The sequence below is a fragment of the Pontibacter russatus genome (assembly GCF_009931655.1).
Classification (GTDB): domain Bacteria; phylum Bacteroidota; class Bacteroidia; order Cytophagales; family Hymenobacteraceae; genus Pontibacter; species Pontibacter russatus.
Map to the genome: position 1 here is coordinate 1,555,682 of NZ_CP047984.1, position 57,671 is coordinate 1,613,352.

At 54.9% G+C, this 57,671-nt stretch carries 30 protein-coding genes and 2 pseudogenes (2 of these 32 running past the window's edge); 20 read left to right on the forward strand and 12 right to left on the reverse strand.

The genetic code is table 11. The annotated features are described in order from the left end of the window. On the reverse strand, positions 1–1,371 hold the 5' portion of the coding sequence (locus GSQ62_RS06245; RefSeq protein WP_161888711.1) for a M28 family peptidase. 30 nt of this gene lie to the left of the window's left edge; 1,371 of the gene's 1,401 nt are visible here — the first part of the coding sequence; its start codon is at positions 1,369–1,371; its stop codon lies beyond the left edge, outside the window. Between the two features lie 419 nt (positions 1,372–1,790). Then, positions 1,791–2,759, reverse strand: a complete 969-nt coding sequence (locus GSQ62_RS06250) for a DUF1028 domain-containing protein (RefSeq protein WP_161888712.1) — start codon at positions 2,757–2,759, stop codon at positions 1,791–1,793. Between the two features lie 250 nt (positions 2,760–3,009). Here GSQ62_RS06250 and GSQ62_RS06255 point away from each other — a divergent pair, with 250 nt between their 5' ends. Then, positions 3,010–3,813 carry an NYN domain-containing protein gene (locus GSQ62_RS06255; protein ID WP_161888713.1) on the forward strand — a complete coding sequence of 268 codons (804 nt, stop codon included), beginning with the start codon at positions 3,010–3,012 and terminating at the stop codon, positions 3,811–3,813. Between the two features lie 29 nt (positions 3,814–3,842). Here the strand turns inward: GSQ62_RS06255 and GSQ62_RS06260 are convergent, their stop codons facing one another. The 5 genes and pseudogenes from GSQ62_RS06260 to GSQ62_RS06280 form a co-directional block, all read right to left on the reverse strand. Beyond that, entirely contained in the window at positions 3,843–4,337 is a 495-nt protein-coding gene (locus GSQ62_RS06260) for a hypothetical protein (protein ID WP_161888714.1), read from the reverse strand. Positions 4,338–4,517: 180 nt separating this feature from the next. Beyond that, positions 4,518–5,380 (reverse strand): annotated as a pseudogene (locus tag GSQ62_RS21140) (ThuA domain-containing protein). A gap of 97 nt (positions 5,381–5,477) precedes the next feature. Continuing rightward, the gene (locus tag GSQ62_RS06270; protein WP_237587030.1) at positions 5,478–6,119 is read right to left on the reverse strand and encodes an SGNH/GDSL hydrolase family protein; all 642 of its coding nucleotides are present in this window, start codon (positions 6,117–6,119) and stop codon (positions 5,478–5,480) included. 598 nt (positions 6,120–6,717) lie between these two features. Then, positions 6,718–8,049: a xylose isomerase gene (xylA, locus tag GSQ62_RS06275; RefSeq protein ID WP_161888716.1), complete on the reverse strand. Its 1,332-nt coding sequence runs from the start codon at positions 8,047–8,049 to the stop codon at positions 6,718–6,720. Between the two features lie 28 nt (positions 8,050–8,077). Continuing rightward, the gene (locus tag GSQ62_RS06280) at positions 8,078–9,562 is read right to left on the reverse strand and encodes a xylulokinase (RefSeq protein ID WP_161888717.1); all 1,485 of its coding nucleotides are present in this window, start codon (positions 9,560–9,562) and stop codon (positions 8,078–8,080) included. A 226-nt stretch (positions 9,563–9,788) separates the two neighbouring features. Between GSQ62_RS06280 and GSQ62_RS06285 the strand changes: the two genes are divergently transcribed. Further along, positions 9,789–10,817, forward strand: a complete 1,029-nt coding sequence (locus GSQ62_RS06285) for a LacI family DNA-binding transcriptional regulator (protein ID WP_161888718.1) — start codon at positions 9,789–9,791, stop codon at positions 10,815–10,817. 108 nt (positions 10,818–10,925) lie between these two features. On the opposite strand, the gene GSQ62_RS06290 is transcribed toward GSQ62_RS06285, so the two are convergent. Both GSQ62_RS06290 and GSQ62_RS06295 read right to left on the reverse strand, forming a co-directional pair. Beyond that, the gene (locus tag GSQ62_RS06290) at positions 10,926–12,110 is read right to left on the reverse strand and encodes an endo-1,4-beta-xylanase (RefSeq protein ID WP_161888719.1); all 1,185 of its coding nucleotides are present in this window, start codon (positions 12,108–12,110) and stop codon (positions 10,926–10,928) included. A 275-nt stretch (positions 12,111–12,385) separates the two neighbouring features. Then, positions 12,386–13,582, reverse strand: a complete 1,197-nt coding sequence (locus GSQ62_RS06295) for a CehA/McbA family metallohydrolase domain-containing protein (RefSeq protein WP_237587033.1) — start codon at positions 13,580–13,582, stop codon at positions 12,386–12,388. A gap of 619 nt (positions 13,583–14,201) precedes the next feature. Here GSQ62_RS06295 and GSQ62_RS06300 point away from each other — a divergent pair. From GSQ62_RS06300 to GSQ62_RS06310, 3 genes are all read left to right on the forward strand, one after another. Next, positions 14,202–15,662 carry a Gfo/Idh/MocA family protein gene (locus GSQ62_RS06300; RefSeq protein ID WP_161888720.1) on the forward strand — a complete coding sequence of 487 codons (1,461 nt, stop codon included), beginning with the start codon at positions 14,202–14,204 and terminating at the stop codon, positions 15,660–15,662. Positions 15,663–16,877: 1,215 nt separating this feature from the next. After that, positions 16,878–20,024, forward strand: a complete 3,147-nt coding sequence (locus tag GSQ62_RS06305; RefSeq protein ID WP_161888721.1) for a SusC/RagA family TonB-linked outer membrane protein — start codon at positions 16,878–16,880, stop codon at positions 20,022–20,024. A 25-nt stretch (positions 20,025–20,049) separates the two neighbouring features. Further along, positions 20,050–21,891: a RagB/SusD family nutrient uptake outer membrane protein gene (locus GSQ62_RS06310; RefSeq protein WP_161888722.1), complete on the forward strand. Its 1,842-nt coding sequence runs from the start codon at positions 20,050–20,052 to the stop codon at positions 21,889–21,891. Positions 21,892–22,443: 552 nt separating this feature from the next. Here the strand turns inward: GSQ62_RS06310 and GSQ62_RS06315 are convergent. Genes GSQ62_RS06315 through GSQ62_RS06325 form a run of 3 tightly spaced genes read right to left on the reverse strand, consistent with a single transcriptional unit; the run spans position 22,444 to position 26,515 of the window. Then, complete coding sequence (locus GSQ62_RS06315) at positions 22,444–23,202, reverse strand: SDR family NAD(P)-dependent oxidoreductase (RefSeq protein WP_161888723.1); 759 nt, start codon at positions 23,200–23,202, stop codon at positions 22,444–22,446. Positions 23,203–23,248: 46 nt separating this feature from the next. Next, on the reverse strand, positions 23,249–25,411 hold the full coding sequence (locus GSQ62_RS06320; RefSeq protein ID WP_161888724.1) for an alpha-glucuronidase family glycosyl hydrolase: 2,163 nt from the start codon (positions 25,409–25,411) through the stop codon (positions 23,249–23,251). 48 nt (positions 25,412–25,459) lie between these two features. After that, positions 25,460–26,515 (reverse strand): LacI family DNA-binding transcriptional regulator, encoded by a 1,056-nt coding sequence (locus tag GSQ62_RS06325; RefSeq protein WP_161888725.1) that lies wholly within the window; start codon positions 26,513–26,515, stop codon positions 25,460–25,462. 419 nt (positions 26,516–26,934) lie between these two features. Between GSQ62_RS06325 and GSQ62_RS06330 the strand changes: the two genes are divergently transcribed. The 15 genes and pseudogenes from GSQ62_RS06330 to GSQ62_RS06395 all read left to right on the forward strand — a co-directional run. Continuing rightward, positions 26,935–27,792, forward strand: a complete 858-nt coding sequence (locus tag GSQ62_RS06330) for a ThuA domain-containing protein (RefSeq protein WP_161888726.1) — start codon at positions 26,935–26,937, stop codon at positions 27,790–27,792. A 249-nt stretch (positions 27,793–28,041) separates the two neighbouring features. After that, positions 28,042–29,208, forward strand: coding sequence for a mannonate dehydratase (gene uxuA, locus GSQ62_RS06335; protein WP_161888727.1), 1,167 nt, complete (start codon positions 28,042–28,044; stop codon positions 29,206–29,208). A 54-nt stretch (positions 29,209–29,262) separates the two neighbouring features. Next, a complete protein-coding gene (locus tag GSQ62_RS06340; RefSeq protein ID WP_161888728.1) occupies positions 29,263–30,699 on the forward strand; it encodes a putative oxidoreductase C-terminal domain-containing protein in 1,437 nt (478 codons plus the stop codon). Between the two features lie 256 nt (positions 30,700–30,955). Next, positions 30,956–33,595 carry a PQQ-dependent sugar dehydrogenase gene (locus GSQ62_RS06345; protein ID WP_237587035.1) on the forward strand — a complete coding sequence of 880 codons (2,640 nt, stop codon included), beginning with the start codon at positions 30,956–30,958 and terminating at the stop codon, positions 33,593–33,595. Between the two features lie 101 nt (positions 33,596–33,696). Further along, positions 33,697–34,866 carry a Gfo/Idh/MocA family protein gene (locus tag GSQ62_RS06350; protein WP_161888730.1) on the forward strand — a complete coding sequence of 390 codons (1,170 nt, stop codon included), beginning with the start codon at positions 33,697–33,699 and terminating at the stop codon, positions 34,864–34,866. A gap of 149 nt (positions 34,867–35,015) precedes the next feature. Further along, complete coding sequence (locus GSQ62_RS06355) at positions 35,016–37,379, forward strand: DUF7133 domain-containing protein (RefSeq protein WP_161888731.1); 2,364 nt, start codon at positions 35,016–35,018, stop codon at positions 37,377–37,379. 1,448 nt (positions 37,380–38,827) lie between these two features. Beyond that, the gene (locus GSQ62_RS06360) at positions 38,828–41,956 is read left to right on the forward strand and encodes a SusC/RagA family TonB-linked outer membrane protein (RefSeq protein ID WP_161888732.1); all 3,129 of its coding nucleotides are present in this window, start codon (positions 38,828–38,830) and stop codon (positions 41,954–41,956) included. Between the two features lie 12 nt (positions 41,957–41,968). Further along, entirely contained in the window at positions 41,969–43,915 is a 1,947-nt protein-coding gene (locus tag GSQ62_RS06365) for a RagB/SusD family nutrient uptake outer membrane protein (protein WP_161888733.1), read from the forward strand. A gap of 136 nt (positions 43,916–44,051) precedes the next feature. Continuing rightward, positions 44,052–46,004 carry a sialate O-acetylesterase gene (locus tag GSQ62_RS06370; protein WP_161888734.1) on the forward strand — a complete coding sequence of 651 codons (1,953 nt, stop codon included), beginning with the start codon at positions 44,052–44,054 and terminating at the stop codon, positions 46,002–46,004. Between the two features lie 26 nt (positions 46,005–46,030). Further along, entirely contained in the window at positions 46,031–47,563 is a 1,533-nt protein-coding gene (locus GSQ62_RS06375) for a glucuronyl esterase domain-containing protein (RefSeq protein ID WP_161888735.1), read from the forward strand. A 624-nt stretch (positions 47,564–48,187) separates the two neighbouring features. Next, positions 48,188–49,282: pseudogene (locus GSQ62_RS21065) on the forward strand (glycosyl hydrolase 115 family protein); the annotation flags it as partial. Positions 49,283–49,723: 441 nt separating this feature from the next. Beyond that, a complete protein-coding gene (locus tag GSQ62_RS21070) occupies positions 49,724–50,611 on the forward strand; it encodes a hypothetical protein (RefSeq protein WP_317164402.1) in 888 nt (295 codons plus the stop codon). 393 nt (positions 50,612–51,004) lie between these two features. After that, complete coding sequence (gene dnaK, locus GSQ62_RS06385) at positions 51,005–52,945, forward strand: molecular chaperone DnaK (RefSeq protein WP_161888736.1); 1,941 nt, start codon at positions 51,005–51,007, stop codon at positions 52,943–52,945. A 179-nt stretch (positions 52,946–53,124) separates the two neighbouring features. Next, the gene (locus GSQ62_RS06390; protein WP_161888737.1) at positions 53,125–54,369 is read left to right on the forward strand and encodes an outer membrane beta-barrel protein; all 1,245 of its coding nucleotides are present in this window, start codon (positions 53,125–53,127) and stop codon (positions 54,367–54,369) included. Between the two features lie 742 nt (positions 54,370–55,111). After that, positions 55,112–57,671, forward strand: partial view of a T9SS type A sorting domain-containing protein gene (locus GSQ62_RS06395; RefSeq protein ID WP_161888738.1) — the 5' portion only. Its footprint extends 650 nt past the window's final position; only the first 2,560 of its 3,210 coding nucleotides appear in the window; it begins with the start codon at positions 55,112–55,114; the stop codon falls past the right edge of the window.

Here is a 57,671-nt window from a genome sequence, read left to right on the forward strand (position 1 = left end):
GAGCGAGGCCATCGCCGCGGCACCCAGCTGCATCTCGCGGCGGTTCACGTTCTCGAACACGTCTATTTCGGTGTGGTGATAGTCGAAGTAGCGCTGGGAGTCCGGTTTGTAGCCTATCAAAGCTACCGTGCCCTGCCCTTTCAGCGGGCCGATGTCGGCGCCCCCGTGGCCTGCCCCCAAATCAGCCAGGCCATATGGCTCCAGCACGGGCCTCCACGACTTTAGTTTCGCCACCTGGGCAGCGGAGCCATCCAGGCCAAACCCGCGCGGCGTAAAGCCACCCGCATCCGACTCGATGGCGGCTATATGCCTCTCCCCTTCCGCTTTGGCCACTTCGGCATATTTGGTGCCGCCGCGCAGCCCGTTCTCCTCGTTCATAAACAGCACGGCCCGCACAGTGCGTTTCGGGTTGATGTCCAACTCAGTGAACAAACGCAGCACCTCGATGGCCTGCATGCAGCCGGTGCCGTCGTCGTGCGCGCCTTCGCCTATATCCCAGGAGTCGAGATGGCCGCCTACCACGATAATCTCATCCGGCTTCTCGGTGCCTCTCAGCTCTCCAATCACGTTGTAAGACAGCACGTCTGGCAGCGTCTCGGGGGTCATGCGCATATAGAACCTCAGGTCCGGGTCGTCTTTCAGCAGGCTGCTCAGTTGCTCCGCGCCTTTGGTGCTGATGGCGGCCGCCGGGATTTCCTCCACGCCTTCTTCGTAGCGGGTGCTGCCGGTGTGCGGCACATCCTGGATGTCGTTGGTCATGGAGCGGACCAGCACGCCCACCGCGCCCAGCTTCGCGGCTGCCGCCGGGCCGCCGCCCCGCTGGTCCACGGCTCCGCCGTAGGCCAGCGGAGTGTACACGTGCGTATTGTCGAACGGCCGGTTGAAGAAAACGATTTTGCCCTTCACTTTCTTCCGGCCCAGTTTTTCCAGTTCCTCAAAATCCTGCACCTCCACCACTCCCGCGCTCAGGCCCTGCCTGCCTGTGCCCACGGAGCCACCCAGCGCAGCGATGTTCATATCCACGGAGCCCATTAATTTTGAATCAAGGACACGCCCAACCTCTTTGTCGCCGCGCACCCAGTGGGGCACCATCACCTCCTGCAAGTACACCGTGTCCAGGTCCATCTTTTCCATCAGCTGCCAGCTCCACTCCACGGCGGCGGCCGCCTGCGGCGAACCGCTGAGGCGCGCGCCGATTTGCTTGGTGAGGTAGCGCAGGTGCTCGTGGCTTTCGGTGCTGGTCAGGGCTTCGCTATATAGCTTCCGGATAAGGACGGAGTCGGCGGTGGATTTTTGCTGCGCCATGGCTGGCAGGGTGAGGGCTGCGGCGGCCACAACCAGGAGGCGGCGCAAGTGCTTTCGTGTGTGCATGCGGTCTTTTAGAATAATCTCTGATGCTTGGCTTCTATATGTTAGCGGTTCCAAGTTACAAATTAATGTGAGCACTCGAAACTGGCGCTGGTCCATGCGCCCCTGCTACATAGGGTTTAAGATGGAGGTGAGTAGGTATGTTTGCAAACCGGGTCCAACTGCCCCTTACCGCGCCTTATATAAGGCGGGGAATTCTGTTCCTGCTGCGTGAGCGACCCTTTACGTTGAAGCAGGGGTTATATAGGGCAAATAGCATTGCAGCAGGATAAATGCGTAGGAGCATAAGAACTGAATCAGCATCCGGTTTTTAAATAGGTTAGAAGCGCTTAGAATCAAGGGACCTAAAAGCCAGAAACCTCCCTTTATCTCAAGCCCATATATAGCTCGGAACCCGGAACGCATAATTTGTAACTCAAACCCTACTTTATCCGCAGCAGTTTCTCCAGGTTCTGTTTGCTGACCGTCAGCAGGCCCACTTCGGGCAGGCGGCTGGTGAGTTCGCGCCAGTTGTCCTCTTTTTTATATACCTCACGCAGGATTTTGGCGGACTCCTCTACCTGGCCGCTATTGGCCAGCCCGATGGCGTGCCAATACTTCATCTCGAGGTTGTTGGGGTACATCGCCTGCGCCTTCCCGTATTCCTGCATGGCCCGCTGCACCTGCCCTTTCTCGATGGCCAGGTCACCGGCGTTCATGTGCTCGTAGGCGCGGTACACCTGCAGCAGGCGGGCCAGTTCGTCCAGCGGCTGTTCATGGTCGTCCACGCGCAGGTCGAGGAGGCGGTCGTCCCAGGGTGCTTCATTTTTCTGCCCCTTCACCACCACCAGCGCCGCCGACTGCCTGCCCCGGATGTCGCCGCCCTCGCGCTCTGCCGCGTGCATCGCCAGCAGCACCCGCTCAGGCAGCGGTTTCCCCTCACTTTTCTCAAACGCCTTTGCCATGGTAGGCCACACTTTATCGGTCAGCATCATGTTGGCCTGCACCGAGAAATTCTTGCCTGTGATGTGCCCGGCGTAGCGGACGCACTGGCTGCCCGTGTGCGCTGCCGCGCGGCCCTGCGCGTCGAGTATCGCCACCTGCCGCACCTCGCGGGCCGCATCGCCTGCCAGTAGAATCGCCAGCGCCTCCTCCGGTGTTTTCCCCTCTTTGAGCAGCGCCAGCCCCCGCAGGCCAAACGATTTGTTGGTGAACGACTGCGTGGCCACCACGCCGACGCCCGCCTCTGCCCAGGGCACCGCCGTGCCCACCAAGAACCAGTGGCTCTGCACGCCCACCGCCATCTCGCCCGTTTCCGCATCGCGGGCAACAATGGAATAGGTATGCGCCAGGGGCTCCTCCGCTTTATAAACCTGCGCCGTTGGTAAGGCTGAAGAAGTTTCTCCCATCATGAAAAATTGCTTTACACGCCCTCCTGCTGCTTTATATATAGGCAGCGCCAGTTCTCAACAGCAACATATAAGTTGCTAAACGGTTTCGGGGAGGAGGCGCTTTTTGCGCTTAAACCAAATATAATCCTTTCCTTTACAGTGGCGGCCAATACGGGCCTGCAACAACTTCTGCCAAAAATAGCAGTATAACGATATATACAAAACTACGCACAGCGGGCGCTTTCCTGCGCCTGCACACAGCCCTTACCCCATGAAAAACGCAGTACAAGAAACAAAACCTTCCCGCATGGCCATGCTTATAGACGGCGACAATGCGCAGCCCAGCCTGATCGTGAAACTGATGGCCGAGGCGGGCAAGTACGGCGCCACCACCATCCGGCGCATTTACGGCGACTGGACCACGCCGCAGATGAACGGCTGGAAAGACTGCCTCAACAACCACGCCATCCAGCCCATACAGCAGTTCCGCTACACCATCGGCAAAAACGCCACCGACAGCGCGCTCATCATCGACGCCATGGACCTGCTGCACAGCGAGTTCGTGGACGGCTTCTGCATCGTCTCCTCCGACAGCGACTACACCCGGCTTGCCACGCGCATACGCGAGGCGGGCATCTTTGTGATGGGCATCGGGCAGCGCAAAACCCCGAAACCCTTTGTGAACGCCTGCAATGTGTTCATCTTTACGGAGAACCTGACGGATAACATCGACGATAAGAAAATAACCGCTGCCGCCAAGCCGGAGCCCGGTGCCGGCAAGCAAACGCCTAACCCGGTGCCGCTGCTGAAAGAGGCTTTTGTGATGTCGGAGGGTGAGGACGGATGGGCGCACCTGGGCGTGATGGGCGTGAACCTGCGCCAGCTTGACCCCAGTTTCGACCCGCGCACCTTCGGCTACGGGCAGTTGCTGCAGCTGATAAAGGCCCAGAAAGACCTGTTCACCATCCGGCAGGAGGACGACAAGGGGCCGTCGGCGGTATATGTGAAGCGCAAGGACAAGCGCCGAAGCCACTCCCGGAAAAAGGCGCAGGCCGAGACGCAGAGCAATGGCTGAGGCGGCCGGTTATATATAAGCTGCCGCGTTCAGGAGGCAGCGCCACCTATTTTCTCTACAATCAGCTTTGCCCTTTTTGCATCTCCTTCCCGCTCCAAGCCGGGAAAAGGCTGCACCTCCACCAGCCGGAAGATATAGGCCGTCTCCCCCACGGCAACAGTAGCACTGTGGGTGCTGCGGATGCCGCCTGCGCCGCAGGCCCCAATGCAAAGCTGTATATTCTCTGCTTTCCCCTGGCTGTTGGATGCCGAGAGCACGAGCGAGGCGCTGCCGTACTGCACGCAGGTGGCCTTGGCCGGGCAGCGCGAATCGTTGAGTTCACCGGCCGTCACGTGCAGCTTGCGCGGAGTGTCTCCGCCGTAGAGCGTCACCTGGTCGAACTGCTGCACCGTGAACTCCTGCCCGAACTTAATGCCTTCCGCCACGGCATAGGTGCCGGCAGGTTTCTCAGGCGCTGTGGCGGTGTCGTTATCGCACTGCAGGAGCAGCAGCATCAGCAAAGGGACATAGAGGTAGTTCAGCATCGGGATTCAGAGAGGGTTTATAGGTAGGAGCCCGGTTTTGAGGCTATGGTTGCATGCGGCGGCAGAATCTTATACCCCACTCTCTAAAGCGCACCGAATCAGTAGCATGAACACGGCAAATAGAAAAGGGAGCGCTGCCGTGGCAGCGCTCCCTTTTCTATTGTTCTATATATGTTTGGCTTATTCCTCGCCCATGGCATATTCTATCCCGCCCCATATATGCTGCAGGAACAGCGAGTCGCTGTAGCTTTCCTTGGTATGGCCCAGCCCGGTGTAGAAGGCGCGGCCGCCATCGTAGTCGTGGTACCAAACAATCGGGTGGTTCTCGCCGTTCTCGCCGCCCTCGTAGGTGCTCTCATCGAGCGTGGCCAGCACGTTCACCTCCGGGTTGATGTCCTTATAATTATATAGTTCGTCGAACAGCTCCCAGTCGTCGGGCAGGTGGCTGGTGGAAGGGTGACTCTTGTCTTTTACCCTCACAATGGCGTCCTGCTGCTTGGGATGGCTCAGGAAGTAGGCACCCACCAGTTTGTTGTACCAGGGCCACTCATACTCGGTGTCGGCAGCGGCATGTATGCCCGCAAAACCGCCCCCGCCTGGATGTACTGCTCGAAAGCCACCTGCTGCGCACTGTCCAGCACATCCTGCGTGGTGCTCAGGAACACAACGGCATCATACTGCTGCAGCGAGTCTGGGTTGAAGTATGTCGCGTTTTTGGTGGTGTCTACCGCCACGTTGTGCTCACGGCCCAGCTTCTGGATAGCCGCAATCCCGTCCGGAATAGACTCGTGGTAAAAACCGCTCGTTTTCGAGAACACCAGGATGCGGGGCACATCCGCCGTTTCTTCATCCGCCACTGCAGCCGGGGGCGCCTGGGGCTCAGAGGCCGGGGAAGAACAAGCACCGCAGGCAGCCAGCAGCGCAAATCCGTAAAGAAGCAATTCTTTTTTCATGTGAAGAGGGTTGTGTTTAGGATGAGAAGAGGTATAAACATAGCTTTTTATGTCCTGAAATGAAAGCCTGTGGCAATATAGTTTTAACATTGATTTCTCCTTTTCTAACGCCGGGCTTTTAGGGTGATGCCTGGCAGGTATAGAAGCGGCTAGCCATCTGACGCCCTCTCCAGTCAGTAAAGGATTTCTAAAGAATGCCTTTTGCCTCCGGAAGCGCCAGCAGCGCCCACTCCCGGTGCATTTTGCCGGAGTAGTGCAGGCCGTCGCTGGCTATATAGGATACATCGGCGGCCGCCGTTCTGGTTGACGGGGTGATGTCGATGAACGTGGCGCCTGTAGCCTGAGTCACTTCTTTGGCTACGGCATTGAAGGCGTCTATCTCCTCCGAAACACGCTGGCGGTCGCGACCCTGCCCGAAGGGGGTGGCGCCCCAGTCCGGGATAGACAGCACCAGCACATTTTTCGGGTTTCCTTTCGCCAGCCGGATGGAGGTTTGCAGCAGGGCGCTGAACTCCGTGCGGTAGTCGGCAAGCGGCAGCCCGCGGTACTGGTTGTTCACGCCTATCAGCAAGGTCACCAAGTCGTAGGTGGGCGCTGGGTCGGCGGAGGCGATGGCGCTGGCCAGTTCGGAGGTGGTCCAGCCGGTGCGGGCGATCGTAACGGGGTCGCTGACAGCCACGCCTTCTGCCCGGAGCATTTCCGCCAGTTGCATGCCCCACTGGTCGGCGGCAGGCACGCTTTCGCCAATGGTGTAGGAATCGCCCAAGGCCAGATAGGTTTTCATGTTGGCTTCGGTCGGAGGCGTCGGGTTAACTGCGGGTTCGGGCATGTCTTCTTTGCAGGCGGTAAAGGTTATCAGCAATAGTAGAAATAAAGAATGGTAACGTCGCATTGGTTTTCATTTGTTTCATCTTTATATACTCTTCCGGGAGGACTGCAGATTTATCGTGCTGGCTATATATGGTGCAATCAAAGAAAGTCAGTTTGCTTTTCGTAATCGCTGCGGTGTATGTACTTGAATCTCTAACTGCATCAAGTTTTGCCTATGCCTTTAACTGCTGTACATCCCACTGGACTCAGTCCTTTTAAGTTTCATAGCTTGTTTTGGTGCTCTCAGGCCGAGAGGCCTCGTTTTCCCTATCGGCTCTGTGTAAGTGAAGCTGCCCTCGCTCCGCTGCGGGCTGCCTCTCTGCGTTCGGCACCGCATCACTTACAAGGCGCCTCAAGGAAAAACTGGAAGACCCTTCACTGCCTGCAGAAATAAATATGGTGCTTCTTTATATGTTGGTGGATTTACTAATTCCAATTTCTGGCTTTACTCAGTTTGGAGGCTAATCTTCGCATTCATATATAACACGCTCCTATATATAAAAAGCGCCCGCTGTCAACCAGCGGGCGCTTTTTATATAGATATGAAATAAAGACGCTTATATATAGCGGTTCACTAAGTTTTCCAGGTATTCCTGTCTGCCGCTCTTTGCCTGCGGCTCACCGCTTTCGATGGCGTACTGGCGCAAGTCCTCGAGTGTCAGTTTGCCTTCCTCGAACGCCTTGCCTTTTCCGCTGTCGAAGGAAGCGTAGCGCTCCTGGCGCACTTTCCTGAAATCAGAGTTCTGCAGGATTTTGTCGGCTGTGATGAGGGCTCTGGCAAACGTGTCGGCGCCACCTATATGGGCGTAGAACAGGTCCGCCGGGTCGGTGGAGTTTCTCCTGATCTTGGCGTCGAAGTTCACGCCTCCGCCCTGCAGGCCACCGGCCTCCAGGAAAATGAGCATGGCCTCGGTCAGCTCGTTCAGGTTGTTCGGGAACTGGTCAGTGTCCCAGCCGTTCTGGTAGTCGCCGCGGTTCGCGTCCACCGAACCAAGCACGCCGGCATCGGCGGCCACCTGCAACTCGTGCTGGAAGGTGTGTCCGGCCAGCGTGGCGTGGTTCACCTCGATGTTGATTTTGAAGTCGTTTAATAAATCGTGCTGACGCAGGAAGCCGATCACGGTGGCACAGTCATAGTCATACTGGTGCTTGGTTGGCTCCATCGGCTTGGGCTCGATGAAGAACGTTCCCTTGAAACCCTGCTTGCGGGCGTAGTCTTTTGCCGTGTGCAGGAAACGGGCCAAATGCTCCTGCTCGCGCTTCATGTTGGTGTTCAGCAAGGTCATATACCCTTCACGACCTCCCCAGAACACATAGTTCTCACCGCCAAGGGCAATTGTCGCATCCAATGCGCCTTTTACCTGCGCGGCTGCGTGGGCCAGCACATGGAAGTCCGGATTCGTGGAGGCACCGTTCATATAGCGCTCGTGCGAGAACACGTTGGCCGTTCCCCAAAGCAGTTTCACGCCGCTTTCTGCCTGCTTCTGCTTCGCATACTCCACCATGGTCTGCAGCCGGCGGTCGTTTTCTGCGACGTCGTTGCCATAGTCCACCACGTCCACATCGTGGAAGCAGTAGTAGGGCATTCCCATTTTGGTGATGAACTCGAAGGCGGCATCCATTTTCGCTTTGGCGCGCCCGATCACGTCTGAACTCTCATCCCAGGGGAAATGCATGGTAGGGCCTCCGAAAGGGTCAGAGCCGTTGGCATTGAAGGAGTGCCAGTAAGCCACCGAGAACTTGAAATGCTCTTTCAGGGTTTTACCGGCCACCACTTTGTTCTCGTCGTACCAGCGGTACGCCAGCGGGTTGTCCGACTCCGGCCCCTCGTACTGTATCTTTCCTATTCCTTTAAAGAATTCTTTTTCTCCTATCAGCGGATTTGCCATAGCTTTATAATTTAATTGTTGTTGATATTTATTTCCTGTTCAGTTGGTCCAGCAGCAGCGCTTTCCACTCCTGGTATATAGGCTCAAATACGGCGGTGGCCTGCGGCTCTATCAGCTTCACCGGCCGGAAATTGCTGAAGGCCTCCTCCGGCGATTCGAATACTGTCGCACCGATACCTGCCCCTAACGCCGCCCCTACGCTTCCGTCGTTCATATATAGCTCCACGGGAACGTTGGTGGCATCCACAAAAGCCTGCGCAAACAGCGGACTCAGGAACAGGTTGGCCTGCCCCGCCCGGATTACCTGCGGATTCATGCCGTTCTCGCGCATAATGTCCAAACCGTAGCGGAAGGCAAACACGATTCCCTCCTGCACCGCCCGGAAAATGTGCGCCTGCGTGTGCAGGTTCAGGTCGATGTTGAGGATATGCGCCCCTACGATTTTGTTGTTGAGCATGCGCTCTGCCCCGTTGCCGAAGGGCAGGATGCGCAGGCCGTCGCTGCCGGCAGCAATCTGCTGCGCCGCCTCGTTCATGGCGGCATATCCCTGGCCCCCGCCCACGTTGTTTTTCACCCAGCTGTTGAGGATGCCGGTGCCGTTGATGCACAGCAGCACGCCCACCCGCTTCTCGTTTGTTTCGTGGTTCACGTGCGCAAACGTGTTTACGCGCGACTGCTGGTCATATACCAGCTGGTCGCTCACGCCATATATAACCCCGGAGGTTCCCGCCGTGGCCGCCACCTCGCCCGGCTTCAGCACGTTCAGCGACAGCGCGTTGTTGGGCTGGTCGCCTGATTTGTAGGTAACAGGTATGCCTGCTTTCAGACCCAGTGCGGCGGCTATATCCTGCTTTACCTTGCCGTGCTCCGAAAAAACGGGCTTTACTTCCGGGATGAGCGCCTTGTCGAATTTGAAATACTGGATCACGTCCTCTGAGAGCGCATCCTGCTTAAAGTCCCAGAACACACCCTCCGACAAGGCCGACGGGCTTGTAGTGATATTGCCGGTGAGCTTCATGGCGATGAAATCGCCGGGCAGCATCACTTTGTATATGCGGCTGTAAGTTTCGGGCTCGTTCTCTTTTACCCACGCCAGCTTGGAGGCCGTGAAGTTGCCGGGCGAGTTGAGCAGGCGCGACAGGCTTTTGTCGTGCCCGATGGCGTCGAAGGCTTTGTTGCCGATCTCCACGGCGCGGCTGTCGCACCAGATGATGGAGTCGCGGAGCACGCGCTGCTCTTTGTCTACCACCACCAGGCCGTGCATCTGGTAGGCGATGCCGATGGCGCTGATGTCCTGCGGGTTGTAGCTGCCGCTGGCGTTCGCTTTGGCTATCGCCTTCTGCGCGTGTTCCCACCACATCTCCGGCGACTGCTCGGCCCAGCCGGGCTTTACGGAGGTGATGGCCGACTCCGTGTCGGGATACTGCGCGGCGGCAACGGTTTGCTGCGTCTGGGCGTCCACCACCGACACTTTTATGGAGGAAGTGCCTATGTCTATTCCTAATAACAACATATATGCTATGGTTTGAGTAGCTTATCCTTTGGATTCCTCTTCTTTTCAGGAAGAAGCCAGGTTCTATGCCAACGTTGGCATAAATTTGAAAAGTTTTGTTTACATTCACAAGTGTTCACTTACTTATTCTTTTCAGATGGCCGGTTACGGCCTGCTATATTTCAACCTGTGGAAAGAAAGAAGCCTTACATTTGTTCATCTCTGTTTTTGATTTGAGTAGAAACCGTTGAAAAAAGTCACCATACAGGACATCGCCAAAGAGCTGGGCATTTCCTTCTCCACTGTGGCCCGGGCACTGAATGACCACCCGGCCATCAGCGAGGCCACCAAAAAAGCGGTGCGGGAAACGGCGCAGAGGCTGAACTACCGCCACAACAAACTGGCCTCTTCCCTCCGCTCCGGCCACAGCAACACCATTGGCATCCTCGTTCCCAGCCTGGATGTCAGCTTCTTCAGCTCGGTAGTGCACGGCATCGAGAAGATCATGAACGAGAACGGATACAGCATCCTGCTCTACCAGTCGAACGAGTCCTATGAAAGCGAGAAGAAGGGCATCGAGACGTTCCTGAATTCGAGGGTTGCGGGCATCATCGCCTCTGTGGCGAAGGAGACGACACGGCACGAGCATTTCACAGAGATCAAGCGGCGGCGCATCCCCCTCCTGTTCTTCGACCGCGTGGTGGAGGCGCTTCAGGTGCCTTCCGTTACGATAGACGACTACAAAGGCGGTTTTCTGGCGACAGAACATCTGATAAAGCAAGGCTACCAACGCATCGTGCACATCACTGCCGTGCAGACCATCGGCATCTTCAAGGAAAGGCTGAGGGGCTATATGGATGCCCTGAAACTCTACGGGCTGCCCGTGGACGAAAGCCTGATCCTGTACGGAGACTTCTCGCTGGACTTTGGCCGCCAGTGCATCCGGGAGCTGCACCAGCATCAGGTGGCCTTCGATGCCGTCTTTGCCCTGGAGGACTTCACGGCGATGGGCGTGCTGCAGCAACTGTTGGAGTACAAGATACGGGTGCCGGAGGAAGTGGGTGTGATCGGTTTTGCCAACGAGTCGTTTGCCGCGCTGGTCACGCCGGGGCTGTCCACCATCGACCAGCAGACGATTCTGATGGGAGAAGCCGCCGCTGCGCTTTTTCTAAGGATGCTGAGGTCCGAGGACCTGTACAACAACCTGCCAAAACGCATCGTGCTGGACCCGCACCTGATTGCAAGAGCCTCCACCGCGCGCCGGGCTTCTTCTTAGACGCACTATATATAATATACCCGCGTCACCGCGAGCGGAACCAACTCTCAACAAACCCTCCGGGGCTTTTCTCATGATGATGGAAAGCTCCGGAGGGTATCGCAAATGTTATTGGTGGTTTACAGCCGCTTTCATGATCGCCTCAAAGGCGGGCTTTGGCTGGTACTGGCGGTCAAACACCATCGGGTAGCTCGTGCGGCCCCTGATCGGCCAGTTGTTCAGCCAGGAGTCGTTGTCGGTCACGCCCCAGAAGGTGACGCGGTCAATTTTGTCGCTGTGCTTCAGGAACAGGCCGAACAGCTCCTCATAGCGCGCCGTCAGCTGCTGCTGCACGGAGTCGGGCAGGCCGTTGGTATAGACGTTGTACTGCTCATCGGCCTCGAACGTGGCGTCGATGTCGGCGCCCTGGCGGTTGCTCGGGTTGGGCAGCACGTCAATGTCCAGCTCCGTGAACGACACCTTCACACCCAAATCAGCAAAAGCCTGGATGCTGGCCTCAATATCCTCCAGGGAGGGCGAGTTCAGCCCGTAGTGCCCCTGCATCCCGACACCGTCCACCTTGATGCCTTTCTCCTGCAGGCTGCGCACCAGGCGCACGGCCCCCTCGCGTTTGGCTGGCTTCCAGAGGTTGTAGTCGTTGTAATACAGTTCCATCTCCGGGTCGGCCTGGCGGGCGAACTCAAAGGCCTTCTGCAGGTAATCCTCCCCGATAATCTGGAGCCACTTCGACTGGCGCAGCGTGCCGTCGTCGTTCAGGGCCTCGTTCACCACGTCCCAGCTGTCGATTCTGCCTTTGTAGCGCCCGGCCACCGTTTTGATGTGGTCTTCCATGCGCTTGAGCAGCACCTCCCGGCTGGCAGGCTGGCCGTTTTCATCCTCAAACACCCAGTCCGGCGTCTGGCTGTGCCATACCAGCGCGTGCCCCACAATAAACATATCGTTGCGCTCGCCCATGTCCACGTATTTGTCGGCGGGCCCGAAGTTATATACCTCCGGCTTCGGGTGTACCCTCTCCCACTTGAGCAGGTTCTCGGGGCTGATGGTGTTGAAGTGCCTTTCGATGATGTCGATTCCCTTGCTGTCTTCATCCAGAACGTGCGCCCCGTTCAGCGCCGCGCCTATATAGAAGTCATCCCGGAAGGCTCCCTTCAGGGTGGTGGGAGCCGAGGCAGTAGCCGGGGTCTGCTGGTTTGCTGTTGCCTGCAAAGCGGAGGCCTGGTCCAGGCTGGTGCAGGAAGCGGCCAGGCAGGCAACCAGCACCGGCGCGGCAATCAGTATTTTATATAGTTTCATGGTACGCGTGCTTTGGTATATATGGTTTAGTGTAATGTTCCTGCAAATAGACACGCTATATAACACTGTTTGTTGCACAACAAACAGCCCGCTCCTTCGGCTTTCGAAGAAATTTTCCCCTCTGTGCAAGCAAAATGCATCGGTTTCAGGTAGCAAGGCTTTTTCTATCGCATCTAACGGATTGCCATAGACTTAAGATATGCAATCTTCTATGGAGCGTGCTGGTCAGCGCTGCCCGGGTGTGTACGATGTATGTGGTACGAGCTCAAGGAATCCTATTGCAGCGTGACGGGCTGTATCCAGGCGGTTTCCAGGTCGCCTGCCTTGTAAGGGTTTTCCTTTAGCTTCGAGGAGATGACCTTGGCCCGCACAAAGAGGTCCTTCTTCCTGAGTTTGTATTCTCCCGCGGTGCCTTTCACTTCTTTCAGCAACTCGCCGCCCTGCTCTATCCCGTCCGCTTTCTTATCCGCCCCCCAGAACTGTATGGTATAGCTAACCCCTGCCTCGGGCTTTACTTCGATGCGGAGTTTCTTTCTTTCAAATGCAACCTCACGTAGCTCTACCCCCGTGGTAGCGTAAAAATCTCCTTTTTCCATTGCCGCTATCAGCGCGGCCGGTGTCAGTTCTTTTGCTCTTACCATTATCCAGCCCCTGCCCGGGTTGCTCAGCCCCACCCTGAACTCCCCATGATGGTGCGCGTCGTCCGTGGCCAGGCCATATAGCAAGGGCTTCCCAGCTTTGATGTAGTGTATCAGCAGTTTGTCCCACAGCTCCTCCATTCCCATGGCTGTTGAGTCACCGTAGTTATGCACCTCCGGGTGCCCGTTATATACTTCAAAAAAGCGCTCGCCTTTCAACGGAATCATATCCTCCAGCTTTATGGCATACCTGAAGTTGGGATGATTGATGTGCGGGAACATCGGCTTGCCGGTTCTCTCCCGCTGTGCATACACTTCATCCAGGTTGTTCTGCATGACCTCCGTCACGCTGTTGCCGCCCTGCGGCTCCACCAGTTCCTCCACATTGATGGCGCCCATATGGATGGGTTTGCCTTCGTAGGCATCAGAAATCTCTTCCGCCTGCATGATCAGAAACCTGCCGTCTTCGTGAAACAGGGGCTTGTATTCTGCAAAAGTCTTCAGTTTCACGCTTATCTGGCCTGCGCTGTCTGTCTTGTAGGTTACCCAATCGTCCCCATACTTTTCCAGATATGCCTTAAAGCGGCGCTGCCGGAACGGATGAGACGGGATCTGCTTCCATTTTTCTCCGGCAGCCAGCGTATTGTGGTCCGACAGCGCAATGAAATCATACCCGTTGGACTTGTACCACTCCATGATCATTTCCGGGAAGTCGTCGCCGTCGCTCCAGTAGGAATGGGTGTGCATGTTCCCCTTGTACCACTTGCCGGACGTGCCTTGGCCCCAGGACTTTGCAGCGAAGAGAGACAATAGAAACAGAATCAATAACCGCATGCTTTCTCTATATAAATGAAAAACTGAGATGGCACTATATATCCCTACGCCTTGCTAACCCCGCTTTCCGGACGCCTATCTATATCACTGGCTGGTGGGAATGCAACCGATACCACTGTATAGTTAGCACAATCATTTATATATGCAAAAAATTATTCTAATAAAGTGTCTGCTACAGCCTATATAGCCTGGGCAGGCATTGCTTGCTTTAGGCACGAAAACAACAATCAAAGCCATTATATACAGCTATATAGCATCTTCCTCAATTATTTTTATATCCAAAGGAGGAAAATAAAATTCTTTGCCTATATTTAAGCAATCGATAAACATGACTGCTGTCAGTCCGGTACCAATGGCAGGATCATCTTAAAGATAAACGGGGAGTTACAAGCCAAAATTGGGCCGCTATCCGGATGCTTGTAAAGTGATTGCTCAATTACAGACCTTCTCTTTACAGGAGTGCCACTCCCTTGTGTTTAGGAACACATCAGAATGACACAGAGGCTGCCGGTACAGGTTGTGGAGGCTTTACTTTGGCAGCGGTTGGATGAACACCTGATTCCAATGCCGCGAAAAGCGCATTTATATAATTTGCTCATTTCTTAAAGGAAAACACCTTATGGATCCAATCAACAGTTCCGGGACACCGCCCGCGCTGGGCAAAGCCCTCAACAGAAGAGATTTCCTCAAGTCGACAGCGAAAGGCGCCGTGCTTACCTCCCTGGCAGTCGTCGGTTTTCCCACCATCGTGCCGGCTTCCGTGTTCGGCAAAAACGCCCCCAGCAACAAAATCAATATCGGGCAGATTGGCTGCGGCAGGATCGCCCGCTCCCACGACCTGGCAGAAACTTTCAAGTACGACCAGGCCCGCATCATGGCGGTCGCCGATCTGGACCGCAACCGGCTGGCGGGCGGCAAGGAGCTGATAGAGGGCTGGTACGACAAGAAAATGGGCAAGAAGGGATATATAGATGTCAAAACCTACGACAACTACCAGGATCTGCTGGCGAACAAGGACATCGATGCAGTCATTATCAGCACACCGGACCATTGGCACGCCCAGCCTGCTATTGAGGCGGCCTTGGCCGGAAAGCACATCTACCTGCAGAAGCCGACCTCGCTGACGATAGAGGAAGGGCGCATGATGAGCGACGCGGTTCGCAAGTCGGGCGTGACTTTCCAGTTGGGAAGCCAGCAGCGCTCCGTGAATCCGTGGCCGCAGTTCAAAAAGGCATGCGAGCTGGTCAGGAACGGACGCATCGGGAAACTCCACACCGTGCACATCGGCCTCCCCTCCGACCCGGCGGGCGGAGAGACCACGGAAATGCCCATTCCGGACAACCTGAATTACGACATGTGGCTGGGCTCCACTCCCTACGTCTATTACACAGTGGATCGGGTACACTCCCAGACGGACCCGTATTCGAGGCCGGGCTGGCTGCGCTGCGAGCAGTTCGGCGCGGGCATGATCACCGGCTGGGGCGTACACCACATCGACATCGCCCACTGGGGCATGGACACAGAGCTTACCGGCCCGATAGAAATTGAGGCGCAGGCAGAGTTCCCCAAGAAAGGGCTATGGACGGTGCACGGGGATTACGAAGTGCAGGCCAAGTACGACAATGGCGTGACCATGCTGATGAGCAGCAAGAACCCGAACGGCATTAAGTTCGAGGGCAGCGACGGATGGATATTCGTGACGCGGGGCAATGTCGGCGTCACCTCAACAGACCCGACCTCCGGCGGCAAACAAAACGAGGCCTTTAACGCAAGCGACCCTAAACTGCTCACTTCCAAGATAGGGCCCAAAGAAATACACCTCTATGAGAGCCCCGAGCAGCACGGCAACTGGCTCGACTGCATCCAGAGCAAAAAAGAGACCATCAGCCCGGCCGAGATTGCCCACCGCTCCTGCAGCGCCTGCCTCCTGGCGCACGCAGCCATGAAAACGCCGGGCAAACTGTACTGGGACCCGAAAAAAGAGCTTTTCAAGAACAACGAGGAGGCAAACAAACTGCTTTCGAGGCCGCAGCGTTACCCATATGGCACAAACTATATCAAATCGGTGGGGAGAAGCTAAAGCATGAAGAGGAGACAGGGTGCGGACCGCTTAACAAGCGGCCCCCGCTTCTCCAGGTAGTGGCAGGCTCCTTCCGCTGTTCAAGCACTCCTTTAGCATCTGTCTGCACAAACGGTCGCTAAAAAGCGAAACCCCGGCGTCGGCTAAGGACCGCTGCAGGCGACTCGTCGCATTGCGCATCTCCTCCACCTGTTGTGCTTGCCAACTGGCCGGGTATTCAGGCAAGGCGCTGCCGGCGGCATTCGAAGAAGTACTTGCTCTCCTGCCATATATGGCTACTCGCTGCTGCTGCCTCATGTCATCCGGTTCTGCAAAAACACCTGCAATCGTGTGCATGGGTTTTGGAGCTAAAGGCTGTTTGTGCGCCTATATACCACTGGATAAAACGTTGGAAGGCCACCGCCAAAGCCCATATATATAGGTGTACAGCTACTACCAGTATGCTTCAGATTAATACAGTATAGCCACGGCACTCTTCCACGAACCTGACCTTTGCTGTATGTCCCTCCAGCCTGCCTGCAGATGTGGGGAGGGCAAGCACGTATCACCGGATTGGCTGGCCGCCATCTTCTAATACTTTGTCTTTATGCATGTTACAACTTATATTCTTGGGTGTGGTTATCCGATAGCTCTAAACCTTCGGGAAGGTTATGCGCAGCGGAACTAGCTGCTAAAAAATCAATTTCTTTTTTGGGATAATGAAATAATTAGTTACCTTCCGTTCTGAGCACATATTGATTACCCACTTACCTAAGGCTTATATATAGAGAGGGCTTTGTGCAGCCTTGCTGCCGGGATGGTTTTTTACGCATAGGTGTGCCCCCGGCTATATAGCAACGGCGTAAGCCGGTCAGCAAACTTAGAGACATCAATTGTCTCTCCATATATAACTACAAGAGGTTGAAGGGATTACAGCCAATTAAAAAGAGCTGTGAACTGCCCCTATTCTTGTAGCATACATCTAGCTTCCATGCTTAGCCGGGTATAAACCTGGGCTAACAGCCGGGCTAATAAACTTTCATAGATCACTAACCACCTGAATACCAGCAGGGTAATGCAGACAAAACTTATATCGCCTCTACTCTGCAATCGATTCCAGGAATTGAATGGAATTCAGGCCAAAACGCAGCCGGTTTATAGCTTCTCCTTGCTCAGTTCAGCCCCTCGGGGCACCAAGTTTACCAGTATTTTTTCAACCTCTAAAATGCATTGCATATGGTAATTTTTACAAGATTTTCTGTTGCAGTGGCCTTGCTTTGCCTGACGGGGGTGCCCGTGAAGGCAAAGCAGCCAGCCGCCGCAGAGGGCTACAGCCCCGGCATTAACGCACAGGCAGACGTTGTCATTCAGGGCAAGGTCACGTCCAGCCAGGGAGACCCGCTGCCCGGGGTAACCGTTGTGCTGAAAGGCACCACCATCGGGTCAACCACAGGGGTAGACGGCTCTTACTCGCTTCGCATCCCGGAGGCATCGGGCACCCTTGTTTTCTCTTATATAGGATTTGTGGGCAAGGAAGTCCCTGTGGCAGGTGAAACCACCATCGATGTGGTGCTGGAGGAGGATGCCGAAGCGCTGGAGGAAGTGGTGGTGATCGGATATGGCACCCAGGAAAAGCGGGACCTTACCGGTGCGGTTTCACAGGTGGATGCGGAGCAGCTGGCAAATGAAAACCCCAACTCGGTGCAGGACGTGCTGCGGGGCAACATCGCCGGTCTGAGCGTGGGGCTCGACGTTTCGGCTAAAGGCGGCGGCAGTTTGCAGGTGAGGGGGCAAAACTCTCTGAATGCCGGCTCCAGTCCCCTGTTGGTTGTGGACGGCATTATATACTATGGCGCCCTGTCCGATATCAACCCGAACGATATTGAAACCATTGATGTACTGAAAGATGCAAGTTCAACGGCTGTATACGGCGCCAAGGCGGCTTCCGGGGTTGTTCTGATCACGACGAAGAAAGGATCGGAGGGCAAGCCCGTTATCAATGTCGATGTGAGCGGCGGCCTGGCCACCATGAGCGTGGATGAACCGGTGTACGGCCCGCAGGAGTTCATCGCCTGGCGGCAGGACGTACAGCGGGCCCGGAATGTGAATGCCGCACCCTATTATTACAGCGACCCCAATAGCCTGCCATCGGATGTGCCCCTGGAAACATGGCTGGACGGCGCCGCAGGCGAGCCAACGGATGTGTGGCTGCAGCGGCTGGCCCTCAACCCCATAGAAATAGACAACTACCACGCAGGAAAAACGGTGGATTGGTACGATATGGTGTTCCAGAACGGCCTGCGCCAGGACTATAACGTAAGCCTTTCGGGTAGAAATTCCGGCGTGTCCTACTACATGTCGCTTGGGTACCTGGACAACGAAGGGATAGTGGTTGGAGACCAGTTCGAAACCATTCGCAGCCGCATTAACCTGGAAGGGAAAGTCAATAAATTCCTGACAGTAGGCTTGAACACACAGTTTGCAGACCGTGACGAGAGCCAGGTGCCAGCGGATTGGGGTAGGATAGTAAACAATTCGCCCTGGGGTTCTGAATTTGACGAAGAGGGCAATTACCTGCTAAGCCCGGTAAATGAGCCCGGAGGCGGCTCCAGGCATCCGTTCCTGGACTTGGCCTATACAGACCGTTTGCAGAAAACCACCTCGCTTATCTCCAGCCTCTATGCAAAAGTGGCCTTGCCGTTTGGCGCCACCTACCAGGTCAACTTCTCTCCCCGCTTCGAGTGGTACAGACGCTTCAACCACCAGTCGTCAGCGCACCCGGATTGGGGCAAGGTGGGAGGCATGGCATCCAGGCGAGAAATGCAGACCTATAGCTGGCAGCTGGACAACCTTATAAAGTGGAAAAAAGAGTTCAATAACATCCATGAATTCGACCTGACGCTGCTTGCCAACGCCGAGAAATTCCAGACCTGGGACAACACCATGAGCAATGAAGGCTTCTCTCCGGGAGACCAGTTGGGATACCACAACATAGGCGCCGGTATCCTGCCCGAGATATCAAGCAATGATGAATACAGCACCGGCGATGCGTTGATGGCCCGCTTGTTCTACTCCTTGAAAGACCGTTATATGCTGACGCTTTCTGTCCGCCGCGACGGCTACTCTGCCTTCGGCCAGTCCAACCCGAGGGCCACTTTCCCTTCGGCAGCGCTGGGCTGGATATTTACCGACGAAAGCTTCATGAAGTCGGCCACCGGGCTTAGCTGGCTGAACTATGGAAAGCTGCGCTTCTCGTGGGGTGTGAACGGAAACCGCGACATAGGCCGCTATGTGGCCATGTCGGATTTAAGTACCGGTAAATATCTGCACGTGAAGCCTGACGGCACTGTTTATCCCGTTGCTCAATTGTATGTAAGCAGGATGCAAAACCCAAGGCTACAGTGGGAAAGAACAGAATCCTATAATTTCGGCTTTGATTTCGGGTTATTCAACAACAGGATCGACGGCAGTATTGAAGCCTACAAGTCCTCTACCACAGACTTGCTGGTAGAGCGCTCCTTACCCGATGTGATTGGTTTTGACTGGATATATGACAACCTCGGGGAAATGGAGAACAAGGGGATAGAGGTAGCTTTGAACTCCCGTAATGTGACCAGCAACAACTTTTCGTGGAGCACCTCCTTCAACTTCTCCCTGAACAGGAACGAACTCGTGCATCTGTATGGCGACATGGAAGATGTATTAGATGCGAATGGCAACGTGGTAGGGCAGCGGGAGCAGGACGACCCCTCCAACGGCTGGTTTATCGGGCATTCCATCAGTGAGATATGGGGGCCACGCATAATCGGGGTGTGGCAGCAGAATGAGGCCGAGGAGGCAGGCAAGTATGGCGTTTCGCCAGGCGATTTCAAGGTGAAGGATGTAAACGGAGACTACCTGTATACGGACGCAGACAATGAGTTCCTGGGCAACACCAGCCCCCGGTTCAGGTGGTCCATGCGAAACGAGTTTAACATCTTCAGAAACATTGACTTCTCCTTCATGCTCTACTCTTATTGGGGGCATATGAACACCTTTAACCAGGCTAAGAACAACAGCGGATTCCTGGACCGCTCCAGCTCCTACATCATGCCTTACTGGACGCCTGACAACCCGCTGAATGACTATGCAAGGCTCTATTCCAGCAACGGAAGCGCCAGCTTCAACGCCTACCGCAAAAAATCATTCATCCGGCTGGACAATATTTCCCTGGCTTACAATTTCCCCAAGCCGCTTGTGGAGAAAGCCAACATTCAGGGCCTTCGGGTTTACATGACAACCCGCAATGTCGGCTACTACGCGCCGGACTGGTCGTTCTGGGATCCGGAGAACAGCGGGCCAACTCCCAGGACCTATACCCTGGGGATCAACCTGACCCTATAATTCTTTAAGACAAAAAAGCTATCATATGAAAAGTATATATATAAAGTCAATCTCCACCTTGCTCCTGACAAGCATCTCTACTTTTGGGCTTACCAGTTGTGAGGAAGAATTCCTAGAGCCGAAGCCCCTGTCTTCTTATGCCCCTGAACATACCCTTACGAACGCAGCGGGTATGCAGGCGGCATTGGTGGCTGGCCTGCGGAACATGCGATATGAGTGGTATGGCGACAGCCCGCCCATTGTTACAGAGCTTATCTTTTCGGATGTGGCAGTGGAGGGCACTACCGACAAATCAGGTCCGGCACAGGACCTGAACCTGCAGATCACGCCGGACGCCAACCTGAACAGCACGGACACGAACAAGATAGGCTGGTTTTGGTACGAAGGCTTTAAGGGTATAAAGTATGCCAACTCGGTCATCACCAGGATTGATGAGGTAACGTTCGAGTCAGAGGAGGAAAAAAACGCCATTCTGGGAACTGCCTATTTCCACCGGGCCTACCGGTACTACAGGCTGGTCCACCAGTTCGGGGACGTGCCCTTGGTATTGCAGGAGTTTGAAAAACCTAAGCTGGACTTCTATACCACAGACCGCAAGGTGATCCTGCAAAAGATGAAAGAGGATCTGGAGTTTGCGGAGCAATGGGTACCAGAAACTGCTGACAGAGGGCAGGTTCCGAAAGGGGCGGTCAGCCATTTGCTGACGAAGGTGAACCTGGCCTTAGGTCTGTTTGATGATGCCATCGCGTCGGCATCGAACGTGATAAACGGCCCTTACAGCCTCATGACCAGCCGTTTCGGAGTAGACAGAAACGACCCGGCCAAAAACGTGGTTTGGGATCTGCACCGCCCCGAGAACAAGGCGCTCAGTGACAACCGGGAAGCCATCTTGTTGGTGATTGACAGGCTGGCGCTGGAAGGCAATCTTGATGGCGGTATCCAGAGCATGCGAAATGCGGTTCCTTACTGGCATAGCAGCGTGTTACAGACACCCGGCGGTAATAAAGGGACCAGCGATAAAGTAAACATACCCATTGACCAGGTCAGTAAATACGGCAGGGGAATCGGCAGGGTCCGCGCAACCTGGTATTCTACGCACGACTTATGGAAAATGGATGACACGGACCTGCGCCATGCCGAAGGAAACTGGATGGATATGGAAGACCTGGTTTATAACAATCCTGACCTGGTGAAAGCCGGTGACCCCTGGTATGGCCAAAACCTGCAGAAGTTCAGAAGCGACGGAGCCCGGACTACCGGCGACACCATCCGGACCTGGTTCTCCTGGCCGCATTACAAGCTATTCGTCTCCGATCCGGAGCGGGTACAGGCTGCCGGCGGCCATACTGACTGGTACGTGTTCCGGCTTGCCGAAACCCTCCTCCTAAGAGCAGAGGCTTATTATTGGAAAGGCGATCTGGCCAGTGCGGCAGCTGATATCAACGCCGTGAGAACCCGCGCCGAGGCGGTGCCCATCACTGAGGCCGATGTGAACATCGGAACCATCCTGGATGAGCGGGCGAGGGAACTGTACTACGAGGAACCCAGGAAAACGGAGCTGACGCGTATGTCCTATATCTTTGCCATGACGGGAAAGCCTGCCTATAACGGCAAGTCCTACAACCTGGAGAACTTCTCCCAGGACAATTTCTTCTATGACAGGGTGATGGAAAAGAATGAATTCTACAACAAGGGCGTTATGACCATCCACGGCGACGAGTATACCATGAGCCCCTACCATGTGCTGTGGCCTATCCCGAGGAATGCGATTGTTGCAAACACCCAAGGGCAGATAAATCAGAACTTTGGTTATTCAGGCTACGAGAACAACCTTCCTCCTCTTACCGATATACCGGAGCCGGAATAATTATATGTAAAAACGCCCTGGTATATATACCGCTCTGGGGCTACAGTTAAATTATCCCTAAAAAGAAGGCCTCTGAACTTTGTACTTCGGAGGCCTTCTTTTATATCCTCCGTTGGGTTTCCCGCCAGGTATGGGCGTTTCATTTTACCTGTTCTGGCACAAATCTTTAGGTTCGTGGCTTGTGGGGAATGCGGTGTCTACCCGGAATGCCTCGGGGAGGCCAGCAATAGTAGATACGAGCGTAAACGATCGCGCCATATATAAGTAGTCTGACAAATTTAATTCACACTATCCTTTTCCTTCTGTCATTCTGGAAGTTCTAAATCCCGAACTTGATTCGGGGAATCTTGTTTGAAGAAGAGGGCCCCTCCCCCCGGACGTTAAGCCTTTGCGGCTTGCCCGCAAGATCTTTTCAGGATGACAAAACAAAGAAAGCTGATTTTGTCTGAGTACTTAGATTCCCTTAGCCGATGAAACTGGAATCAAACGACCCTGTTCTCAGAAGAGAGTGGCTGGAATATAAACCCTCCAGCATCGCGTGCGCGCGATGACCTAAAACCCGATGGAGTTTCCGCCGTCCACGGGAAGCACGGTGCCAGTCACGTATTTGGAGGCATCTGTGGAGAAGAAGTAAACGGCCTCTGCCACATCGGCCGGGGTTCCGAGTTTGCCCATCGGCGTTCTGGACAGCACCTTGTTTTTCCGCTCCGGGTCATTGTCCAGGGCTTTGGCCGACATATCGGTGGCGATAAAGCCGGGGGCCACGCAGTTCACCCGAATGCCTCCCGGCGACAGGTCCACCGCCATGGCCCGGGTCATACCCTCAATGGCAGATTTGGACGCGGTATAGGCGATTACCTTCGGGATGCCATATTGTGAGGCCATGGAACTGATGTTGACGATGCTTCCTTTTTGCTGGGCCTGCATCACTTTCACCACCTCCCGGCTCAAGGCAAAAACAGCGTTCACGTTTGTCAGCAGAATCTTCTGGAAGTCGTCGTCACTAACCTCTGTGAATGGCTTTTTCATGTTAATGCCGGCATTGTTCACCAGAATGTCGATCCGGCCATACTCCCTGGCGATGCTTTCCACCAGTTCCGGAATTCCCTGCAGGTTGCTCAGGTCGAAGGAGATGGTGGCGCAAAGGGCGCCAAAGGCTTCCCTGGCCGCGTTCATTTTCTCTTCGTTCCGCCCGATGACAACGGTGCGGATGCCGCTTTGTACAAACTTCTCGACGATCGCGTAGCCAAGCCCGGAGGCTCCTCCTGTAACAATGGCTACCTTTTGTTCTGCTGTGGGGTTCTTGTCCATATCAACTTATATATAAAGGCTTTCCCGGGAGTGCTTGACACACACGTTATATACCGGGTACAAATTTCGGATCTAACTGCATATAGTATTCCAGCGTGTGCGCCGGTTTCTCCACGCCTGCAGGCAAAGGCCTCTTTGAAAAGGTCTGGAAGTAGAGTAGCACGGCGTCACGCCACCATTCGGCATCACTTTCCTGTATCGCCAGGTACTCCTTTACATGCCTGAAACGCTCCGGGTCCACGCTGCCCTCCAGCGCATCCCATGTGCGCTGCATCTGCCGCACGCTATCCACCCCGGCCTGGTACCGGAGCGCCATTTCATCCCACAGGGTTCTCCCCGACTCCGTTTTGTAATCCCAGGGCAGGTGGTGGAACCAGAGCAGATATTTTTCAGGAGTTGTCTTCGGGTCGCTGAACTTCTCCTCCACGGGCGGAAAATACTGGGACAGGGCATCGCTCCCCGATGCGGTGCGGTCGAAGCCAATTCCGTTTTCATCGGCCTTGTGGTAGTACACGGAGGTCCAGTCGGCGCGGTGCTTGTCCTTTATCCAGGGGCCGGGGCCGTAGTGATGTGACCAACCCATGATGTGGTGCAGGCCGAGCGGGGTCATATAGTTCACAACGGCCTCATGCGAGTTCAGCATCATGTTTTTGATGTCCTGCACCACCGCCTCTTCGTTCGAGAACGTCATCCGCACCCATTCTTCGGCTATTTCCTCGGAGGAGAGATAGGGGTTCCAGGCCAGGCGGCCGAAGGCGTACCAGTTGGCCTGCCCGAAGGGATGCCCGGTCCAGTTGCGGTCTGTGCCGATATTGGCTACCCCGGCCATGGCAGACAGAGAGTGGTTGTCGAGGCTGCCGTCCACCACATCCGCCACGGTAGAGCCTTCGCCTTTGGCGTAGGTGTCGGCGTCCAGCACTTCCTCCCACATGGGGGCGAGGTACGCCAGGTGCGTGCCCTGGCCCAAATACTCCTGCGTTATCTGGAACTCCATCATGAGCGGCGTTTCGGGCATGGCCCCGAAGAGCGGGTGGAAAGGCTCCCTTGGTTGAAAATCGATGGCGCCGTTTTTCACCTGCAGCAGCACGTTGTCCCTGAACTTGCCGTCCAGCGGCTTGAACTCGTTGTAAGCCTGCTTTGCCCGGTCGTCGGGCGCCTCGTGGCTGTACACAAAGGCGCGCCACATCACAATGCCGCCGTGGGGAGCCACGGCATCGGCCAGCATGTTGGCGCCCTCGGCATGTGTCCGTTTATAATTATGCGGACCGGGCTGCCCTTCCGAGTCGGCTTTTACCAGAAAACCGCCGAAGTCAGGGATATGGCTGTATATTTCATCTGCCTTTTCTTTCCACCATGCCTGCACCTGCGGGTCCAGCGGGTCCGCCGTTTTCAGGCCGCCGATTTCCATGGGGGCACTAAACCGGGCGGTCAGGAACACCTTCAGCCCGTAGGGACGGAAAGCATCGGCCAGCGCCTTGGTTTTAATCAGGTATGGCTCGGTGAGCACCAGCGCATTGGCGTTCACGTTCGTCAGCACGGTGCCGTTGATGCCGATGGAGGCGTTGGCGCGGGCATAGTCTATATAGCGCGGATCGATATAATCCGGCAGTTTGTGCCAGTCCCAGAGCGAGAAGCCGGCGTAGCCCCGTTCCACCGTTCTGTCGAGGTTGTCCCAGTGGTTGAGCACCCGGTGCTTTGTTTCGGGGCTGTTGCTGATGGCAAGGTTGTTTATATCCTGCTGGGTTTGCAGGAGCCGCAGGAAGTGAAAGGCCCCGTACAGCACGCCCACCTCGGTGTTGGCCGCGATGGCCGTCACTTTCTTTCCGTTGAGGGAGGTGGACAGCAGCAGGTAGCCCTCCTCCCCCACCTCCTGTAGCTTGGACTTTATATCCAGCGAGCGGATCAGGGGCGAGGTTTCAGGCGTTCCTGCCACCACCGCTCCCTTTTTCGGCAGCTTGTCGGTAACGGGTATGGCTTTCCCCAGCAGCCCCGAGAGCCCTATATTCAGTTCCTTTTCAATTACCTGCAGCGTTGGGGAGTCTCCTTCCACCACAAGCGCCGAAATGTTTTTCCGGTAGTCTTTGAGCTTGCCGGCATCTTTGATCTGGTCGTACCGCAGCCACAGGCGGTATCCGTCCTCTGCAAGCGAGCTTTGGGCCGCCAGCAGGAACAACAGGATATAAAAAATAGAAAGGCGTTTAATTATCATTGGATAAGGATATATGAAAGGAAATAAGGTGCCAGTGAAACAGGCGCGCTACAGAGGCGGGGCGGCTGCCGGCTGCTTCTCCGGCTTCATTTTCAGGGACGACTCCCGCACGATCAATTCAGACCGCAGGGTAACCGTGTTGGGTATGCTGTTGTCTGAGAGCCCGTCCAGGTAGTTTATGAGACTGCGCACGGCCACCTCGCCCATCTCGTAGCCGGGGTAGTTGATGGTGGTAAGGCTCGGCTCCACCACCCTGGCGATCGGGTCGTTGTTGAACCCCACGATGGCTATATCTCCCGGCACGGCCACGCCCGCCTGCTTCAGGGCCTTCATGCAGTTCACGGCGCAGAAGTCGTTCGAGACGAAGATGCCGTCCGGACGCGGCTTCAGCTCCAGTATCTCCCCGGCGGCTTTGATGCCGTCCTCCTCCGTCAGGCCGTTTGTGATCACCAGCGACTCCCGGAAAGGCAGGTTGTGGTCTATCAGCGCGTATTTATAGCCCTTGAGCCTGTCGGCGTAAACATTGACTTTCAGGTTGCCGGTGATGTGCGCAATGTTCCGGCAGCCCTGCTCTATCAGGTGCGTGGTGGCTTTGTAGGCCGCCTGCACATTGTCTATGATAATGCTGGTGCTTTGCTTGTGCTCGGCCACCCGGTCGTAGAACAGCACCGGAATCCCTTTCCGGAAAAAGGGCTCGAAATGGTCGATGTTGCCCGTGTCGTGCGCCAGCGACACCAGCAGGCCGTCCACCCTGCTGTTGTACATCGTTTTGGCGTTCGCCACCTCCTTGCCCACCGTTCCCATCGACTGGGTGATGATCAGGTTGTAGCCTGCCGCCGTCGCCACTTTCTCCATCCCCGCCATCACCGACGACTGGAAGCTGCTGTTGAGGAGCGGCACTATCACGCCGATGGTATGGGTACGCTGCCGCCGCAGGTTGCTGGCAAACAGGTTGGACCGGTACCCCAGCTGGGCGGCCTTCTCAGATATCCGCTGCTTCGTTTTCTTGTTGACGGCGGGATGGTCGTTCAGGGCCCTGCTCACGGTAGTGGGCGACACGCCCACCCCTTTCGCGATATCATATATGGTGATGTCCTTGTGCATGTTCAGATGGGGGTTGAGGTAAGTGTTCTTGCAACCGGTTGCATGGCTCATGTCGGGCAATTCCATTCATCCGGAGCACTCCTGCTTTTAGCGGGCAGGAACCTTCGTTTAAATGCTGTAGGCGTGGCTATGCGAATCCTTCTGCTGTGCCATCACCTCCTGTGCCAGGGTAGCTTAAACAAATTTATGAAATCGTTTGCAATTACCAAGTAATATATTCAAGTTTACAGAAGTGGGCAATTACTTTATATTTGCAAGGCGTTTGGCTGCACTTTGGCCGGGCGCAATCCCTGTTGCTGATACCCATTTAGATTACAGCCGGCAGGCAAAGAAGAAAGGGCCAGAAGCTTACCGCCAGGCCCCTTGCTCCTGCGCCCCACGGAATATATAAACTACGAAGTTAACCCAAAAGCAAGTTTATGAAACTCCTCTTAAGTTTAGCCTTCTTTTGTTTTTTATTAGCTGCGCCATGTGCCAGTGCGCAGCCTGCCGGTAAGGTTAACTGGAAAGATGTGACGGTGCTGGTCTATACCAAGAACGGGAAAGGCTATGTACACGACAACATCCCCAGCGCCGTGAAGGCCATACAGAAGTTGGGGCAGGAGCAGGGATTTAAGGTAGACGTTACCGACGACCCGGCCGTTTTTACAGAGAACAAGCTGAAAAAATACACCTTCCTGCTGTTTCCCAGCACCAACAACGACGTTTTCGACACGGATGAGCAGCGGCTGGCTTTCCGACGGTATATAGAGGCCGGAGGGGGATTCGTTGGCCTGCACTCCGTTACCGGCACCGAGCGCAACTGGAAATGGTTTAAGATGCTGGTGGGCGGCACCTTCGACTGGCACGTTCCCTTCATGTCGTTTAAGATAAATACCATTGAGCCGGGCCACCCGACGATGCAGGGCCTCCCGACGGTGTGGGAGCGGGAAGACGAGTGTTATTTCACGAAAGAGATGTACCCGGGCATCAACGTGCTGATGGCGCACGATTTGAGCTCATTTGACCAGAAGCAGCAGGAGGAAATCAAAAAGCACACGGGCTCTTTCGCCAATTACTTCCCGGCAGCCTGGTATCAGCACTTCGACGGCGGCACTGTGTGGGTCACAACCCTGGGCCACGACAAGAAAAGCTACCAGGACCCCACCTACCTCAGGCATGTGCTCCAGGGGATGCATTTTGTGGCCAGCCAATCCGGGAAGCTCGATTTCAAAAAGGCCTATGCCACTTCCAGGGATACTCCTCTGAAGTTCGCCAAAGCCGATGAAATAAACTAAGGCATCTATCGCATAGGCTGTTTCCGGCTCTGTTTATGCCATATAGAGCAGAGCCGGAGAAGCAGCAAATGAGAATCGAAGTAGTTCAGCGCATGGGAGCGGTGCCTGGTTCGGGTGTTTTCCCACCCGCTATTTCTGCTCCCAGCGAAACCGCTGCCACGGGCGTCAGGAACTGCGAAGGCGCTATATGGCATATATACCCGTCGGCTTCTACATTATTTTTAGTCGCCTAACAAAATTATATAGCATATGAAAATGCGGCAAACGTGGCGCTGGTTCGGCCCCCAGGATCCGGTAACACTACAGGATATAAAACAAACCGGGGCCGAGGGAATCGTATCAGCCCTGCACCATATACCCCACGGGGAGGTGTGGCCGGTGGCGGAAATACAAAAGCGCAAAGCCGAGATAGAGGCGGCCGGGCTGACCTGGGATGTCGTTGAAAGCGTAACCATCCACGAGTCCATCAAAACGCGCACCGGGAATTACCAACACTACATCGATCTATACAAAGCGTCGCTGCGCAACATCGCGGCCTGCGGCATCAGGACAGTGACCTACAACTTCATGCCGGTAAACGACTGGACGCGCACCGACCTGGACATGGTAATGCCTGACGGCTCCAGGGCGCTGTATTTTAACTGGTTTGATCTGGCCGTGTTCGATGTCCATATACTGAAGCGAAAGAATGCGGCGCAGGACTACAGCCAGGCGGTTTTGCAGGAGGCGGAGAGCAGGTTTAAGCGGTACACGCAGGAGCAACTGGACTATCTGGTGAACATCGTCATGTTCGGGATTCCGGGGGAGAAAAAGCAGACCCTGGAGCAGATGCGCGAAAAACTGGAATGGTATCAGGCCATCGACCGGGACGCGCTGCGCGAGAACCTGAGGCATTTCCTGCGGGAGATCATACCTGTCGCAGAGGAGCTGGGCCTTAAGATGGCTATCCACCCCGATGATCCTCCCTTTAATATTTTAGGCCTGCCCCGCATCGTGAGCACAGCCGACGATTTGAGATATATTCTTTCCGCCGTGCCGGGCAAAAGCAACGGCATCTGTTTCTGCACCGGCTCGCTGGGGGCCAGTGCCCAGAACGACCTGGTGCAAATGGCGAGGGAAGCGGGCGACCGCATTCATTTCGTGCATTTGCGCAATGTGTCCAAGGATGCGCACGGCAACTTTTTTGAGGACGACCACCTGGGCGGCGATGTAGACATGTATGCCGTCATGAAAGAAATCCTGAGCATCCAGCAAGGGCTAAGCGAGCCGATTCCCTTCAGGCCGGACCACGGCCACCAGATGCTGGACGACCTGAATAAAGTCACCAACCCGGGCTACTCCTGCATCGGCCGGATGCGGGGGCTGGCAGAGCTGCGGGGCCTGCAGGAGGGCATCTGCCGCTCCGAGGGCTGGTAGCGGCCGACTCCGGACAGACAGATGTATATATAAACAGGAACTCATTCTTCACCTATGCTAAAAGGGACCTTCACCTTCACACTGCAGGCATTACTTTTATCGCTGATGGTTTCATGCTCCACTAAAACGCAGGAAGCGGATACGGCCCATGACAAGGCCGCTGCGACATCATCCGGAGATATAAAACTCATGATCCTGGACCCGGGGCACTTCCATGCGGCGCTGGTACAGAAGACGATGTATGAGAATGTGGACTCGGTGGTACACGTATATGCCCCCGCAGGAGACGACGTGCAGGGCTACCTCAGCATCGTCGAGTCTTACAACACCCGCCCCGAAAATCCGACCGCATGGAAACAGGTGGTATATACCGGGGAGGATTACCTCCGGAAAATGCTGGCAGAAAAGCCGGGCAATGTGGTGGTGCTGGCCGGGAACAACCAGAAAAAGACAGAGTATATCAAAACCTCGGTAGACGCCGGCCTGAACGTGCTGGCCGACAAGCCCATGGCCATCGACACGGAGAGCTTTGAGCTGCTAAAGGAGGCTTTCGCATCAGCCAAAGAAAACGACGTGCTGCTCTACGACATCATGACGGAGCGCTACGAGATTACCACCATGCTGCAACGGGAGCTTTCCATGCTGCCCGAGGTGTTCGGAACGCTGCAGAAAGGCACCCCCGCTGACCCGGCTATCACGAAAGAGAGCGTACATCATTTCTTCAAATACGTTTCGGGCATGCCGCTGAAGCGCCCGGCCTGGTTTTTTGACGTGACCCAGGAGGGAGAGGGCATTGTGGATGTGACAACGCACCTGGTGGATCTGGTGCAATGGGAATGCTTCCCGGAGCAGGTTATTGATTATGAACAGGATATAAACATAACGGGCGCCCGCCGCTGGGCGACAGAGCTTACCCCCGACAAGTTCAGACAAGTGACCAAAACAGCCGCCTACCCGGCTTACCTTACAAAGGATATGGGAAAGGACAGCCTGCTTGCCGTGTATTCCAACGGCGAGATCAACTACCAGATAAAGGGCGTGAACGCCAAGGTGTCGGTTATATGGAATTACCAGGCGCCTGAAGGAGCCGGTGACACGCACTTCTCCATGATGAAAGGCACGAAAGCCAATCTGGTCATTCGCCAGGGGAAGGAACAGAATTACAAACCGCAGCTCTTTATTGAGCCAGCCAGGGGTACGGATATGAGTGCATTCGAAAAAGCTTTAAAAGCAAACCTGGCTACCATACAGCAGAAATACCCTGGGGTAGACGTGCAAAAATCCGGAAATGCCTGGACCGTTGTGGTGCCGGAGTCCTATCACAACGGACACGAAGCGCACTTCGGACAGGTAACGGAGAAGTATCTGCAGTATCTGGCCGAAGGCAAAATGCCGGATTGGGAAGTGCCTAACATGATTGCCAAATATTACACCACAACCAAGGCACTGGAAATAGCCAAACAGACGGGCAATCAGGCTTCCAGGAAATAGAGGCGCGTCAGGAAGGGCTTGCGTGTACAGCTATATATAACCCAACGGGCATAGGTGGGTCTCCTGTTAACAGCGCTCATATATTTATATATACCGCAGCTTTATATATAAATACATGATCAACAATGCACTACCACACCATTCCATATAAAAGCGCTTTATGTTAAGGAGAAAGCACTTGTTGAGAACCTGTCTTCTACCGCTGTTGCATGCTTCTGTGGCTGTCTTGCTGTGCTGCTGCAAGCAGGCGGCTGAAGTGAGTGTAGCAAAGGAAACTGTTGGCTCAAAAGAAAAGCCTGGTCCTCCCGAAGCCGCTGCGGCAGACGTGACGGCAGAAAGCCGCTTCACCAAGGTAGTTCTTTCCGATGACCTGAATGAGCCCATGGAACTGGCCGTGGCACCCGACGAACGCGTGTTCTTTATCGAGCGTGCGGGGAATTTCTATATGTATGATCCCCGGTTAAAGAAGACCCGGCTGCTGCATGCATTTGAATTTCCTGCAAAGGCCGTGAACGCCCTGAACGGCTTGCTGGGCCTGACCCTGGACCCCGACTTCAGACAGAATGATTATATATACTTCTTCAAAACGGCAAATGACAGCAGCCAGTACCGGCAACAGATTTCCCGCTTTAAATTAACGGGAGACAATAACCTGGATCTGAAGTCAGAAAAAGTGATCCTCGAGATCCCCATCGATGTGGCAGGACGGACCCATACCGGGGGCTCTTTAGCCTGGGACAAAGACAGGAACCTCTATATAGCGACAGGGGACAACACCAGCGCGACAGAATCGGACGGCTTCGCCCCGATCAATGAACTGCCCGGACGCCTGAACTTTGACGCGCAGCGCTCATCCGGCAACACCAACGACCTCCGGGGAAAAATCCTGCGGATACACCCCGAGCCGGACGGCACCTACACCATCCCGAAAGACAACCTGTTTCCGGCAGGCACGCCCGATACCCGCCCGGAGATTTATGTGATGGGGGCGCGCAACCCCTACCGGATTTCTGTGGATACGGCCACCTCCGCGGTGTATTGGGGCGATGTGGGACCGGACGCTGGCACCAGCGGCTCCCGGGGCTCCAAAGGCTTCGATGAGTTTAACCAGGCCAGGGAGGCGGGCAACTATGGCTGGCCCTACTTTATCGGTGACAACAGGGCCTACAGCGACTACGACTTTGCCACAAAAACCATCGGCCAGCCCTTTGATGCAAAGGCGCCGGTAAACAACTCCCCGAACAACACGGGGGCTGCCACCCTGCCCCCGGCCCAAAAGGCGCTCATCTGGTATCCGTACGACCAGTCAAACGAGTTTCCTGCGCTGGGCACCGGCGGCCGGTCCGCCATGGCGGGCCCTGTGTACCATTATGACCCAAACCTCCCGTCAGAAACAAAGCTCCCCCAATATTACGACAAGGCGCTGTTCATTATGGATTGGATGCGCAACTGGATATTTGCCGTGCGCCTGGACACAGCCCTGCACTACAAAAGCATGGAGCCTTTTATGCCGGTAACTGGAAACTTTATTCGTCCGGTGGATATGGAGATAGGGCCTGACGGGGCGGTTTACCTGTTAGAGTATGGAACGGTATATGGGAAAGACAATCCGGATGCCCGCCTGGTCCGCATCGACTATAATGCAGGCAACCGCGCCCCGGTGGCTCAGATCATCACCACAGACACCATCGGGCTGGCTCCGTTTAAGGTAGCGTTCAGCAGCAAAAGTTATGATCATGATGCGGAAGATCGGCTAACCTATGCATGGCGCTTCGGGGACGGCGGTATAACTTCTACGGAGCCCAACCCTACCCACACGTACAGCAGGGATGGCATCTACAAAGCCACACTTAAAGTAACTGACCCGGCAGGAAAGGCGGACACGGACACACTGGAGATAAAAGTAGGCAACACCCTCCCGGAAATTTCCATCCAGCTGGTGGGCAACAGTTCCTTTTTCTCCGAAGATCGGACGCCCATAAAATACACCGTACGCGTCGAGGACAGGGAGGACAAAGAAATTGACGAAGATAAAGTACTTGTGACCCTGAACTATACCGAGAACCCGACCAGCATGAGGGAGCTGATGAGGCACGCGCAGAACCCGGGAGCCTTCGATTTAGGGAAAAGCCTGATGGAGAACAGCGACTGCAAAGCCTGCCACCAACTGGATAAAACATCCGTAGGACCGGCTTTCATGGACGTAGCAAAGCGGTACCAGGGCGACGAGACCGCTACAGCCCGCCTGGCGAACAAGATAATAACCGGAGGGGGAGGTGTTTGGGGAGACGGTGCCATGAACGCCCATCCACAGCTGTCCAGAGAGGAAGCCTCAGATATTGTTAAATACATACTGACCCTCTCCACCCGGAAACCAGTTGAGTCGCTGCCGCTGCAGGGCACGCTTGTGCTGAAAGACCACGTTGGCAAAGCCGGCAAGGGCAGGTATCTGCTCACCGCCTCCTACACCGACAAAGGAGGGGCAATCACACCACTCAGCGCAAGCCGGACGCTGGTGCTGCGCCCGGCTAAAGTACAGGCAGCGGAAGCGGACACGCTGTACCATCTAGATAAAAAAGGCGACAAACTGGAGATACCGGGAGAGCAATCTTACTTCGTGCTGATGAATGTTGACCTGAAGGCCATAGACCGGCTGGCTTTTCGCTATGCATCCCAAAACCAGGAAGCCGCCGTTGAAGTCCACATCGATTCCCTTGCAGGCCCGGTCATCAGCGCGCTGCATATTAAGCCCACCCAAAGCCTGAAAAACTTTGTGGAGGTGAATGCGCCTGTACGGGACCCGGGCGGAACACACGACTTATTTTTCCTCTTCAAAGGGAAAAACGCTTCGGCTGAGGCCAGCGCCCTGCTCGACTGGATCCGGTTCGGGCAGTAAAACCCTTCGGGTGCAGGGGTTCAGGTTTTAAGAAAACACAGCTGCTGACGGAGCGCCGTTTGCCCTTATTTCATAAATTGTTCATTCAGAATCAAAAGCATATGGAAAATCCTCACTTCGATCGGCGCAGGTTTATTCGAGACACTGTTGCCACAGCAGCTGGTCTGGCCGTGTTTTCGGCCCTACCCCAGCAAGGGTTGGCCTCGCCCGCGGAGCCGGTGGAGCATAACCAGGCGCAAATCAGGAAGCGCATGGCGCCCCGCATCCGCTTCTCCGTCATCGGGATTAACCACGGCCATATATACGCGCAGGCCGAGGCCGTTATGCGGGGCGGCGGCGAGTTCGTTTCCTTTTATGCCAAGGAGCCAGATCTGGTAAAGGCCTTTGCGAAGCGGTTCCCGCAGGCAAAGCTGGCCCGCAGCGAAAAGGAGATATTAGAAGACAACTCCATTCATCTTGTCCTTAGCTCCATCATCCCCAGCGAGCGGGCACCGCTTGGCATCCGGGTAATGCGCCACGGCAAAGACTATATGGCCGACAAGCCCGGCATCACGACACTCGAGCAACTTGCCGAAGTGCGCCGTGTGCAGCAGGAAACAAACCGCATCTACTCCATCATGTACAGCGAGCGCTTCGAAAACCGGGCAACCGTGAAGGCGGGGGAACTGGTGAAAGCCGGGGCTATCGGAAAAGTAATTCAGACGATTGGGCTGGGGCCGCACCGGATGAATGTGGATTCGCGGCCTGAGTGGTTCTTTGACCGCAAGTATTTCGGTGGCATCATCTGTGACATAGGCTCACACCAGTTCGACCAGTACCTGTACTTCACCGGTACAAACAAAGCTGAAATCGTGGCCTCGCAGGTGGGCAACGTCAATCACCCCCAGTACCCGAAGTTCGAAGACTTTGGCGATGTGATGGTGCGCGGCGACGGAGGAACGGGCTATATCCGGGTTGATTGGTTCACGCCGGACGGCCTGAAGTCGTGGGGAGACGGGCGCCTGACGATTCTCGGCACAGACGGCTTTATTGAGATCCGCAAAAACATTGACATCGCCGGAAGGGAAGGCGGCAACCACCTCTTCCTGACGGATAACAAGGAGACGCGCTATATAGACTGCAGCCAGGTTGAGCTGCCCTACGGCAGACAGCTAGTAGACGACGTAGTGAACCGCACCGAAACTGCCATGACGCAGGAGCATTGTTTCCTGGCCACAGAACTGGCGCTGAAAGCCCAGCAGCAGGCGCATAAGCTGACGCTCAAGGCATAGTATTTATATGACATCTGGCGCCGCCCGAAACGACGCTTCAAACAGGCTCCTACAAAGACATAATACACCTTAGGTAAAAAGTCAGGGAAAAGCTTTAGATTATAAGCGATCAAACATTATTGTATGATGATAGCCTAGTTAAAATCAGCATGAGGAATAATCTATATATAACAGGCCTCTTTGCTCTGTCTTTGCTGTTTAGCAGTTGCAGCGTACCAAGCGTACCAAAAGAAGAACAGGCTCAGGCTATTTCAAAGCCTGTCTTCAACCCCAACCCTACTGGTGCATACCTGTCTCCTGAAGAAAGCATGAAAACCATGCATCTGCCTGCTGGCTATCGCCTGGAGTTGGTTGCCAGTGAACCCATGGTCAAGGAACCGGTAGCCATTGCCTGGGATGGCAATGGCAGAATGTATGTGGCTGAAATGCTCACCTATATGCAGGATGCTGACGCCTCAGGAGAGCAGGAGCCCATAAGCCGTGTATCGTTGCTCGAAGACACGGACAATGACGGTAAAATGGACAAGAGCACCATCTTCGTTGACAGTCTTTTGTTGCCCCGGATGCTGCAGTGGGTGAACGGGGAGCTGTTGGTCAATGAAACCAATACCATAAACATCCACAGTTACAGGGATACCGATGGAGACGGAAGAGCTGATGTAAAGAAGGTTGTGTACAGAAATGACGAATATAATGTCAATGAAGCCAATATGGAGCACCAGCGGAGCGGGCTGGACTGGAACATCGATAACTGGATGTACGTCACTTATGAACCCGTGCGCTTCCGCTATACAAATGGCACCATGAAGGTCGACACCATTGTCAGTGGGGGCAACGGGCAATGGGGGGTAACACACGACAACTACGGGCGGCTTTACTATTCCAGGGCAGGGGGAGAGATTCCTGCCTTAGGGTTCCAGATTAACCCTATTTACGGAACGCTGGACTTTGCAGACCAATATAGCGCTGAGTTTGCGGAGGTCTGGCCCATCATGGCAACACCTGACGTGCAAGGCGGCCCCAAGAGGCTCCGCCCTGACAATACGCTCAATCATTTTACGGCTGCTTGCGGGCAGTCTATCTTCCGGGGAGACCGCCTTCCCCAGGATCTTGTCGGGGATTATATCGTCTGCGAACCAGTGGCACGGTCCATCCGGCGGGCCAACGTAATCAGGCAGGGCGGAAAAGTGAGGCTGGAGAATGCGTATGAACGGCAGGAGTTTATAGCCTCCTCCGATATGAACTTCCGCCCGGTGAACACCGCCACGGGCCCCGACGGGAACCTCTACATCGTGGACATGCACCGGGGTATTATCCAGCAGGGCAACTGGACAAAGCCAGGGTCTTTCCTGCGCCAGAAGATTGACAGCATTGGTTTAGCTAAGAACACAGGGCACGGCCGTATTTACCGCGTGGTACACGATGACTTTAGGCCGGGGCCTAAGCCGAACATGCTGGAGGAATCCAGCCGTGAGCTTTTAGCTTATTTGGATCACCCGAACGGCTGGTGGCGGGACGAGGCGCAAAAGTCGATTATAACGCGTGGTGATAAGTCAGTCATTCCCGCCTTAAAGAAGATAGCAGCAGGTGAGCACGGTTTTTTTTCGAAAAAGCCCAGCCATCTTGCCAGAATCCATGCGCTGTGGACGTTGGAGGGTCTGGAGGCAATTGACAGGGACATTCTGTTCAGAGCGCTGAAAGACGAGCATGCACAGGTCAGGAGAACTGCTGTTTGGATCAGCGAACCTTATTTGGAGAGGAACGACGAGCAACTGATAGAAAAGGTGAGCGAGCTCTCGAACGACGCCGATGACGATGTGCGGGTTCAGCTGCTGCTCTCGCTGTACAACAGCACATCGGAGAAGGCGAAAGCAGTTGTTAAGGAGCTACTGGAGCAGGATTCAGACAATGAAATGTTCACAGCTACCAAAACTGCGCTGGATAACAACGAAGGCGTGAGAACATATGGGCAAAAGCTGGGTGCGCTTGCGCAAGCCGATAGAGAGCTGATTTTGAACGGCGCGGCTACTTTCAAATCGCTCTGTGCAAGCTGCCATGGCCCGGATGGAAAGGGACTTGCCATCGGAGGTGCAAATATGCCCGCACCTCCCCTTGTAGGGTCGAAGCGGTTAGCTTTTCTAGAGAAGAAAACTGCTGCCAGAATTTTACTGCATGGCCTGACCGGCCCTGTAGACGGCAAAACTTATTCCAGCGTCATGCCTCCTATGGAAGCGAACAGCGATGAATGGGTCGCTTCTGTCCTGAGTTACATCCGGTACGAGTTTGGAGGCAGGGCTCCCCGCCTGCCCGGCGAAATTCCCGGAATGGCGCCGGCTGCGGCTGACAAGGCAGCAGGTTTTACCGTGAGAAAATCAGCTTCGCCAGTAGTCACACCCGAAGAGATTAAGGAGATTAGAGAAGAGAATGCCGGAAGAGGCAAAGCCTGGACTTCAGCGGAGCTCGAAGACAAGAGTAAAGAGGAGGCAACCTCACCAGGATCAGTACAACAATAAAAACTACGACCTGCTCCCACCGCTCAGATGTAAGTAAAAGGACACAAGTATCAAGGTACAACATATAAGAATTTTCAGGCTGTTTATTATTGATTATCACGATATTGATGCGTGTAGTGATTTTAGGGACAATGCAAATTAATTTTGTCCGGGTACTTAATACCTGAAATTACGCAGAGGGTGTATCCCTGAGAAGGTATAGTGCAGGAAAGTCCTCCTTTGAAGGGGGCAGGGGGATGATAGGCGGCCGGAAGTACCCAAACTGCTCCGGCTTGCTGATAAGTATCCCTAGCATAGCTCCATATATGATTACCCGCAGTTGTAATCATCCCCCTTACCCCCATCAAAGGGCGACAATAATTGTTTTGCGTAACGTCAGTTACTACCCAAACTATAGTCTTGCAGCAGTTTCCCCGGAACAGCTTATGAGCATTTCTCTGTGGACTTCCAGAGGTTTACAGTATCCTTTACCATTATCAACTGAAAACTGCGCATTAACATCTTCTATAGAACCCACCCCTGCCCCTCCGAGGAGGGGAATCTGCAAGCAGGTAAATGCAATACGGAAGAATCAACTGATATCGGTATCAAAGCAGCGCAGGCCCGCATATAGCCGGGCCTGCGCTGCTCTAAAGGTCTTCCGTGTCTGCTCCTCCGGATGAGAAGAGATAATACCTATCACACCGGGTTTGCGCCATATCGTATATGGTTATATCCTCAAGTATTTCGCTGGAAGAGTACTAAAGCACATTATTGACATCGGTTTCACCCTGCACGAGTAAACCTCGCCATTCATTGCGTATCCCGAGCCAAGCCCTTGGCAGCACAACAGTGAAAACATATATAGAACACCCGGGTTGACGCTACAGCATATATGGATTAATACCAAAACTGCCATATAACTTCTCCCATATATATGGCTGGCGCTCCAACGGCTGCTCATTTATGCTCCAAAACAAATCCATGAAATCGGTTGCAGTTACCAAATTATATAAACATATTTACACAACCATCAGTGAGCAGTTACTTACGGAGGACGTGTGCGTGCGTTATATAGTGTCATTTCAACAGTTATTATAAAGAGACAATGCACATGATAACCAGCCATTTAATATTACAGAGGCACTGTAGATCATGCTCCGGAAGGCTAAAAATCACAGGTAAAGGTGCAAAAAGGCAGCGCGGCAATAAGCGGGAACTACCTGAAACCAGACACAACTGAGAGGCAGGTAACCCTGCAGAAACACAGGTCTGACAACCTGTGAGCCCTAGGCTAAGGCAAGTTTTACATCAGACACATACGCAGCAGCATGTTAAACATAAAAAAAGCGAATACAGAACCCCATCCTCTAATCCGGGCTCCTGCCCAAGACCTGCGCAACAGGCATTGCGCCTTACAAAGGCTATTTACATCAAACACAAACCTCAAACTTCCAAAATTCTCACTTATGAAAATCCATTTTACGCAGAGCTCCGGACCGGCACGCATCCCGGGAGCCATTCGGATAGCCATAGTGCTGTTTGCTTACCTGCTGGTGAGTGCGCAGGCCATGGCCCAAACCCTCACCGTGACCGGGCGTGTGACGGACGCAGAAACAGGAACAGGCCTGCCGGGGGTAACCGTGCTCCTGAAGGGCACCACAACCGCCGCCCCGACAGGCGCGGACGGCAGTTATACCATCAACGTGCCGGACGGCACCGGCACGCTTGTGTTCTCTTATATAGGCTATGAAAATCAGGAGGTGCCCATCAACAACCGCGCGGCCATCGACGTGCAGCTCGGCACAGATGCCGAGGCGCTGGAAGAGGTGGTCGTGGTAGGATATGGCACGCAGCGGGCAGAAGCCGTGACAGGCTCTGTTGCGTCCATCAGCGCTGAAGAAATCACCAAAGTGCCGTCTGGTAATATCACGCAGGCCCTGCAGGGCCGCTTGCCGGGGGTGGAGTTCACTCAGACGTCCTCTCAGCCAGGCGCCACGATGCAAATCCGGATACGCGGAACGCGCTCGCTTACCGCCGATAATAACCCACTGGTGGTGCTGGACGGCATTCCTTTTCCCGGGGCTATCTCCGACATCAACCCCAACGACATCAAGAGCATTGACATTCTGAAGGATGCCTCTGCCACTGCCATTTACGGCTCGCGCGGCGCCAACGGCGTAATATTAGTAACTACCAAGACGGGCTCAATAGGCCAAAAGCCACAGGTGACTTACAATAGCTTTTATGGCCTGAAAAAGGTTTTTGCCAAATATGACATGATGGATGGCCCGGAGCTTTTCGCGCTGCGGCAGGCAGGCGGTCAGTTCAAAGACCAGTTAGGCGAGGACGAGACGGCGGATGGGAACACCGATTGGCAGGACCTGCTGTACAAGACCGGCATGACGACCACGCACGACCTGGGTGTTTCGGGTGGCACCGAAAAAGGCCGCTACAACTTCAGTGTCGGCTATTTCGAGGATGAAGGCGTGATTCCTACGCAGCAGTACACACGCTACTCCATGCGCGGCACGCTTGACCAGGGAATAGGCGAGATCTTCAGGGTGGGCTTCACCACCTACAACAACTACAACATGATCGAAGGCTCCAACGTGGGGCTATATGGTGTCCTGAGCATGTCGCCGCTGGCCAGCCCCTACAACGAGGATGGCACGCTGAAGAGAACTATCAAAATGCCGCTGGATGAAACGTGGCTCTATACACAGGATGTAGTAGAAGGCTTAAGCGATAAATGGCTGAGCGAAACGAGGGCATTCGCCACCTACAACACCATATATGGCGAAGTTGAAATCCCGGGAGTGGAAGGCTTGAAGTATCGTGCCAACCTTGGCCTGAACTACCGCCAGAGCCACGGAGGCGGCTTCACGGCTGCGGGCATAAACAGCCCCAACGCTGAAACCCCCTCCACTGCCTCTGTCAGCAACGCCGTTACGACCGACTGGACCATCGAAAACCTGCTGACCTATGACCGCACATTTGCGGGAAAGCATAACGTAAACATAGTGGGGCTGTATTCTGCCTCCGAGAACAGCTACAACAGGTCGAGCATGGCGGCAAGGGATATTCCCTCCGACGCTTTTCAGTTCTACAATCTGGGACTGGCTGAAGGCGAAATCACGGTTGACCCAAATGGCCAGCAATATATGAAGAGCGGCCTGATGTCGTGGATGGGACGCGCGATGTACTCCTATGACGACCGTTACATGCTGAGCGCTACCGTACGCTCCGATGGTTCCTCGAGGCTGGCCCCGGGGCATAAGTGGCATACGTATCCCGCCGTGTCTGCCGGGTGGAACATCGCTAGAGAAGCATTCATGCAGGATGTGAGCCTCGTAGACATGCTGAAGCTGCGTGTGGGCTTCGGACAAACCTCCAACCAAGCTGTTACTCCATACTCTACCCTTGGACGTTTAAGCACAAGGCCTTACAACTTCGGCCCTGATACCTACGCAACCGGGTACTATGTAAACCAACTTCCTAATCCTAACTTAGGATGGGAGTTCTCTAAAACATGGAATTATGGACTGGACTTCGCACTCCTCAACAATCGCCTATCAGGTACTGTAGAGTACTACATAACGAAGACCGAAGATATTCTACTAGATTATAGACTGCCTAATACATCGGGCGTGGACTATTTAACCGCAAACATAGGGGCTACTCAAAACAAAGGTGTGGAACTTGGACTCAATGGCGTAATACTGGACGACCTCAACGGCTGGACATGGGAGGCGGGCGTCAACCTATACGCCAACCGCAACGAGCTGGTAGCGCTTTCCTCGGGACAGGAAAGGGATGAGGGCAATGCGTGGTTTGTCGGGCATCCTATCAACGTGATATATGACTACGAGAAAATAGGCCTCTGGCAGGAAGGAGACCCTTACCAGGATATCCTGGAACCCGGCCCGTCTGAAGTGGGGGAACCGAACACCATCATAGGCTCGATTAAAGTACGGTACACCGGCGAATACAATGCCGATGGCACACCTGTAAGGGCAATTGGACCCGATGACCGGCAGATTCTGGACGTGAATCCGGATTTCCAGGGAGGATTCAACACGCGCGTGGCCTACAAGGGATTTGACCTGACCGCCGTTGGCGCGTTCCAAAGCGGCGGAATCCTCATCAGCACGCTCTACGGATCGGCTGGCTACCTCAACCTGCTGAGCGGGCGCCGGAATAATGTGGACGTGGACTACTGGACACCGGAGAACACGGGTGCCAAATACCCGAACCCGGCCAGCGTAAAGAGCGGCGACAACCCCAAGTATGGCAGCACCCTCGGCTACTTTGATGCCTCGTACCTGAAAATGCGCACCATCACGCTGGGCTATAACTTCGACAACAGCAACTGGATGGAAAATGCCGGCATCAACAACCTGCGGCTATATGTTACGGCCCAGAACCCATTCGTGCTGTTCTCGCCCTACCACAATGAATCCGGGATGGACCCTGAAACCAACTCATACGGCAACGAAAACTCAGCGGTGAGCGGTTATCCGAGGCGCCTGCTGACGATAGGCACGAACGCGCCCTCCACACGCAACTATCTGATTGGTTTGAATGTCACATTTTAAAAGAAGATCACGATGAAATATCTCAATAGAAAAGCATTATTAGGAACAGCCCTGCTGATGGCAATGTCGCTGGTGTCCTGCGAGGACATTCTGGAAGAACAGCCACGCAGCATATATGATCCCGGCTTTTTCCAGACCGAGCGAGGTGTTCAGGGTGGCATCACCTCCCTGTATGCTCACCTGCGCTATATATACGGGCAGGCCTATTACTACAACGCCACCGAGACCGGCACCGATGAAGCGACCTACGGGCAGAGTGCGGACCAGAACTTCCTGGTGATGGACCTGTCAGGCCAGGGAGAGATCACATCCACCACCAGCCGCGCCGATGTATTGTGGGGAACCGCCTTCTCCAACATCAACACCGCCAGCGGCATTATTGAGAATGCCGCCGAAGTAGGCACTATTCCAGAGTCGCTGATTGCCGAGGCCAGGTTCTTCCGTGCGTTCGACTACTTCCTGCTGGTGAAGACGTTCGGAGGGGTGCCGTTGGATCTGGGCGCAGGCGAACTGATGTTCAACTCTAACCCCACCAGAACCTCTGTGCGCAACACGGTACCGGAGGTATATACCAAAGCCATATTCCCGGACCTGCTGCGGGCGGTAGAAGAGCTGCCGGTGAACCCACGCGTGACCGGCGGTGTAACCCAGACGCTCGCACGCCTTTACCTGGCCAAAGCCTACCTGACCTACGGATGGTGGCTCGCCAACCCGGAGAACATTCCTACTTTTCCGGAAGCCCCCCGTACCGACCCCGACGGGCATGATGCGCAGTGGTATTTTCAGCAGGCGTATGATGTGGCCTTAAACGCCATTCAGAATCCGGGGCCCTTCGGCCTGATGGACACCTACTACGACGTGAACGTAGCGACAAATGACCGCAACAAGGAAATTCTGCTGTACGCCGACCACACAGAGACAAGTGAGTTCTACAACGGAGGCAGTCTTACTTATGGCAGTGGCGGCGCCCCCGATAACTTTGCCGGCTGGATGATGACCTGGAACTATACCAACATCAGAAGCTCCCTTGATCCGAACTGGACTAACCCAATAAGTTCCGTTCAGCGGGAAGCGGCCCAGGCCCTGGGCCGTCCGTGGACACGCATGGCCCCCCCGATTGGCGTCATCACGAACACCTTTGACGACAAAGTGAATGATTCCCGCTACGACGGCACCTTCACAACCGTTTACCGTGGCAACTGGCCCAAGGCGGGTGTCGACGCAGAAGTTGTCTACAACGCCAACGGCCTGCCAGTCGAACCGGGTGGAGCCATCCTGACCTTTCTGGACGAGCAACCGGCAACGCCTATCAATTACCCAAGCGCGGCCGGGAAAAGCAACGTTGGTGCAGGTGAACTTCCCGGAAGATCTGACTTCGTGATAGGCCCGCGCGACATTAGCAGGATTGTATATCCGGGGCTGTGGAAACTCGGCCCCTACCGCACCGACAATAACGGCGGGTTAGGACAGCCGAATGCCGGCAGCACGCGCCCTTTCAATATCGCCAAGTTCTCGGAGCTTTACTTTATTGCAGCCGAAGCAGCTGTGATGGGCGCAAGCACACAGGCCGGTTACAGTGCCAGAGAGCTGATTAATGTCATTCGTGCACGCGCCGGCAACTGGCGCTGGGACAACAACGGCAACCAGCCCAAAGTGGAAGACCTAAGTGCAGAGATGACCGCTGCCACGCCACAGGAAATAGACATTGACTACATTCTGGAAGAGCGTTCGCGCGAGTATTTCGGCGAAGGCTATCGCTGGTTCGATTTAACGCGGACGCAAAAATGGGAAGAGTTTGCCGGCACTTACGAAATTGCCGGGAGCAGTTACGGAGACCATACGCCAGTAACGGTAACGCGCAACATCCAGCCTCATCATTACTTGCGCCCCATTCCGCAAGGCCAGTTAGACGCGATGGAAGGCGCTACGGGTATGTATCAGAACCCAGGGTATAACTAATGGGATAATTCTAAAGGCTGGCTGCTCATATAGGGGCAGCCAGCCTTTTGGTTTTCGTTATATCTGCTTTTGGAGGCACTGGCGCGCCCTCCAAGACGCTGTGCCCTATACCTTGACAAACTAACCACAACGCAAAATGAAGTTACAGCTGAGACTCACCGGTTTACTTCTTCTTTACTTTCTTTTCAGCCCTTCGCTTTCCTTCAGTGCTATCAGGCTACCCAGCTTAATTCAGGACGGGATGGTGCTGCAGCGGGATACCAAATTGAACATATGGGGCTGGGCATCGCCCGGAGAGAAAGTGAAGATTAACTTTAACGGCAGAAAAGCCGGTGCAACAGCTGGCGCCGATGGGAAGTGGCGCGCTATTTTGCCGCCCATGAAAGCAGGAGGCCCCTATACCATGGTGCTGAAGGGGGAGAACACCATCACGCTGAAAGACATCCTGCTCGGGGATGTGTGGCTGTGTTCGGGGCAGTCCAACATGGTGCATCAGATGAAGCTACACAACATTACCTATGCCGATGATATTGCCGGGGCCGATTATCCGCAGATACGGCATTTCTGGATTCCTACCACCACAAACCTGCAGGGCCCTGCGGAGCAGTTGCCACCCAGTGCCTGGAAGCCGGCGAACCCGCAGGATGTGAACGAGTTTTCAGCGGTGGCCTATTTCTTCGCCCGGAAGCTGTACAAGGAGTACCATATCCCCATAGGCTTGATTAACGCCAGTGTAGGTGGCACTCCCATCGAGGCCTGGATGAGTGAAGAAGGTCTGAAAGAATTTCCGGCGGCCATTGCTGCTATCAACCGAAACCGGGACACAAGCTATGTCAACAACCTGAACCGGAAGGCGCTGGCAGCTGCGGCAAAGAACAGGCAAAAACCAGAGCAGGACAAGGGGCTCACGGAGGCGGTGAAATGGTATGGCCCCGCCTATGTTCCGAAGGGCTGGCAGAATATCAACATACCGGGCTACTGGGAAGACCAGGGCATCAGCGACCTGAACGGTTCTGTCTGGTACCGCCGTGAAATAGAGGTGCCTGCGGCCATGGCAGGAGTGCCGGCCAAAATGTTTCTGGGCAGAATCGTGGATGCGGATGAGGTATATATAAATGGGGAGAAGGTTGGAAGCACCTCTTATCAGTACCCGCAAAGGAGATATAGCCTGGAGGCGGGTGTGCTGAAGCCAGGTAAAAATCTCATTGTGGTGCGCGTCAGGAATACAGCCGGGAAAGGCGGGTTTGTGCCGGACAAGCCCTATTTTATTCAGGCAAACGGGCAAACACTCGACCTGAAAGGGACATGGCAGTACAAGGTGGGAGAGGTATATATACCTGCTGCCGGTGTTGCCGGTGGCGGAGGATTCAGCGCTCAGAACCAGCCGACAGCCTTGTACAATGCCATGATTGCGCCTGCAACTGACTATGCCATCAAAGGAGTCCTGTGGTACCAGGGGGAGAGCAATGCTGGAGACCCCGCAGCATATAAAAAATTACTACCGGCTCTGATAAAGGACTGGCGGGACAAATGGCAACAAGAAAACCTTCCGTTCCTGTACGTGCAGCTGCCAAACTTTATGGAGGTGGATTACCTGCCTTCAGAAAGCAATTGGGCCCTGATGCGGGAGGCCGCCCTGCAGACACTTTCTGTGCCCAACACGGCAATGGCCGTCACCATTGAACTCGGGGAGTGGAACGACATACATCCCGACAACAAAAAGGACGTGGGCGAAAGACTGGCGCTTGCCGCGCAAAAGCTGGCATATGGCGAGAAGGACATCGTTTCTTCGGGTCCGCTGTATCAATCCGCCAAAATAGAGGGAAATAAAATCGTCATCAGTTTTACAAATACGGGCAGCGGGTTGGCAGCCAAAGACGGCGAGCCCCTCTCCTGGTTCGCCATAGCAGGCGAGGACAAAAAATTTGTCTGGGCGCAGGCCAAAATAGAGGGAGACAAAGTGGTGGTGTGGAGCGAGGAGGTTCCGGATCCGAAGTATGTGCGCTATGCCTGGGCTGATAATCCTTACGGCGCCAACCTATATAACAAAGAGGGACTGCCCGCCTCTCCCTTCCGGACTGACCTGTAAAGTGTATATAACCAACGCCTCCTAATATGAAAAAGACGTTGTTCCTGCTTCTTGCTTTGGCTGTTTCTTCCGCATCAGCCCAGGAGGCCCCGACAGGCGCTGAGGACAAGTACCCTCCGGCTGTTAATTTCACGACCGAGCAGGACCACCAGCACATGCTGAAGCAGTTGGGGATTCAGTCGCTGAGGCCGGGGCCCAGCGGCGATGAATCAGCTCCGAACCACGCGAACTACGACGAGGCGCTGGCAAACCCCTACCCCGACCTGCCGCCCGTGCTGACGCTGCATAACGGAAAGAAAGTGACCACGCCCGAGATGTGGTGGAAAAAGCGCCGCCCGGAGCTCGTGGAGCTGTTCGAAAGAGAGGTATATGGCCGTGTGCCAAAGGACGCGCCCAAAGTGACCTGGGAAGTGGTGATCAGCGAGAAGGAGCGGGTGGGCTGGTATCCGGTTATCGCCAAGCAACTGGTGGGCCATGTGGACAACTCCAGATACCCGCTCATCGACGTCGAAATAGCCATGACGGTGGTGACGCCTGCCAACGCCAAGGGCCCGGTCCCGGTGCTGATGATGTTCGGGCGCAGCGTGCTTCCGGCCCCTGCCCAACCGCCTCAGGAGAGTCTGGACAGGATCAACGCCGCCCTGAAAGAGCTGCTGGTGAAAAAGGACCCGACCTTACAGGCTGTGTTTGAGCAATACCCGGCCTATATGCCCCTCACCGCGCAGGCACCTGCTTTCGGGCCTCCTCCGGCCGGTGACCCGCCTACGCCGCAGCAGCTGCTGGCTGCCGGCTGGGGCTATGCCCTCATCGAGCCGGGCAGCATCCAGGCAGACAACGGCGCGGGCCTTACCAAGGGAATCATTGGTCTGGTGAATAAAGGACAGCCCCGGAAACCGGAAGACTGGGGAGCCTTGCGCGCCTGGGCCTGGGGGGCCTCCCGCGGCCTGGATTACCTGGAAACGGACCCTGCCGTAGATGCCAAAAAAGTCGGCATCGAGGGTGTCTCCCGGTATGGTAAAGCCGCACTGGTGACGATGGCATTTGATCAGCGCTTTGCTCTGGGCCTGATTGGTTCTTCCGGTGAAGGAGGCGCGAAGCTGCACCGCCGCAATTTCGGCGAAGCCGTGGAAAACCTGACGTCCAGCGGCGAATACCATTGGATGGCCGAGAATTTCCTAAAGTACGGAGCTGCCAAAGCTACGTTCGGGAGCAGGAACGCAGGCGACATTCCGGTGGATGCGCATGAGTTGATTGCCTTGAGTGCTCCCCGCCCCGTCTTCATCAGTTACGGCATCCCGGAAAAAGGCGATGCCAAATGGCTGGACCAGCAGGGCAGCTATATGGCAACGGTGGCGGCGCAACCGGTATTCGAGCTGCTGGGCGCAAAAGGCCTGGGGGTGCCGGACGATTATAAAACCGCAAAGATGCCCGGCGTGAATGTGGGGCTGCTGGACGGGGAACTGGCCTGGCGGCAGCACGATGGCGGCCACACCGATGCCCCGAACATAAAATACTTCATTCCGTGGGCCGATAAAATGCTGAAACGAGCCGCCCGGTAAGCACCGGTGTAAAATGCGGAAGGCAACGTCGTCAGGTAGAACAGTCAGAAATCTGATGCCCGGAGCGGTTGCATGCAGTCGAACAATACATCATATCCTATGAAAGTAACTTCCCTATATACCTGCCGCGCCTTCCGCAGCATGGCGCAGGCAAACCGGCGGCAAAAGCTGATTTGCCTCATGTTGCTGCTGGTTGCCCTGACCTACCCTTATATAGCTTCCGCCACAGACGACCTTCCCTCCTATATCTCCACAGAAAAAGGGCTGGGTCGCTTCCCGCTTTCTGCTGGCGGCACGTCCGCTCCCATCTATGTGAGCGCCGAAGATTACCCGGGCGTCATCCGGGTGGCGAAACACCTGCAGGCAGATATAAAAATGGTGACGAATGCCGAGCCAAAACTTTTAGTGGGCAAAAAGGCGCCGAAGGCAAAGGAAATCGTGCTGGTGGGAACGCTGGGCAAAAGCCCGCTCATCGACAAGCTGGTGCGGGACAGGAAACTGGACGTGGCCGGTATAGCCGGGCGTTGGGAAACCTCGCTGATTCAGGTGGTGGAAAAGCCGATGCGCGGCGTGGACCGGGCCCTCGTGATTGCGGGCAGCGACAAGCGCGGCACCATCTACGGTATGTACGATCTGTCGGACGAAATCGGTGTATCGCCCTGGTACTGGTGGGCCAACGTGCCGGTCAAGAAAAAGGAGAAGGTGTACGTATTGCCGGGGCGCCACACGCAGGGCGAGCCAGCCGTCAAGTACAGGGGCTTCTTTATCAACGATGAGGCCCCGGCGCTCTCGGGGTGGTCAAAAGAGAAGTTCGGTGGCTTCAACCATAAGTTCTACGACAAGGTGTTTGAGCTGCTGCTGCGCATGAAGGGCAATTACCTGTGGCCCGCCATGTGGGGCAACGCCATATATGACGATGACTCCCTGAGCGCCCCGCTGGCAGATGAATACGGTGTGGTGCTGGGCACCTCGCACCACGAGCCCTTGACGCGGGCGCACGACGAATGGCGGCGCTACGGCAAGGGGCCCTGGAACTACAACACAAACAAGGAAAACCTGCAGGCCTTCTGGCGGAAAGGCATGGAGCGCATGGGCACGAGCGAAAGCATCGTGACCATTGGGATGCGCGGCGACGGCGACGAGCCCATGTCTGAGGAAAGTAACATCGCGCTGCTGGAGCAGATTGTGGCCGACTAGCGGCAGATCATTGCCGATGTGACCGGCAAGCCCGCCTCCGAGACGCCACAGATATGGGCGCTCTACAAAGAGGTGCAGGACTACTACGACAAAGGCATGCGCGTACCCGACGACGTGACGCTGCTTCTGGCAGATGATAACTGGGGTAACATCCGCAAGCTACCGAAGCCAGGAGAAAAGCAGCATTCCGGCGGCTACGGCATCTACTACCATTTCGACTATGTGGGCGGTCCCAGAAATTACAAATGGCTGAACACAAACCCCATTCCGAGGGTGTGGGAGCAGATGCACATGGCCTATAAATATGGCGCCGACCGCATCTGGATTGTGAATGTGGGCGACATCAAACCGATGGAGTTCCCGCTGGAGTTTTTCCTAGACTATGCCTGGAACCCCGACAAATGGCCGGCGGAACGCCTGCAGGAATACACTGTGCTTTGGGCAGAGGAGCAGTTCGGCAGCCAGTATGCCCAGCCAATTGCCGAAATCCTGGCGACGTACGCCAAGTACAACGGCCGCCGCAAGCCTGAGTTAATATCACCAAGCACTTACAGCCTGACGAACTACCGTGAAGCGGAGCGCGTGGTGGAGGAGTACAACCAACTGGTACAGAAGGCGGAAAAAATATATGAAGTTCTCCCTCCCGAATTTAAAGACGCCTACTACCAACTGGTGCTGTTCCCGACGAAGGCTTCTGCCATCCTGAACGAGCTGCACGTTACGGTGGGGAAAAACCATTTATATGCCAGACAAAACCGCATCGCCACCAACGATATGGCCGCCAAAGTGAAAGAGCTGTTCCAGAAGGACCAGGCCCTGATGAAGTATTATAATGAGGAACTGGCGGGCGGCAAATGGAACCACATGATGGACCAGACGCATATCAGCTATACCTACTGGCAGCAGCCGGAGAAAGACGTGATGCCTGAGGTGAAGCTGGTAAAAGCACCAGCTGGGGCAAAAATGGGCGTGGCCGTGGAGGGGTCTGATGCCTGGTGGCCAGCGGAGAAGGAACCGGCAACATTGCCCGAACTCACTCCTTTTAGCCAGCAGACACGTTACATTGAGATTTTCAGCCAGAGCAATATTCCTTTTACATATAAAGTGCAGTCCGGGGCGCCGTGGCTGCATATTTCCTCCACCCAAGGTACTGTTGACAAGGAACAGCGGCTCCTGGTGAGCGTAGACTGGCAGAAAGCGCCCACCGGCGTGCAGCGCGTCCCGATAACGATTACCGGACCGGATGGCTCCACCGTAAAAGTGCAAGCTGTTGTAAACAAACCCGCTGGCTTGAATCCGGGCGAAGTGAGCGGATTTGTGGAGAGCAACGGCTATATATCCATGGAGGCGGCGCATTATACCCGCGCTGTGGACAATGGCATCATCGAGTGGCAGCTTATCCCGGACCTGGGCAAAACCATGTCGGCGATGACGCCCTTTCCGGTGACAGCCGGAAGCCAGAAACCAGGCGGCGGGAGCCCGCACCTCCAGTACAAAATGCACCTCCTGCACGAGGGTGAGGTGAAGGTATATACCTACCTGTCCCCCACCCTCAACTTCAACGCCTCAGACGGGCTAAAATTCGCCGTGTCCATCGACGACGCGGAGCCGCAAATCATCAACATGCACAAAGACGATTCTCATGGCGCCTGGAACAAGGGGGTGGCCGATAACATCAATATACAGGTGTCTACACACAAAACAGACAGAGCCGGGGAGCACGTGCTGAAGTTCTGGATGGTAGACCCGGGCGTGGTGCTCCAAAAGATTTTGGTCGACACAGGCGGTTTGAAGCCATCGTATTTAGGCCCGCCGGAAAGCTACTATCAGCCAGAAAAGGCAAATCCATAAGCCACTTTTTAGCAAAAAAACATCACAGGCCCGGCTATATAGCCGGGCCTGTGATGTTTGTGATGAGTTTATATATGGCTTCCGTTTTCGGAAAATAGAAGGCGCCATACAAGGCCTTTCACTTGCTGGGAATATAACTGCCACTGCATTCCGCTCCCCCATACACCAAATCCCGGAAACTCAATCGGGTGGTAGCAGTAAAAAGAGAAAGGCCACAGCCAATAATGGCGGGCTGCGAAAGCAAGGGCGAACATAAAGCAGCCAAATGCGAACAGCTGGTTTCGGGGTGTGACATATTGACAGAAACTAAAGGCTGATCGCCCCTTGGCACAAGGGTTGTTATATAAGATACATCTGAAAAATTGAATTTGGAATCATAAATAAAACTATAGAATGGGAAAGATAATTGGTATTGACTTGGGTACAACCAACTCTTGCGTTGCCGTAATGGAGGGTAACGAACCGGTGGTTATACCAAACAGCGAAGGCCGCAGAACTACGCCTTCCATCGTTGCTTTTTTGGACGGCGGAAACGGCGAGCGGAAAGTAGGTGACCCTGCCAAGCGCCAGGCGATCACAAACCCGCAGAACACCATTGCCTCTATCAAGCGCTTCATGGGCCACAGCTACAACGAAGTAAGCGAGGAGGCGAAGCAGGTATCTTACAAGGTAGTGCAGGGCGGCAACAACACGGTGCGCGTGGAGATTGGCGACAGGCAGTACACGCCACAGGAAATCTCGGCCATGATCCTTCAGAAAATGAAGTCCACCGCTGAAGACTACCTGGGCACGACTGTAACGGAGGCCGTGATTACGGTGCCCGCCTACTTCAACGACGCACAGCGCCAGGCCACGAAAGAGGCCGGTCAGATTGCAGGCCTGGAGGTGAAGCGTATCATCAACGAGCCAACAGCCGCGGCGCTTGCTTACGGCCTGGACAAGAAGCACAAGGATCAGAAGATCGCGGTGTTCGACTTAGGTGGCGGTACGTTTGATATCTCTATCCTGGAGTTGGGGGACGGCGTGTTTGAGGTGCTCTCTACCAACGGTGACACCCACCTGGGTGGTGACGACTTCGACTCCAAGATCATCAACTGGCTGGCCGACGAGTTTAAGAAAGACGAAGGCCTGGACCTGCGCAAAGACCCAATGGCCCTGCAGCGTTTGAAAGAAGCCGCAGAGAAAGCCAAAATCGAGCTTTCGAGCTCCAACGAGACAGAAATCAACCTGCCGTACATTATGCCGGTAGACGGCGTGCCGAAACACCTGGTGCGCAAATTGTCACGCGCTAAATTTGAGCAGCTGACGGACGACCTGATCCGCCGCTCGATGGAACCCTGCAAGCAGGCCTTGAAGGACGCTGGCCTTTCTACTTCCGATATCGACGAAGTGATTCTGGTGGGTGGTTCCACCCGTATCCCGCGGGTAGTGGAAGAAGTGGAGAAATTCTTCGGCAAAAAGCCTTCTAAGGGTGTGAACCCCGACGAGGTGGTGGCCATCGGTGCCGCTATCCAGGGTGGTGTGCTGACTGGTGAAGTAAAAGACGTGCTCCTGCTGGACGTAACGCCGCTTTCACTGGGTATCGAGACAATGGGTGGTGTGATGACCAAACTGATTGAGTCGAACACAACCATCCCGACGAAGAAGTCTGAGACATTCTCGACAGCTTCCGATAACCAGCCTTCGGTGGAGATACACGTGCTGCAGGGCGAGCGCCCCATGGCCCGCGACAACCGCACCATCGGCCGCTTCCACCTGTCTGATATTCCGCCAGCGCCGCGCGGTGTGCCGCAGATTGAGGTAACCTTCGATATTGATGCCAACGGTATCCTGCACGTAACGGCAAGAGACAAGGCGACTGGCAAAGAGCAGAAAATCCGCATTGAGGCCTCCTCCGGCCTGAGTGAGCAGGAAATTGAGCGCATGCGCCAGGAAGCCGAAGCCAACGCTGAGGCAGACAAGAAGGCGAAGGAAGAGATCGAGAAGCTGAACGCAGCCGACTCCATGATCTTCCAGACCGAGAAGCAGCTGAAGGAGTATGGCGACAAGCTCTCCGCCGGAAACAAGTCGAACATCGAGAATGCGCTGGCTGAACTGAGGACAGCACACGGCTCCAAAGACGTGGCCGGTATCGACAGAGCGCTGGAGAACCTGAACAACGCGTGGAGCGCAGCCTCTCAGGAGATGTACGCTGCGACGCAGGGCCAACCAGGCGGTGCCCCGGGCCCTGATGGCCAGGGCGGTAACGGCCAGGCAGGCGGCCCGCATGGCGCTACAGCCGACGGCGGCGTTACCGACGTGGACTACGAGGAAGTAGACGGCAGCAAGCAGTAAATAGCTAAATTATATATGCAAAAAGCCCCCGCTGACTCAGTGGGGGCTTTTTGCATATATAGCCTTTGGACTTTCACCTAAAAATAGTATTGTAATTTTGTTATATATAAGATTATATATTAATTGCACCCATTCTATCTTCCATACAATCCTTGTACCTGCATTTCAAGACAAACTTAATGAAACAACTTTACCTTACCCTGCTGCTTATTGCCGTCTATGCCTCCGCCATTGCCCAGGCAGACTTTCGTAGAGGCTATATCATCCAGAATGCCGACACGGTAAGGGGCTATGTCGACTACAGAGGTGCCAGCAGAAGCGCGCAGGTGGCAACGTTCAAACCAACCTTTACCGGAGAAGAAATAATCTTTACGCCTGGTGAAATAGCTGGCTACGGTTTTACCGCTGAAAATAAAATATTTGAGGCTAAAGAGCTTCCAGCCGCCGATACTTTACCAACTGCTGCTGAAGAGAAGCTTTTTTTAAACGCACTCATCAAAGGCCGCGCCAGCATCTATTTCTACCGTGATGAGCATCAGAGGGACCGCTTTTTCCTCTCCAAAAATAACGGCCCGCTTGTGGAGTTACTTATCACCGAATATAATAAAACAGACGAGGAGACAGGCAAAAAATACAGCGTCCGGAACAAGCTATACAAAGGCGTTTTGTCGCAGGCTTTCAGCGACTGTTCCGGTTATAATTTAAAACACATAGAGAATATTTCGCTCACTCAAAATTCGTTGGCAAAGGCTGCCCAAGCGTACAATGCCTGTGTAGGTGGCGCATCGTATAAGCAACCCACGGGTAAGGCTGAGGTAAAGTTGGGCTTTGCCTTAGGCTTTGCCAGTACTACGCTAAAATTTAGTGGTGATCATTATCTGGATGGGGCCTCCTTCACAGAGAAATCTCTAAATGCAGGAGCGGGCATCTCCATGAATCTGACAACCCCCGCCATCAGCGAGAAGCTTTCGCTGCAACTTGAACTGCTTTATGACCCCAGCAAGTTTACCGGTCGTGTTCAAAAAGAGCAAAGACTTGGCCGGAGCTATATGTATGATGTAGATATAGAAATCAATTATTTAAAACTCCCAGCCCAGTTTCGCTATACCTACCCGCGCGGGAAGTTGCAGCCATTCCTGAACGCCGGCGCGGTGATGGGCTATGCCATCAGCCACAAGCAAGAGGCTACAGAGACCAGTACGTTCGGCAGTACAACCACTACCCAGACGACGCCTGCCTTTGGAGACGGATCTATTCGCAAGTACACGGTCGGCGCAGTTGCCGGGGCAGGCCTGGGCTACTCCGTTAACGCAAATCCCATTACGCTGGAGGGCAGGTATGAAAAGACAGACGGCATCACCAGGTCAACAGGTTTGAGTTCACCTATGGATACCTTCTACCTCATCCTGAACTACCGTTTCTAGGCAGCTTAATATCTTAGTCTTATATATAAACGGGGCGGTTGCTATTCTGTAGCAACCGCCCCGTTTATATATAAGACTTTTTTAATATATTATAGCTATATGCAAATTACTATATAAAGTAGCATTGATACGCTGCTGATGTATATGAGTTACGGTATGTTGGCAGCAGAAGAGAGGCGGTGGGAGTGGGAGAAAATTGTGAAATATAAAGCACATTAAAATCAGAGGCCCCCAGTTTCGGCTCTAATGCCTGTTATTTAGTCTGCAATTCAATGATCTATTGGCGGATGGAGGAGCCACCTTATTCTGCCGTAAAACAGCCGAACAGGAGCCTTAAGTACTTCACCCATCCGCACGAGCCATCCTCATAAAATATAGCCGTCGTATATTTATAAGAAATCAAAGAACCCATATAGTATTACACCGTATAAAAACTCAATCCCTAATATAGGAAAATTAAAATTTAATATTTCATAATATTGACAGGTCTTAAGATAACCCTCGGTAAAGAAAAGCGCCAGCACCTCTCCTGTTTTGGCTGGTTTCGTGAATGAGGACCATTTCCGCCCCTGCAACAAAAGACACCGCCCCTTATCTCCACCCGCACGGCCCTCCATACCCTCACCTGTTTTAAGCATAACGCTCCCTGCGCCTTCTTAACCTAATGCGGTTAGCGAAGGAGAAATCCCTGACGTCACTGCGAAGTTTCATTCACTTGAAGTTCATGTTTTACCATCTGATTATGAAAAAAAACTTACCTCATTCTTTATCGATCGTAAGCCTGCATGCCCTGTCGCAACAAAGCAGTTGTTTCAGACTGTTCGCTGTATGCCTGTTATTACTTCTCCAGCAGCAGTTTGCACTGGCTGCTCCACCCGCTGCTCCTGAAGGGGGAAGGGCCGGGCAGACTCCCGGTGCTGCCTCTGGCCTTCACGCCGGAGTTGGCAACGTATATACCGCAGGCATTAACGCAGCCGCCCCCACCCCGGCCGGCAAGGGAGACTTCGAAGCCTACTTCCCCGAATTAAACAATGTGCCAACTGCCGGCACCGTGTCAGTGCAATGGGACAAAACCATCGGTGGAAATAAAGGGGATGTCCTCTTCTCTCTCCAGCAAACCAGTGATGGGGGCTACATCCTGGGTGGTCGCTCCGAATCATCAGCCAGCGGGGATAAAACAGGGGCCAGTAGAGGAACGACTGATTACTGGGTGGTGAAGTTGAATGCGGCCGGCCAGAAAGAGTGGGACAAAACCTTCGGCGGAAGTGATATTGACATATTATCCTCTATACAGCAAACGAGCGACGGGGGCTATATCCTCGGTGGGTATTCCCACTCCGGCATCAGTGGCGACAAGACCGAAGCCAGCAAAGGTGCCTGTTATCCCGACGATGAAGGTAATCCTGCGTGTTCTACTGATTACTGGGTAGTGAAAGTGGATGCAGCAGGTGAGAAACAGTGGGACAGGACCTACGGCGGAAGTGGATATGACTATCTCATCTCCCTTCAGCAAACGAGCGACGGCGGTTACATCCTGGGAGGATATTCTGATTCTCCAGTCAGCGGCGATAAAACAGAGGCTAACGAGGGAAGTTATGATTACTGGGTGGTGAAACTGGACGCGGCCGGAGAGAAGGAGTGGGACCGGAACTACGGCGGAAGTGTAACCGATAGACTTAGATCTCTGCAGCAGACCAGCGACGGGGGCTATATCCTCGGCGGGACCACTAGCCCCCTATACAGCGGCGAGAAAAGCGAGGCCAGCAGAGGAGGTAGTGACTATTGGGTGGTGAAAGTGGATGCCAACGGCGACAAAGAGTGGGACAGAACCTACGGCGGCAGTAATAACGATGGACTTCAATCCCTTCAGCAGACCAGCGACGGGGGCTATATCCTCGGCGGGTTTTCCGCTTCTCCAATCAGCGGCGAGAAAAGCGAGGCCAACAAAAGCCTTTGTAGCGAATCCTGGTGTACTGATTACTGGGTGGTGAAAGTGGATGCCAGCGGCGATAAAGAATGGGACAGAACCTATGGCGGAAGTGAACACGACAACCTCTACTCCCTTCAGCAGACCAGTGATGGGGGCTATATCCTTGGTGGAACCTCTATTTCTCCAGTCAGCGGGGACAAGACCGAAGCCAGCAAAGGAAGTAGTGATTATTGGGTGGTGAAAGTGGATGCCAGCGGCGACAAAGAATGGGACAGAACCTACGGCGGCAATGGATACGAAAGCCTTGAATCAGTTCAGCAGACCAGCGAAGGCGGCTACATCATAGGGGGGACCTCTGTATCTGGTAGCAGCGGAGATAAAACTGAACCCTCCAGGGGAGATTATGATTTCTGGGTGGTGAAGCTCAAGGTAGACAGCCCCCCTCCGGTTACCGCTGCGTGGGACCGGCGCTACGGGGGCTCCGGCACCGACCGCTTCACCGTCGTCGTCCCCACCCCCGGCGGCTACCTGGCCGGCGGCTACTCCTCCTCTGCCGTCAGCGGCGACAAGAGCCAGGGCAGCCGGGGCGGCTATGACTTCTGGATCGTCAGGACCGACAGGGACGGCCAGAAAATCTGGGACCGGCGCTACGGCGGCCCATCCGACGATTACCTCAACCGCATCATTCCCACCCTGGACGGCGGCTTTCTCCTGGCCGGCAGCTCCAGGTCCGGCCAGGGCGGCGACAAGAGCCAGCCCAGCCGTGGTTCCCAGGACTTCTGGATCGTCAAGATCTCGGCCACCGGGGAAAAGCAGTGGGACAGGACCTTTGGCGGCAGCGGCCTCGATGACCTGCGCAAGGCCAGCCAACTGCCCTCAGGCGAGTACCTCCTGGCCGGCACCAGCGACTCCCCTTCCAGCGGCGACAGGAGCCAGGGGCGCCGGGGGGGCAACGACTTCTGGGTGCTCAAGCTCAGCGGCGGCGGCGACAAGCTCTGGGACAGGCGCTACGGCGGCAGCGAAAATGAGGAGTTGGAGAGCTTCATGAAAGCCCCGGGCGGGGGCTTCCTCTTAGGCGGCAGCTCGGCCTCCGGCATCAGCGGGGACAAGAGCCAGGAGAGCCGGGGCGGCAGGGATTTCTGGGCGGTGCGCATCGACGGGGATGGCAATCGACTCTGGGACAGGGGCTTTGGCGGAAGCGCAGACGAGGACCTCTACTCCATGGGACGTAATGCCAACGGCGACTTCTTCCTGGCTGGCCACAGCACCTCCGGCGCCGGGGGAGACAAGAGCCAGGGCAGCCAGGGGGGCAAGGACTTCTGGATGCTGCTGGTCAGCGACAGTGGAGAGAAGCTATGGGACAGGCGCTTTG

Coding starts and splice junctions, on each gene's coding strand:
- GSQ62_RS06260 (WP_161888714.1), bottom strand. CDS start 4,337: ATGCTGAACTACCTCTATGTCCCTTTGCTGATGCTGCTGCTCCTGCAG.
- GSQ62_RS06295 (WP_237587033.1), bottom strand. CDS start 13,582: ATGCGGTTATTGATTCTGTTTCTATTGTCTCTCTTCGCTGCAAAGTCC.
- xylA (WP_161888716.1), bottom strand. CDS start 8,049: ATGGCAAATCCGCTGATAGGAGAAAAAGAATTCTTTAAAGGAATAGGA.
- GSQ62_RS06300 (WP_161888720.1), top strand. CDS start 14,202: ATGGATCCAATCAACAGTTCCGGGACACCGCCCGCGCTGGGCAAAGCC.
- GSQ62_RS06330 (WP_161888726.1), top strand. CDS start 26,935: ATGAAACTCCTCTTAAGTTTAGCCTTCTTTTGTTTTTTATTAGCTGCG.
- GSQ62_RS06305 (WP_161888721.1), top strand. CDS start 16,878: ATGGTAATTTTTACAAGATTTTCTGTTGCAGTGGCCTTGCTTTGCCTG.
- GSQ62_RS06290 (WP_161888719.1), bottom strand. CDS start 12,110: ATGAAACTATATAAAATACTGATTGCCGCGCCGGTGCTGGTTGCCTGC.
- GSQ62_RS06360 (WP_161888732.1), top strand. CDS start 38,828: ATGAAAATCCATTTTACGCAGAGCTCCGGACCGGCACGCATCCCGGGA.
- GSQ62_RS06270 (WP_237587030.1), bottom strand. CDS start 6,119: ATGCCCGAACCCGCAGTTAACCCGACGCCTCCGACCGAAGCCAACATG.
- GSQ62_RS06325 (WP_161888725.1), bottom strand. CDS start 26,515: ATGCACAAGGACATCACCATATATGATATCGCGAAAGGGGTGGGCGTG.
- GSQ62_RS06370 (WP_161888734.1), top strand. CDS start 44,052: ATGAAGTTACAGCTGAGACTCACCGGTTTACTTCTTCTTTACTTTCTT.
- GSQ62_RS06320 (WP_161888724.1), bottom strand. CDS start 25,411: ATGATAATTAAACGCCTTTCTATTTTTTATATCCTGTTGTTCCTGCTG.
- GSQ62_RS06365 (WP_161888733.1), top strand. CDS start 41,969: ATGAAATATCTCAATAGAAAAGCATTATTAGGAACAGCCCTGCTGATG.
- GSQ62_RS06375 (WP_161888735.1), top strand. CDS start 46,031: ATGAAAAAGACGTTGTTCCTGCTTCTTGCTTTGGCTGTTTCTTCCGCA.
- GSQ62_RS06255 (WP_161888713.1), top strand. CDS start 3,010: ATGAAAAACGCAGTACAAGAAACAAAACCTTCCCGCATGGCCATGCTT.
- GSQ62_RS21070 (WP_317164402.1), top strand. CDS start 49,724: ATGGGCGTGGCCGTGGAGGGGTCTGATGCCTGGTGGCCAGCGGAGAAG.
- GSQ62_RS06315 (WP_161888723.1), bottom strand. CDS start 23,202: ATGGACAAGAACCCCACAGCAGAACAAAAGGTAGCCATTGTTACAGGA.
- uxuA (WP_161888727.1), top strand. CDS start 28,042: ATGAAAATGCGGCAAACGTGGCGCTGGTTCGGCCCCCAGGATCCGGTA.
- GSQ62_RS06355 (WP_161888731.1), top strand. CDS start 35,016: ATGAGGAATAATCTATATATAACAGGCCTCTTTGCTCTGTCTTTGCTG.
- GSQ62_RS06280 (WP_161888717.1), bottom strand. CDS start 9,562: ATGTTGTTATTAGGAATAGACATAGGCACTTCCTCCATAAAAGTGTCG.
- GSQ62_RS06250 (WP_161888712.1), bottom strand. CDS start 2,759: ATGATGGGAGAAACTTCTTCAGCCTTACCAACGGCGCAGGTTTATAAA.
- GSQ62_RS06340 (WP_161888728.1), top strand. CDS start 29,263: ATGCTAAAAGGGACCTTCACCTTCACACTGCAGGCATTACTTTTATCG.
- GSQ62_RS06350 (WP_161888730.1), top strand. CDS start 33,697: ATGGAAAATCCTCACTTCGATCGGCGCAGGTTTATTCGAGACACTGTT.
- dnaK (WP_161888736.1), top strand. CDS start 51,005: ATGGGAAAGATAATTGGTATTGACTTGGGTACAACCAACTCTTGCGTT.
- GSQ62_RS06390 (WP_161888737.1), top strand. CDS start 53,125: ATGAAACAACTTTACCTTACCCTGCTGCTTATTGCCGTCTATGCCTCC.
- GSQ62_RS06310 (WP_161888722.1), top strand. CDS start 20,050: ATGAAAAGTATATATATAAAGTCAATCTCCACCTTGCTCCTGACAAGC.